At 48.0% G+C, this 44,421-nt stretch carries 47 protein-coding genes and 1 pseudogene (1 of these 48 running past the window's edge); 1 reads left to right on the forward strand and 47 read right to left on the reverse strand.

The window, feature by feature from the left end; genetic code table 11:
• From CZ379_RS19195 to sucC, 44 genes are all read right to left on the reverse strand, one after another.
• Positions 1-155: the beginning of a hypothetical protein gene (locus tag CZ379_RS19195; RefSeq protein WP_110933091.1), read on the reverse strand. It extends 508 nt beyond the left edge of the window; the window shows 155 of its 663 coding nt (coding positions 1-155); its start codon is at positions 153-155; its stop codon lies beyond the left edge, outside the window.
• The gene (locus CZ379_RS19200; RefSeq protein ID WP_110933092.1) at positions 155-811 is read right to left on the reverse strand and encodes a hypothetical protein; all 657 of its coding nucleotides are present in this window, start codon (positions 809-811) and stop codon (positions 155-157) included. Before CZ379_RS19200 ends, CZ379_RS19195 begins: the two co-directional genes overlap by 1 nt.
• A gap of 47 nt (positions 812-858) precedes the next feature.
• The gene (locus CZ379_RS19205; protein WP_110933093.1) at positions 859-1,179 is read right to left on the reverse strand and encodes a hypothetical protein; all 321 of its coding nucleotides are present in this window, start codon (positions 1,177-1,179) and stop codon (positions 859-861) included.
• A 51-nt stretch (positions 1,180-1,230) separates the two neighbouring features.
• Positions 1,231-2,643 (reverse strand): DUF342 domain-containing protein, encoded by a 1,413-nt coding sequence (locus CZ379_RS19210; protein WP_110933094.1) that lies wholly within the window; start codon positions 2,641-2,643, stop codon positions 1,231-1,233.
• Between the two features lie 49 nt (positions 2,644-2,692).
• Positions 2,693-3,481, reverse strand: coding sequence for a FliA/WhiG family RNA polymerase sigma factor (locus tag CZ379_RS19215; protein WP_110933095.1), 789 nt, complete (start codon positions 3,479-3,481; stop codon positions 2,693-2,695).
• A 15-nt stretch (positions 3,482-3,496) separates the two neighbouring features.
• On the reverse strand, positions 3,497-3,919 hold the full coding sequence (locus CZ379_RS19220; protein ID WP_110933096.1) for a hypothetical protein: 423 nt from the start codon (positions 3,917-3,919) through the stop codon (positions 3,497-3,499).
• A gap of 2 nt (positions 3,920-3,921) precedes the next feature.
• On the reverse strand, positions 3,922-4,419 hold the full coding sequence (locus CZ379_RS19225) for a chemotaxis protein CheD (protein ID WP_110934465.1): 498 nt from the start codon (positions 4,417-4,419) through the stop codon (positions 3,922-3,924).
• Positions 4,412-5,005, reverse strand: coding sequence for a chemotaxis protein CheC (locus tag CZ379_RS19230; protein ID WP_407668708.1), 594 nt, complete (start codon positions 5,003-5,005; stop codon positions 4,412-4,414). The genes CZ379_RS19225 and CZ379_RS19230 overlap by 8 nt, the downstream gene beginning before the upstream one ends.
• A 36-nt stretch (positions 5,006-5,041) precedes the next feature.
• Positions 5,042-5,503: a chemotaxis protein CheW gene (locus CZ379_RS19235; protein ID WP_110933098.1), complete on the reverse strand. Its 462-nt coding sequence runs from the start codon at positions 5,501-5,503 to the stop codon at positions 5,042-5,044.
• 67 nt (positions 5,504-5,570) lie between these two features.
• Complete coding sequence (locus CZ379_RS19240; RefSeq protein ID WP_110933099.1) at positions 5,571-7,658, reverse strand: chemotaxis protein CheA; 2,088 nt, start codon at positions 7,656-7,658, stop codon at positions 5,571-5,573.
• A gap of 27 nt (positions 7,659-7,685) precedes the next feature.
• Positions 7,686-9,137: a protein-glutamate methylesterase/protein-glutamine glutaminase gene (locus CZ379_RS19245; protein WP_110933100.1), complete on the reverse strand. Its 1,452-nt coding sequence runs from the start codon at positions 9,135-9,137 to the stop codon at positions 7,686-7,688.
• A 28-nt stretch (positions 9,138-9,165) separates the two neighbouring features.
• Positions 9,166-10,056, reverse strand: a complete 891-nt coding sequence (locus CZ379_RS19250; RefSeq protein ID WP_110933101.1) for a MinD/ParA family protein — start codon at positions 10,054-10,056, stop codon at positions 9,166-9,168.
• Complete coding sequence (gene flhF / locus CZ379_RS19255) at positions 10,053-11,441, reverse strand: flagellar biosynthesis GTPase FlhF (protein ID WP_110933102.1); 1,389 nt, start codon at positions 11,439-11,441, stop codon at positions 10,053-10,055. The genes CZ379_RS19250 and flhF overlap by 4 nt, the downstream gene beginning before the upstream one ends.
• On the reverse strand, positions 11,438-13,474 hold the full coding sequence (flhA, locus tag CZ379_RS19260) for a flagellar biosynthesis protein FlhA (RefSeq protein WP_110934466.1): 2,037 nt from the start codon (positions 13,472-13,474) through the stop codon (positions 11,438-11,440). The genes flhF and flhA overlap by 4 nt, the downstream gene beginning before the upstream one ends.
• A gap of 23 nt (positions 13,475-13,497) precedes the next feature.
• Positions 13,498-14,586 carry a flagellar biosynthesis protein FlhB gene (flhB, locus tag CZ379_RS19265; RefSeq protein WP_110933103.1) on the reverse strand — a complete coding sequence of 363 codons (1,089 nt, stop codon included), beginning with the start codon at positions 14,584-14,586 and terminating at the stop codon, positions 13,498-13,500.
• Between the two features lie 15 nt (positions 14,587-14,601).
• Entirely contained in the window at positions 14,602-15,390 is a 789-nt protein-coding gene (gene fliR / locus CZ379_RS19270) for a flagellar biosynthetic protein FliR (protein WP_110933104.1), read from the reverse strand.
• Between the two features lie 12 nt (positions 15,391-15,402).
• Entirely contained in the window at positions 15,403-15,672 is a 270-nt protein-coding gene (gene fliQ, locus CZ379_RS19275; RefSeq protein ID WP_110933105.1) for a flagellar biosynthesis protein FliQ, read from the reverse strand.
• Positions 15,673-15,751: 79 nt separating this feature from the next.
• Positions 15,752-16,513 (reverse strand): flagellar type III secretion system pore protein FliP, encoded by a 762-nt coding sequence (gene fliP / locus CZ379_RS19280; RefSeq protein ID WP_110933106.1) that lies wholly within the window; start codon positions 16,511-16,513, stop codon positions 15,752-15,754.
• The gene (locus tag CZ379_RS19285) at positions 16,510-17,046 is read right to left on the reverse strand and encodes a flagellar biosynthetic protein FliO (protein WP_110933107.1); all 537 of its coding nucleotides are present in this window, start codon (positions 17,044-17,046) and stop codon (positions 16,510-16,512) included. Before CZ379_RS19285 ends, fliP begins: the two co-directional genes overlap by 4 nt.
• Positions 17,047-17,056: 10 nt before the next feature.
• On the reverse strand, positions 17,057-17,422 hold the full coding sequence (locus CZ379_RS19290) for a response regulator (protein WP_110933108.1): 366 nt from the start codon (positions 17,420-17,422) through the stop codon (positions 17,057-17,059).
• A 27-nt stretch (positions 17,423-17,449) separates the two neighbouring features.
• Positions 17,450-18,709 (reverse strand): flagellar motor switch phosphatase FliY, encoded by a 1,260-nt coding sequence (gene fliY, locus CZ379_RS19295; protein ID WP_110933109.1) that lies wholly within the window; start codon positions 18,707-18,709, stop codon positions 17,450-17,452.
• On the reverse strand, positions 18,699-19,697 hold the full coding sequence (fliM, locus tag CZ379_RS19300; protein ID WP_110933110.1) for a flagellar motor switch protein FliM: 999 nt from the start codon (positions 19,695-19,697) through the stop codon (positions 18,699-18,701). Before fliM ends, fliY begins: the two co-directional genes overlap by 11 nt.
• 41 nt (positions 19,698-19,738) lie before the next feature.
• A complete protein-coding gene (locus tag CZ379_RS19305) occupies positions 19,739-20,212 on the reverse strand; it encodes a flagellar basal body-associated FliL family protein (protein ID WP_110933111.1) in 474 nt (157 codons plus the stop codon).
• Positions 20,213-20,214: 2 nt separating this feature from the next.
• The gene (locus tag CZ379_RS19310) at positions 20,215-20,433 is read right to left on the reverse strand and encodes a flagellar FlbD family protein (RefSeq protein ID WP_110933112.1); all 219 of its coding nucleotides are present in this window, start codon (positions 20,431-20,433) and stop codon (positions 20,215-20,217) included.
• 83 nt (positions 20,434-20,516) lie between these two features.
• Complete coding sequence (gene flgG / locus CZ379_RS19315; RefSeq protein ID WP_110933113.1) at positions 20,517-21,335, reverse strand: flagellar basal body rod protein FlgG; 819 nt, start codon at positions 21,333-21,335, stop codon at positions 20,517-20,519.
• A gap of 88 nt (positions 21,336-21,423) precedes the next feature.
• Positions 21,424-21,807 carry a TIGR02530 family flagellar biosynthesis protein gene (locus CZ379_RS19320; RefSeq protein ID WP_110933114.1) on the reverse strand — a complete coding sequence of 128 codons (384 nt, stop codon included), beginning with the start codon at positions 21,805-21,807 and terminating at the stop codon, positions 21,424-21,426.
• A complete protein-coding gene (locus CZ379_RS19325) occupies positions 21,804-22,439 on the reverse strand; it encodes a flagellar hook capping FlgD N-terminal domain-containing protein (RefSeq protein ID WP_110933115.1) in 636 nt (211 codons plus the stop codon). The genes CZ379_RS19320 and CZ379_RS19325 overlap by 4 nt, the downstream gene beginning before the upstream one ends.
• An 18-nt stretch (positions 22,440-22,457) precedes the next feature.
• The gene (locus tag CZ379_RS19330) at positions 22,458-23,873 is read right to left on the reverse strand and encodes a flagellar hook-length control protein FliK (RefSeq protein ID WP_110933116.1); all 1,416 of its coding nucleotides are present in this window, start codon (positions 23,871-23,873) and stop codon (positions 22,458-22,460) included.
• A 41-nt stretch (positions 23,874-23,914) separates the two neighbouring features.
• Positions 23,915-24,847: a MotE family protein gene (locus tag CZ379_RS19335; RefSeq protein ID WP_110933117.1), complete on the reverse strand. Its 933-nt coding sequence runs from the start codon at positions 24,845-24,847 to the stop codon at positions 23,915-23,917.
• 46 nt (positions 24,848-24,893) lie between these two features.
• Positions 24,894-25,337, reverse strand: a complete 444-nt coding sequence (fliJ, locus tag CZ379_RS19340) for a flagellar export protein FliJ (RefSeq protein WP_110933118.1) — start codon at positions 25,335-25,337, stop codon at positions 24,894-24,896.
• Between the two features lie 10 nt (positions 25,338-25,347).
• Positions 25,348-26,667, reverse strand: a complete 1,320-nt coding sequence (fliI, locus tag CZ379_RS19345) for a flagellar protein export ATPase FliI (RefSeq protein ID WP_110933119.1) — start codon at positions 26,665-26,667, stop codon at positions 25,348-25,350.
• Positions 26,664-27,509 (reverse strand): FliH/SctL family protein, encoded by an 846-nt coding sequence (locus tag CZ379_RS19350; protein WP_110933120.1) that lies wholly within the window; start codon positions 27,507-27,509, stop codon positions 26,664-26,666. The genes fliI and CZ379_RS19350 overlap by 4 nt, the downstream gene beginning before the upstream one ends.
• Positions 27,502-28,506 (reverse strand): flagellar motor switch protein FliG, encoded by a 1,005-nt coding sequence (gene fliG / locus CZ379_RS19355; protein ID WP_110934467.1) that lies wholly within the window; start codon positions 28,504-28,506, stop codon positions 27,502-27,504. Before fliG ends, CZ379_RS19350 begins: the two co-directional genes overlap by 8 nt.
• A gap of 23 nt (positions 28,507-28,529) precedes the next feature.
• Positions 28,530-30,113: a flagellar basal-body MS-ring/collar protein FliF gene (fliF, locus tag CZ379_RS19360; protein ID WP_110933121.1), complete on the reverse strand. Its 1,584-nt coding sequence runs from the start codon at positions 30,111-30,113 to the stop codon at positions 28,530-28,532.
• A 32-nt stretch (positions 30,114-30,145) separates the two neighbouring features.
• On the reverse strand, positions 30,146-30,457 hold the full coding sequence (gene fliE / locus CZ379_RS19365) for a flagellar hook-basal body complex protein FliE (protein ID WP_110933122.1): 312 nt from the start codon (positions 30,455-30,457) through the stop codon (positions 30,146-30,148).
• Between the two features lie 35 nt (positions 30,458-30,492).
• Entirely contained in the window at positions 30,493-30,942 is a 450-nt protein-coding gene (gene flgC, locus CZ379_RS19370) for a flagellar basal body rod protein FlgC (RefSeq protein ID WP_110933123.1), read from the reverse strand.
• A 6-nt stretch (positions 30,943-30,948) separates the two neighbouring features.
• Positions 30,949-31,356, reverse strand: a complete 408-nt coding sequence (flgB, locus tag CZ379_RS19375) for a flagellar basal body rod protein FlgB (protein ID WP_110933124.1) — start codon at positions 31,354-31,356, stop codon at positions 30,949-30,951.
• A 401-nt stretch (positions 31,357-31,757) separates the two neighbouring features.
• A complete protein-coding gene (gene hslU, locus CZ379_RS19380) occupies positions 31,758-33,164 on the reverse strand; it encodes an ATP-dependent protease ATPase subunit HslU (protein ID WP_110933125.1) in 1,407 nt (468 codons plus the stop codon).
• A 126-nt stretch (positions 33,165-33,290) separates the two neighbouring features.
• Positions 33,291-33,833 (reverse strand): ATP-dependent protease subunit HslV, encoded by a 543-nt coding sequence (gene hslV, locus CZ379_RS19385; protein WP_110933126.1) that lies wholly within the window; start codon positions 33,831-33,833, stop codon positions 33,291-33,293.
• Between the two features lie 83 nt (positions 33,834-33,916).
• Positions 33,917-35,242 (reverse strand): methylenetetrahydrofolate--tRNA-(uracil(54)-C(5))-methyltransferase (FADH(2)-oxidizing) TrmFO, encoded by a 1,326-nt coding sequence (trmFO, locus tag CZ379_RS19390; RefSeq protein WP_407668687.1) that lies wholly within the window; start codon positions 35,240-35,242, stop codon positions 33,917-33,919.
• A gap of 44 nt (positions 35,243-35,286) precedes the next feature.
• Positions 35,287-37,386 carry a type I DNA topoisomerase gene (gene topA / locus CZ379_RS19395; RefSeq protein ID WP_110933127.1) on the reverse strand — a complete coding sequence of 700 codons (2,100 nt, stop codon included), beginning with the start codon at positions 37,384-37,386 and terminating at the stop codon, positions 35,287-35,289.
• Between the two features lie 95 nt (positions 37,387-37,481).
• Positions 37,482-38,570, reverse strand: a complete 1,089-nt coding sequence (dprA, locus tag CZ379_RS19400) for a DNA-processing protein DprA (RefSeq protein WP_110934469.1) — start codon at positions 38,568-38,570, stop codon at positions 37,482-37,484.
• Positions 38,571-38,685: 115 nt separating this feature from the next.
• Complete coding sequence (sucD, locus tag CZ379_RS19405) at positions 38,686-39,615, reverse strand: succinate--CoA ligase subunit alpha (protein ID WP_110933128.1); 930 nt, start codon at positions 39,613-39,615, stop codon at positions 38,686-38,688.
• Positions 39,616-39,652: 37 nt separating this feature from the next.
• Positions 39,653-40,813 (reverse strand): ADP-forming succinate--CoA ligase subunit beta, encoded by a 1,161-nt coding sequence (sucC, locus tag CZ379_RS19410; protein WP_110933129.1) that lies wholly within the window; start codon positions 40,811-40,813, stop codon positions 39,653-39,655.
• 516 nt (positions 40,814-41,329) lie between these two features.
• Between sucC and CZ379_RS19415 the strand changes: the two genes are divergently transcribed.
• On the forward strand, positions 41,330-42,985 hold the full coding sequence (locus CZ379_RS19415) for a YifB family Mg chelatase-like AAA ATPase (protein WP_110933130.1): 1,656 nt from the start codon (positions 41,330-41,332) through the stop codon (positions 42,983-42,985).
• A 100-nt stretch (positions 42,986-43,085) separates the two neighbouring features.
• Here the strand turns inward: CZ379_RS19415 and CZ379_RS19420 are convergent, their stop codons facing one another.
• The 3 genes and pseudogenes from CZ379_RS19420 to CZ379_RS19430 all read right to left on the reverse strand — a co-directional run.
• Positions 43,086-43,484, reverse strand: coding sequence for a YraN family protein (locus CZ379_RS19420; protein ID WP_110933131.1), 399 nt, complete (start codon positions 43,482-43,484; stop codon positions 43,086-43,088).
• A complete protein-coding gene (locus CZ379_RS19425) occupies positions 43,474-43,785 on the reverse strand; it encodes an EscU/YscU/HrcU family type III secretion system export apparatus switch protein (protein ID WP_110933132.1) in 312 nt (103 codons plus the stop codon). The genes CZ379_RS19420 and CZ379_RS19425 overlap by 11 nt, the downstream gene beginning before the upstream one ends.
• A pseudogene (locus CZ379_RS19430) lies at positions 43,782-44,421 on the reverse strand (flagellar hook-length control protein FliK); the annotation flags it as partial. The gene CZ379_RS19425 and the pseudogene CZ379_RS19430, both read right to left, overlap by 4 nt.

The raw sequence follows: 44,421 nt of genomic DNA on the forward strand, positions 1-44,421 counted from the left end.
ACTTTTAAATTCAGTTTTTCGGCGGCCTGCTGAACCTGTTCTACCGTGACGGGTTTATTCTGTTGCCCTTGCCCGATATTCATAATTTGTAACAAAAACGCACCGATAATGAGGCCTGCGCCGAGCCCTAACATGAAGTGGCGGTTTCTAAACATTACGCATCCTCCCTGTTAGCCAATTGCAGAATAAGCTGAACCTCGCCGCGCTGAATGCCGACCGTTTTGGCGATCATATCGATAGATTTGCCTTTAGCGTATAAATCAAACAACTCCGGATACCTGGTGCGCAAGGAATCTGAAGCCTCAGGCTCTCCCGTTTCAGGCCCAGCCATCGATTGCGGACTCTCCGCCGCCAAGCGTTCAGCAGCCCCTGAATCAACTAAAGAAGGGCTGTTCTCGTACAGATGAGGGACGGTCATTTGAGAGGCTGATTCGCTGGACGATAGAGCCGATGAAAGCGCTGAGCTTGATAGAGCAGGCGAAGCCGCAGATGTCTCCAGAGTTCCGAGACGGAACTCAAACTGTCCATTCAACTGCTCCACTTCAAGCAGACGCTGGCGAAGCTCGGTTATTGATTCCTGCTGCGACATTTGCTTCGATGTGAGATCCTGCTTCATTCCCGCGACCAAATCAATCAGTTCCGCGTTTTCTTTCTCGATCTCCGCCATATACTGTTCAAGTATGACTTCCATATCGCTGGCAGCCTCATTTATTGTTCCACTGGAGGTTGTCCGCCCTGGCAGAAAAAATGCATATAGTATAGAGGCAACCCCCAGTATGACAATATAAAGCCATGGTTCTCCTAATGACAATGTTATCCTCACCTTTTGCTGTTCGTAATGATATAAGGGATTTATCGCTAAAGCGACAGATCGATATGCCTCCCTTTAAAAGGATGCTCCGCAGCCTGTTCCCTCTCCCGTTCTTCCTGCTTCTCCTCAGCTTCTGCCTGTCCCTTCTCCTGATCAGCAGCAGCATTTCCTTCCCTTTTAATAGCCTTATTATGAGCGCTTTGCTCCATGGCTTGGCTCTTCTTGCGCTCAAGCTCACTCGCCTTTATATTTTGCCCCGCAAGTATGGTCTGATCAATAAGCGGTCTTTGCTGCTGATCCTGCTGCATGCGCCCTGCTTCACTAGTACGAGGGACTGCGATCTGCAAGTCTACAGATTTCATATTCATGAAAATCACCTCATGACAATATCGGATAATGGTATGTCTTCAAGTGATATTCTAGACGTAAGCCGACATGGAAATGTCCCCTTCGGTATAGTAGAAGGACATTCTCGATATAGGCTCTTTGATATATTTCGTGTATCTGCCTATGACGATTCTAGAGCCGCCGTAGATCATGTTCAAAACATCTACCCGTGCGTTCCCCGTTTCCTCCAAGGCTTTCTCGATGTGCAGCATGCGCTCTTTAATCTCATCGAGCTCCTGCATGTTGGATTTCTTCGTCAAGTTAAGCTTAGAGCGCATCGCCACCTTGTCCGGCGTAAGCTTGCCCATGGAAGCTAATTGATCCAGAAGGGTAAGCGCTTTCTCGGTCTTGTCAAGGTTTGCCATTTGGATCTTCAACTGTTGACGCAATTCCAACAGCTCATTTCGCAGGTCAGGAAGAACTCCAACCTCAATCGATGTAGCTGTCGACATCGGATTACCGATAATTCTAGCCGTAACCCTTTCGCCGGCTTGGATGTTTCCTCCGACAATCAAGCCTTTGGAACCACTGCAAATGACATCCCTCCCAGCGCGTACGTTGGAATGCATAATACTCTGTGTCACAACGACGTCCTCGCCGGCAGAGACATTGCCATCCTGAATGAAGGAGCTCTTTACTTGCTGCCCCGCTTTCACGAGTCCTTTGTTATATCCGATAATACCACCGGAAATTTCGATAGAACCCTCGGCAATAAGCTCTGCACCTTCTACTCCGCCAATGACACGAATATCCCCGGAAGCCGAGACTCGAAAGCCAGTCAGAACATTACCGCGGATGACAACCGTCCCCACAAAATCAATGTTGCCGATGCTGTAATCGACATCCCCATTGATTTCGTAAACTGGAAATACATTCAGCTTGCCTTTTTCGGTACGTGTTACTAGGCCGTCGATAGCCGCATACATTGCTGTTTGCTCCGGATTGAGAACGACGTTCTTGCCTACCTTGAATCGAGCTTCCTTCCCCTCTTTACAAGGTATCGGCTCCCCAGTGACCGCCGTACCGGGCCGGCCTGCTACCGGTGGGATGAGTTCGGCAATAATTTGCCCCTTCCGAACGTTATTCAGGCGAGTAACATCTTTGAAGTCAACCGTGCCATCATCGCTTTGCGCAGGCCGCCGATGCTGATCCTCATCATCCATCGGTACGGCATAGCGGATCGAACCGTCCTTCCCTTGAACCGGTTCGATCCCAATGGCTATTGGTGTTTTACTGAAGAAGTATTCCTTCGGATTAAGGGCAAATCTGCTCACAATATCCTCTTGAACACCGTATTTAACACCTTCACCCCGCAAAAAGAGTTGCAAGACGTCCGGAGTACAAGAAAACTCCTCATCTTTTTTTAAAAATTGCAAGTAGGCTACCGTTTTATCATCATTCATCGTTACACTCAAAATTTGACCAAGATCGTTCATGTATTCCATAAGTCGTTCCTCCTTCCATCAATTACTGCTCATAAGCCAATTGTACTCATTAATCCTCCAACATCAACAAATCTTTCTGCTTCTCCAAGCTTCCGCGAAGTCTGAGTATGGCTTTGGAATGGAGCTGAGAAATACGTGACGGGGAAAGAGACATCACCTCCGCAATTTCACTTAAGGATAAATCTTCGTAGTAGAGAAGGGAAACTACAGTCCGTTCTTTCTCTGTCAGCTTTTCAATCCCTTTGGCTAAAGAATCTTTAAGGAAGAATTCCCTTACTTTATAGTCAGGGTTCTTAGCCTTCTCATCGATCAACAGAGTGAGCCGCGTCTCGGATTCTTCCTCTCGGATCGGATCCTCCAATGAGCACAGCGTCATAACAGCAACTTCTTGCAGCATATTTTGAAATTCCCTTTCACTTACATTCAAATATTCGCTCATTTCTAAATCTGTCACGGAGCGAAGATACTGCTGCTCCAATTGCTGATATCCCTCTTCGATTTTCTTGGCTTTTTCCCGAACGGAACGCGGAACCCAGTCCCCCTGCCTCAAGCCGTCCAATATAGCGCCTCTAACTCTCCACGAGGCATAAGTCTCGAATTGCAACCCTCTTTTATAATCAAACTTCTCTACAGCATCAATTAAGCCCATTACGCCATTACTGGATAAATCATCTTTAGAGACATTTTTGGGAAGGCCTACAGCCAGACGTCCCGAAACATAATCGACAATGTGCAAATGCTTCTCGATAAGCTGCTTCTTGGCCTCAATATCTCCGTATTCTTTCCATTGCTCCCACACATCGGCGTAGTTCAAAGTGGATGTCTTCCGCTCGTCCAATTGCCTTCACCCTCCTTAGTTTTCTGTCAGGTGACGAACAACTTTAGCCAGCTCTTCAGGATCTTTGTCATCAGGTGTCTTAACCAATTTTGGCGGGTTTAACGGTGTAAAATCGTCATTTCCTGTCTGACTTCCCGGTGGCTGCTTTAGCAATTCGTTCAATTCATCCGTTTCATCCGGTGTCGTCAAATCAAGCTGTCCACCCTTACCCTCGTCATCTTGAGGCACGATCAGATCCTCATCCGTTGATGCAGGAGACATCTCTTTCATGAAACCGATCATCCAATTGGCTGCATAAGATAGCCCAAACCAAACTACAAACGCGATGAGCCCCCGAATGAGGCTTGTCATAAACAAGTTGCTGCTAGACGCGACTGCAAAAGTAAGCAAAAATCCAAAGAGTCCAAACAACGTGTAATATCTCATTTTTCCTGGCATGGCTACAATTCCTTTACACCCTTTTGTACGCTACGTATAAATAATATACCCGTTTCGCAATCGAGTTCGATTGTTCTTCCGTAATTGCCTCCCGTATCTTCTGCTAACAGCGGGATGCCCAACTCTGAAAGCTTATCCTTACAAGATTCCACATTTCTCGGGCCAATCCGCAGCGAATCTCCCGTTCCCGCAAAGGTAAACATCTGGGATCCGCCCGCCATTTTGGCCACAATCCGTCTTGGCTCTGCTCCGATGGTCAATAATTGTTCTAGCAAAGCCGGAACAGCAGTATCTGCATACTTCGCAATATTTAATGCACCGTCACGGGCAATGGAGGAGGTTGGAAGCATGACATGGGCAAGACCAGCCACCTTTACGACTGGATCATACAATGTCAGTCCTACACAAGAGCCAAGCCCCGTCGTCCGAATTAGTCCCGATTGCTGGATAATATTGAGATCCGCCATACCGACCTTTACGATTCGCTGCTCCTCAATCATCATTCATCGGTACTCCTAAAGCAGTAAATATTTTGTCGAAGGATTCTGGATCCGGGATGAGGAAAAATTGTCCCTCCACTTCTTGCTGGCCCTCGATGAATGTCGTATCAATTAGCAATGCAGAATCACCCATCTCGCCAAATTGCAGCAGCCCATATCCTAGAATTGCTCCAGCCATGTCCATCGCAAGTGCAGGAACAGTTGGCGTCATGACCAGCGACGTAAAGTCGGCCAGAGAAGATAAATAAGACCCGGCTAATATATTGCCGATTTCCGATAGTGCCGACCACTCCATCTCGGAGAACTCTTCCTCGCTCTCAATTTGTATTCCAGCTAGACGGTGGAGCAGCTTCTTCGCAGCTTCCGGACTGAGAATAAAGAATAGATTCCCAGGAGCCTGTCCTTCAACTCTTAAAAAAACGGCTAAAACAACGCTTTCCGCTCCTCCAACCTTCTCAGCTACTGCCTCGAAAGGCAGCATTTGAACTTTTGGAACAGCCATGTCTATCGGTTTATCGAGAAGTCTGGATAAAGCGGTAGCAGCATTGCCGGCACCTATGTTTCCGACCTCTTTCAACACATCCATTTTAAAGTCTGCAAAGCCTTTAAATAGATCCACCTTTTAACCCTCTAAACTTTCCAATTGAATGATTTCAGAACGGTTCAACACCTCGGACAGGTTCAGCATGACCAGCAGACGCTCCTCGGAAATGCGAGCTACACCGTGTAGATACTTTGCTTTGATTCCACCAACAACATCTGGCGGGGAGTCGATTACATCGCTGTTCAGATCCATAACGTCGTTCGCCGAATCTACGATAAAACCTACTTCCATCTCATTTACCGCGACGATAATGATCCGGGTCTGATCCGTATACTCGGATTCTGGAAGGCCGAAGCGTCCGCGCAAATCGATGACAGGAATAACCACGCCGCGCAAGTTGATGACACCCTTGACAAAAGAGTATGTCTTAGGCACGCGGGTAATCGGCATCATACGCTCAATGGTCTGAACCTTGTCTACCTCAATGCCGTATTCTTCCTCACCCAGTTTAAATACGATGACTTTCATTTCCTCTCCCATGGAACATCCTCCTTAATGGTGGCGGCAAAGACACGTCTGCTCTGCCTGCCGCTTTTGTGTAATGCCTTTACTTAATGAATGCGTTAGGATCTATAATAAGAGCCACTTGTCCATCACCCAAAATTGTCGCTCCGGCAACGCCTTGAACTGGAGGCAAATATTTACCCAAGTTTTTGATGACAATCTCGCTTTGGCCGATGAAATCTTCCACTGTCAGGGCCGCTAAGCGGTCTCCCTTGCGGATAACAACAATTTCCGTTTCCTCTTCAGCATCCTCATCAAAATCAGCAACCTCGAACAGATTGGCTAAGGAAAGCAGCGGAATATGCGCGTCACGGTAAGGCACCATCGTATAGCCATGCACGCTGCGAATTTGCTTTCGTTGAATAATTCCCGTTTCGACGATCGATGAGAGAGGTATCGCATATTTCTCCGAGCCGACTTTGATCAGCATCGCGGAAATAATAGAAAGGGTCAACGGAAGCTGTACTGAGAACTTGGTTCCTTTGCCTAGCGTTGATGTTACGGAAACATCGCCGCTGAGCGATTCGATTTTGGAGCGCACCACATCCAGGCCCACTCCCCTTCCGGAAATGTCTGATATGACATCCGCCGTACTAAAGCCTGCAGCGAACAGCAGCATGAATACCTGCTCGTCCGTCATTGCAGCGGCTTCGCTTTGCGTGACGATCCCGTTCTTGAGCGCTTTGCTGAGAATTTTGTCGCGGTCAATCCCGCCGCCGTCATCCTCGATTTCGATGAACACATGGTTACCACTATGGAATGCACGGAGCTGGACGGTTCCTGTCTCCGGCTTACCTGCCGCGATTCGTTGATCGGTTGGCTCTACACCATGGTCTACCGCATTTCTAAGCAAGTGTACGAGTGGATCCCCGATTTCATCGATGACTGTACGATCCAGCTCGGTTTCTGCGCCAAGGATAACCAGATCAATTTTCTTATCCAGCGATTTGGCCACATCGCGAACCATCCGCGGAAAACGGCTGAATACCGTATCGATCGGAACCATGCGCAGCTTAAGGACTATATTCTGCAGATCACTGCCCACTCGGCTCATATGCTCCACAGTCTCTGTCAGGTCAGTGCTCTTGATCTCATGAGCGAGTTGCTCCAGTCTCGAACGGTCAATCAACAATTCGCTGAGCAAATTCATAAGCACGTCGAGCCGTTCGATATCCACGCGTATGGTTCTGGAAGGCGCAGCTCCTCCACTGGTGCGGGAAGCGCCTTTGGCTTCCTGCGCTGCCGGCTTAGAGACCGGTTCGGCAGAAGCAGTCTTGTCGTCAGCTGGAGTTGGCGCGGCAGCAGCTGGCGCTTCGGCGATTCCAGCAGCTGCTTCCTTCACTCCGGAAGAAAGCTGATTCAGCGTCTCATGATCAAGCGGCATCACATCCGCCGATTCGATCTCAGAAAGATTCACGATCATGCTCTGAAGTTCTGTAGCTTCCTTCTGCGTTATGTAATACAGCGAGAAGCTGCGATCAAATTTCTCTTGCTCGATCTCTTGAACAGAAGGATGCGATTTAACAATTTCCCCGTAGTGCTCAAGCAGATCGAATACTAGATAAGCGCGTGCTGCTTTTAATTGGCAGTCTTGGCGAATGGCAACCTCGATGTACAATACTTTATGGCCTTCCGAAATCGATTGCTCTAGAACGGAATGCTGGAATTCGTCCAGTTGGATACCGTTGTTGATCGCTGCCGAAACCGGCGCTTGTTGCGCAGACGCGCCGCTGTCCGTCCCTCCAGGAACCTCACCGCGAACGATCGCCTGAAGTGAAGCAACGATAGATTGAACATCTGCTTTGCCATCGCCGCCTTGCGTAATATCCTGAACCATCATTTGCAGGGCATCCAGACTTTTGAACAGCGTGTCAAAAATATGATCCTGCATTTTCAACTTATCATTGCGTACCAGATCAAGAACATTCTCCATCTGATGAGTCAGCGAGGATAAATCCTCGAAGCCCATCGTTGCAGCCATCCCTTTCAGGGTATGTGCCGACCGGAAAATGATTTGCACAATTCCGATATCGTCAGGAGCTTTTTCTAGTTCTAGCATATTCTCGTTTAATGATTGCAAATGATCGTTGGACTCATCGATAAACATGGATAAATACTGATTCATGTCCATGGTGAGGCACCTCCTCTAAGAGATTCCTTATTTCACTACTTGTACAAGCTTGGGGCCAATTTCTTGTAACGGTAAAACATGGCTTACACAATTCATTTCAATCGCTGATCGCGGCATGCCGTATACGACGCAAGTCTCTTCGCTTTCGGCAATAGTAGAAGTTACTCCAGCCTCGTACAACTGTTTCATGGCTTTTGCCCCGTCACTGCCCATACCTGTTAAAAGCACAATATGCCTCTTCAGGGATTTTAGCGGCAGCAACGACTCATACAACACCTCCACGGATGGTCGGTGACCGTTCCTCGGCCCCTGACTACTCAGGATTACCTTGTACCCATCTGCACCGTTGATGACACTCATATGAAATCCGCCAGGTGCGATATAGGCTGTACCCGGCAGCAGCCTCATTCCTTCTTCTGCCTCCACCACATGCAATGGACTCAGACTGTTTAACCGCTGAGCAAGTGACTTGGTAAAGTTCGGCGGCATGTGCTGCACGATCACGATAGGCGCCGGAAAGTTGCGAGGTATTTTCTCCAGCACAGCCTTTAATGCTCTAGGCCCGCCCGTTGATGTGCCGATGGCGACAATATCTGTAAAATCCGTTCTGCTGTTTCCTAGGTTCAATTTCCCTTGATTTTGTGGTGGTGCCGTTATTGAAGTACCTGACTCTCCTTCAGAAGATGCATTCGATCTCGCAACACTTTTCTTCGAACCTAGAAGCTTTGCGGCTCCTTGATCCGGGGTTATCGAGCTGCTTCTTCGTTGTTCCAGACTATTAGCTTTAGCCGACTCGAATATTGGCGATTCGACTGCTGATTCCTTATTTGCCGGTTCAACGCTTGTTCTATTTAAAGAATCCAGCTTAGCGCGTCCCATTTTTGCGGACTGGTCACGAATTGGCGCCGGCATCCCTTGATTTATTCCTCGGCTAGTCGCCCCTCGTTCGCGCTTAGGATTACTCGGTGCTTTTCTCAAATCGGCATCCGCTGTCCGCGGCGAATTATCCTTGATCCCCGGCCGCGAAGATTGCGCGACTTCGATCTGTATTGCGGACTCCCTTGCGGCTTTACGCTCTTTCATCAGCATAGCCGTTCGAATCTGTTCATGGAGCTCGCGTCTCACCTGCCCGATGTCATGCGTATTCGTAGATGCGGATGGCTTGCGAATGAAATCGAAGGCGCCAAGCTCCAATGCCATGATCGTCTCCCGCATGCCCTGCTCATTAATTCCAGATAGCATAATGACAGGAAGCGGATGACGTTCCATTATGATTTTCAGAGCATCCAAACCGTTCAGCTCCGGCATTTCCACATCCATTGTGACCAAATCCGGTGATAGTACAGCAATTTGTTCAATGGCCTCGCGCCCATTCCGAGCAGTGCCGATTACTTTGAATGCGGGATCCTGCTCAATTAAGTCTGACACGATCTTCCTCATAAAAGCAGAATCATCAACCACCATAATTCGGTAAGCCATCGTCCCACCCCTGTTCCTTAATACAGAATCATTTTGTGCGTTTTAGCCATCTGTGCATAAATCCTTTGATTCCTGTCAAGGTATCCTTTTGCCCCACCTGTGGAACTTCTAAAAATTTCATAGCCAAACGTTGAATATCACGTGCAGCTGCACAGCTAGGAAATGCGGTTGAAAATGGGATTTGTTTCTTCACCGCCTGCATGACATGAGGATCATCATGGATATGTCCAAGCATTGGAATTTCCATATCGAGAAAACGTTTGGCTACTAGAGACAGCTTATCGGTAACCTGCTGTGCCTCCTGCTGATTCGAAACGCGGTTAATGACTAGCCGAAACGGTACTTCCTGCTCCATGCCGTGAACGACTTTGATTAAAGCGTAAGCATCAGTGATCGATGTCGGTTCAGGCGTTGTTACTACAATGCATTCATCGGCTGCGGTAATAAATTTGACGGTTTCTTTGGACAAGCCTGCACCCGTATCGAAAATGATATAATCCATCTTCTCTGAAATATCTTCGATTTGGGATGTAAAATAGTTCAGATCGGATTCCGATAAAGTAAACAAGTCCGCCATTCCCGATCCGCCTGCAATGAAGGGCAAACCGTTTGACCCAAGCTCGATGATCTCCTCTAGATTTCTCTCGCCTTTTAACAAATGATATAAGTTGTATCTTGCTCGAACGCCCATAAGCACATCGATATTCGCCATGCCGATATCTGCATCAAAGATAAGCACTTTGCGGCCCAGCGTTTTTAGAGCAAGGGCAAAATTCAATGTGAAGTTAGATTTCCCGACCCCGCCCTTGCCGCTGCTTACGGTCAGCACGCGGGCTGAGTGGGCTTTGGATGCCTGCCTATCAGGCGAACCTTCCAGCTTCGAAACAAGTCGTCTAAGAGATTGGGCCTGATCATTCATGTCCGATTAGCTCCTAGGAGCATATTTGTGAACAGATCATTATTCGCAGTCAGCAAATCATCGGGTACATTTTGACCGTTAGTTACATACGATACCTGCAAGGGATACTCATGCAGCAAGTTATAAATAGGTCCTACGCTTTGCGTTTCATCTAGCTTCGTAAATATCACCTTCTGGATGCCGTATTTGCTGAAGTGCTCGGTAATTTTCTTCATATCCCGACTTTTGGAAGTTAAGCTAAGCACTAAATAAGTTTCGCTTTGTTCTGTAGGGCTTAGCAGGCTGTGCAGCTCTGCCACATATAGCTCATTGAGATAATTCCTACCTGCCGTGTCCATCAGAATCAAATCACAATGCTGCAACCGCTGCATAGCTCTCTGCACATCGCCTGGAGATTGGACAACCTCTAGCGGTACATTCAAGATTGAAGCATAGGTGCGCAACTGTTCAATTGCCGAAATGCGATACGTATCCGCCGTTATAAATCCGACCTTTTTGCGGAGGCGAAAAATTTGATCTGCAGCAAGCTTAGCTATAGTTGTCGTTTTACCGACCCCCGTTGGTCCGACAATATAAACCACTTTAGTTCCGTCTTGAATGCCGTTTCCGATGCGGCCCTCCATGAATGACTCCGCGCTCGTTCTTACTGAGGAGATCAGCTCCTCACCGCTCATCGTCTTCTCGCCGTTCTCCCACAGTTTATAGGTGTCGTCAATCCATAGATCGACGAGTTCGTCGTTCACCTCTTGCTCCACGAGCCGCTCTTTCACTTCGTTCAGAGGTTCAGGCAGTTCGGGCAGACCCTCCTGGAAGCGGGCGAGCTTAGACATGAGCATCTTCATCTGCTCTATTTCTATGAACAGTCGATCTTCCCTGGCATGGTTTGTTTGCACTGGCGGGGTGCTAATTTGCTCCTTCTCGCTTACGGCGCTAAGCTTCGCTGAGTCAGCGTTCTGCGTCAACAATGGATTGCGTTCATCTCTCGATAGAGAGAGGTCTTCCTTGGCGGCAGCAAGCACAGCCGCCGACAACCGATTGTCCTCTAAAATTTCCTCTTTCTCCATAGTTATGGAAGGCTGTGAGTTGTTCGTACCCTGCGACATCATCAACGTGGATTTGCGATAAGCCTGCGGTACAGCTTGGGGTGCAATCGACGGAATCGAGGGAGCAGGAACGACGGGCCGAGAAGGTTTCCCTTTCGGCACTATAGACTCCTTGCTTTCAGATGCAGCAATGACCTCAATCTTTTTCTTATGAAACATGCCTAGAAATCCGCCGATTTTTAGCTCCTTTGTGCTTAGAATAACGGCATCTTTTCCAAGTTCATCGCGAATTTTCTGCATCGCATCAGGCATTGTGTCGACGATATACCGTTTTACTCTCATAAGTTCACCACTCCGACACTCTGAATTTCGACATTCGGCTCTAGCTCACTATAGGACAGTACAGGGATGTCTTGCATCGTCCGCTCGATCACCTGTCGTAAATACATGCGGATCGTCGGTGACGTCAGGACAATCGGCTGCTGTCCGGATTGAATCAGCCGGTTGATTTGCTCCGTCAGTTTCTGGTAGACCGTTTGAGTAGAGGCTGGATCAAGGGCTAAGTAACTGCCCTGGTCGGTCTGCTGTACACTCTCGGCAATTTTCTTCTCGAGCGTAGGACCTACTGTAATGACCCTCATCGTCTCGCCTTGCTGCGTGTATTGCTGCGTAATTTGTCTGGACAACGCCTGCCGTACATATTCGGTCAATACGTCAGGATCCTTCGTATACGTACCGTAATCGGCGAGCGTCTCAAAAATGGTCACCATATCGCGAATGGATATTTTCTCACGCAGCAACTTGGCCAACACTTTCTGCACATCTCCGATAGAAAGGACGGAAGGGATAAGCTCATCGACAAGAACGGCGTAATTGTCTCTAAGATTATCGACAAGCGTCTTCGTCTCTTGTCTGCCCAGAAGCTCATGGGCATGCTTCTTGATCATTTCAGTAAGATGAGTAGCAACAACGGATGGCGGATCTACTACGGTATAGCCTGATAACTCCGCCCGGTCTTTGGTTGATTCATCAATCCAAAGCGCCGGTAATCCAAAGGCAGGCTCCTGGGTCTCTATACCCGTAATCGAATCATCATCCATCCCAGGACTCATTGCCAAATAGTGATTAAGTAGTAATTCACCACCGCCAACGATATTTCCTTTAATTTTGATCACATATTCATTCGGTTTTAGTTGAATATTGTCGCGAATACGAATAACGGGTACTACAAGCCCCATTTCCAGGGCACATTGCCGTCGAATCATAATGATTCTGTCTAGTAAATCCCCACCTTGTCCGGTATCCGCAAGCGGGATCAAGCCATATCCGAATTCAAATTCAATAGGGTCGACCTGCAGCAGATTGATAACACTTTCTGGACTGCGAACCTCTTCGATTTGCTGCTCCTCCTCTTCCTGCTCCTGTTCGATTTGACGGCGATCCAGATTTTTCTGCATCCTGTAGGCCGCAAAGATTAACATTCCAGCAAAGGGCAACGTCGTAATTGGCCCGATAGGTGTGAATAGTCCCAATAGGGCTATGGTTCCAGCAACAATATATACCAGCTTAGGATAAGAGAATAGCTGACCTGTAATATCCTCGGCCAAATTCCCTTCCGACGAAGCCCGGGTAACGATAAGACCCGCTGCCGTCGAAATTAAAAGGGCTGGAATCTGGCTGACAAGCCCGTCCCCAATCGTAAGCAATGAATAAGTAGAAAGCGCCTCTTGGAATGGCATGCCATGAATCGACATTCCAATAATAAAGCCGCCGATTAGGTTGATGAGGAGAATAATAATACTAGCAATGGCGTCACCTTTGACGAACTTGCTCGCCCCGTCCATAGCTCCATAGAAATCCGACTCTCTTTCGATCTTGCGCCGGCGATCCCTAGCCTGCTGTTCGTTAATCAAACCGGCATTCAAATCAGCATCGATACTCATTTGCTTACCAGGCATCGCATCCAAGGTGAAGCGTGCCGCGACTTCCGCTACGCGCTCTGAGCCCTTCGTAATAACGATAAATTGAACGACAACTAGAATAAGGAATACGATAAATCCGACAACTGGCTGGCCCTGAGATACCCAAGTTCCAAATGTCGCAACGACGTCCCCAGCTTCCGCCTGCCCTAGAATCAGCTTCGTTGTCGATACGTTCAACGCTAGCCGGAACAAGGTGGTTATGAGGAGCATTGCCGGGAAGATGGAGAACTGCAATGCTTCCTTCGTATTCATTGCAACAAGCAGGATCATAAGCGCGATGGATATATTGATAATGAGAAGAATATCCAGCAGCCAAGTCGGGATCGGAAGAATCATTAATAGAACGATGCCGATAATTCCTATAAGTACAAGTAAATCTTTAGCCTTCTTCATGGCTCCGCCTCCGATCCCGTCCATTATTTACTCTTACCTTTCATTCTATATACGTAAGCCAGCACTTCGGCTACGGCTTGAAACAAATCTGCAGGAATCGAATCCCCGATTTCCGCTCTTTGGAACAATGCACGCGCCAGCGGCTTGTTTTCCATAATAATAACGCCGTGTTCCTTAGCGATTTCTCGAATACGGAGAGCGACGTAATCCTGACCCTTGGCAACGACTTGTGGGGCCTCCATTTCTGAGCCCTCATATTTCAGGGCAACGGCAAAATGGGTCGGGTTTGTAATGATAACATCCGCTTTAGGTACTTCCTGCATCATACGCTGCAGCGCCATACGGCGCTGTCTTTCACGTATTTTACCTTTGATCAGCGGATCGCCTTCCATTTTCTTGTACTCGTCCTTGATGTCCTGTTTCGACATTCTTAAATTTTTCTCGTGATCATACTTTTGATACAAATAATCGAGAACCGACAGTACAAACAACGCTGCACCAATCTTTAATCCCAAGTTCATCGTTAGTTTCGATGTAAAATAAAATGCGTCCTCAATCGTAACATGTCCTAAGGAAGCTATATTGCCTCGTTCCCCCCAAATCGTCGAATAAACCAAGTAACCAATGATTGTTAATTTGAGCAGGGATTTCAGAAACTCAACTAACGAACGCATGGAGAAAATTCTTTTGAAACCTTCAATAGGATTCAGTTTTTTAATTTGCATTTTTAACGGTTCACCCGTTAGAAGAAAGCCAACCTGTGCGTAGTTCGCTACGGCGGCCATGACGACGATAACAAGAAGTACGGGAGCCAATAACAACAAAATCTGAACCGCATAGTCTCCAAACATCGTCATCACATTTTCCTGTGTAACGTCCATGTTCAACCGGTGAAAATACACGTCAGAAAAAAGTGCAATCAGTCGTTCCTTCATATATCCCCCGAACATTAACAGGCTTAAAAATGCGGATAGCAACACGACTGAGCCTGATAAGTCCTGACTTTTGGCAACTTGGCCTTTCTTCCGGGCGTCCTGCCGTTTCTTAGGCGTGGCCTTCTCTGTTTTCTCACCGGCAAACAACTGCAGATCCAGCGCATACCGGAACGACATAACGATCCCCCTATCTTACTTCGGCCTTTCCCCGATCGTACCGAACAAATTATGCAGCGATTTGAACAACACATGAAACAAATTCTCAAACGCATAAATAAAGCTGGGAACTAGCAAAAGCAGCATCGCTAATCCAACCAAAATTTTGAGCGGTATCCCGATCACAAAGACGTTGAATTGGGGAGCCGTTCGAGCCAAAAAACCAAGCGCCACATCGGTTATAAACAAAGCAACAACCAGAGGTGCTGCTAGTTGGAATGATAGCAGGAACGCTTGACTAAATGTTCTAGCCAGAAATTCGGCAATATTTCCATGATATATTCTCTGGAACAATTCATTGGACAACGGCATCCAGTTATAACTGCGGATGACCGCATCCAGTAGATAGTAATGACCATTCATCGATAGGAATAGTAAGGTAGCAATAATATACTTGAAATTACCAAGCACCGGTGCTGATGCACCAGTCATGGGATCGATGACGTTAACGATCCCAAACCCCATCTGAATGTCGATAAAGGATCCTGCCATCTGAATAACCGTAAATAATAGGAGCGCGACATATCCCATCAGCAATCCGATCAGCAATTCGCGAATAACGTATAGAAGATAGCTGAGATCTGTCGGAAGAGCATGATTGACACCTTGAATGATTACAATCAATAAAGCAATCGCAGCCGACAAGCCGATCTTGAATGTGTTAGGAACACCGCGTGATGAAAATATCGGTGCAACTACAAAAAACGCAGTCATTCGACAAAAAATGAGTAAAAAAACTGAAATTCCTTGCAACAAAGTCTCCATAATCTTTTACGCCTAACCGATATAATTAGAAAGATTGTTTAAAATGCCGTAGGTAAAATCAACCATAGTCGTCAAAATCCAGGGCCCAAATAGCAGCAGGGCAAGTAAGACGGCGATTATTTTAGGAACGAATGCAAGCGTCTGTTCCTGGATTTGAGTCGTCGCCTGGAATATACTCACTATTAGCCCGACCGACAAGCCAATGACTAACATCGGCGCACTCACCTTTAGAACGGTATAAACCGCCTGTCCGGCCAACCCGACTATAAAATCCGTATTCATCCGTCTTCCCCCTATATTTGATGTCATCTATTCCTTGTTATGGGCCGGAATTCGGGACGCTAGCTTCGCCGCATTCCGGCTAAGGACTAAAGCTTACTAGCAACGATTTCACGACAAGATACCAACCGTCGACTAGAACGAATAGCAAGATTTTGAACGGAAGTGATATCATCACCGGTGGCAGCATCATCATCCCCATCGCCATCAACACACTTGCTACGACGATATCTATAATGAGAAATGGGATAAATATCATGAAGCCCATTTGAAATGCCGTTTTAAGCTCGCTAATTGCAAACGCAGGCACCAAGACGGAAATCGGCAAATCCTCGTAACTGGCAGGTTTCTCAGTTTTGGTATAACTCATAAATAACTGCAGATCCTTGGGACGAGTGTGCGTGTACATAAACTTCTTCATGGGCACAGCCGCTTTATCTAGAGCTTCTGTCTGCGTCAGCTCGCCTTTAATATAAGGCTGTAAAGCTACTTCATTTATCGTAGACAACGTTGGACTCATCACGAACAGAGTTAGAAACAGCGCTAGGCCAACTAGGACTTGATTGGGGGGCATTTGTTGCGTCCCCAAGGAGTTCCGCACAAATCCAAGTACAATGACAATTCTCGTAAAGCTCGTCATAAGGACAAGAATCGCCGGCGCGATACTCAGTACCGTAATGAGCAAAATGAGAGATAGCGAGCTCGTCCCCGGCTGCCCATCTGAATTCCCAATTTGAATTCCGATATCCGGTATCGGATTCACTGGCGCGGCCGAAGCGGCCGACACAGTCAGCGCACTCCATAACGCAAGCAATAATCCTACAATAAAGACCTTTTTCTTCATGAATTCCTCAACCGATCTGTAGATTGTTCTTCCTTGTCCTGAAGGAGCTCCTCCACTTGCTGTTTCCGGGTAGGCATCTTTCTTAGCTGCGACTGAAACACTTCGTGGAATGTCGTCTCGTCTAGCTCCTCCTCCTCTGGAGAAGGTTTGCGAAAACGAGAAACAAAGTTGCCTATGACGGAAGCCAGGCCTGGAAACTCAGCCGCCTCTTCCGCAAATGCCTGATGCAATAACGCCAGTTGTTCCGGATCGCTTATTTTATCCACTAAGGAAATGTCTTCGCCGACTCCGACAAGGTAGACATTCCCTCCGATTTCAATAACTTGCAAAGATTTATTTGGCCCCAGACCGACGGCCCCCAGCGTGCGGATCGATCGGCTTTGGGACAAATAACGGTTTCTTTTACCAAGGAAACGAATTAATAACACGATTAAAACAATGATGATCGCCAGCACAACGATAACCGTTAGCAGGTTACCCCAAATACTAATTTCGCTGCCAATCTGCTGGTAATCCGGCTGATTCGAGTTCATCACTGATGTCCTACAAGCCTAACGTCTTATTGATTGCTTCAATAACCCGGTCGGATTGAAACGGTTTAACGATGAAGTCCTTGGCACCGGCTTGAATCGCATCGATGACCATAGCCTGTTGGCCCATAGCCGAGCACATAATGACCTTCGCGTTTGGATCTAGTTGTTTGATTTCTTTAAGCGCGGCAATGCCGTCCATTTCAGGCATCGTGATGTCCATGGTAACGAGGTCTGGATGCAGTTCCTTAAATTTCTCGACAGCTTGTGCGCCGTCTTGTGCTTCTCCTACAACCTCGAATCCGTTTTTCGTTAAAATGTCGCGGATCATCATTCTCATAAAAGCAGCATCGTCTACGATTAGAATTCGGTTTGCCATTGATTTAAAATCCTCCCTAAACTTCTACTATTGTAATTTTTGAATCCGGTCCCATTGACTGACAATATCTGTCACGCGAACTCCAAAGTTTTCATCAATGACGACAACTTCGCCCTTGGCGATCAACTTGTTGTTCACTAGAATATCTACTGGCTCACCGGCTAGCTTGTCCAACTCGATAATCGAGCCCTGAGACAATTCCAGGATATCCTTAATTTGCTTCTGGGTCCTTCCTAATTCTACGGTGACTTTAAGGGGAATGTCCATCAGTAAATTTAGATTATTATCATCCGCTTGACCGTAGGCAGAAGCTCCAAAATTTGCGAATTGCACCGGCTGCACATTTAAATTGCGCCCTTGCATTCCTCCATAGTGCTGCGGCTCACTGTACGGACGGCCTTGTGGTGGCGGATAATAGCCCTGCTCCTGCATCGGAGGCATCATCGGCGCCTGTCCGGCGGCCGGCATCTGCGGTTCTGCATATGCAGGCATCTCATCATAGGATGGAGGTGAAGCCGCTGGTGTAGGAGCAGGCGTTGGGGTCGGTGCCGCTGCAGGCGTTGGGGCTGGTGCAGAAGCAACTGCGCTCTCCATGGAAGATGACTCTGAAACCGCTCCGTTGATTAGGCTGTCTACCATCTCTTTCGAGAACTGTACCGTAAGAAGCTGCATGATCGTCGAATCAATCAAATCTCCGATAGTAAGTCTAAATGAAATTTTAATGAGTGTCTCATCGGGGGGCAGACTCCCCACCCCGGTTCCATTCGACATATTCAGAATATCGATTCCCGGCGGTGAAATATTCACGAACCGGTTAAATATTGTCGACATCGATGTCGCGGAGGAACCCATCATTTGATTCATCGCTTCTTGAACGGCACTGATATGAATATCATTCAATTCTTCCTCAGCCGGATTACCTTCTCCACCCAGCATAAGATCTGCGATAACCTGGGCGTCTCTGGTCTTAATGATCAGCGAATTGATACCTTCAAATCCATCTACGTATTGCACATGAATGGCTACATGCGGCTTCGGAAACTCCGTCTCGAATTGAGATCGCGTAATAATAGAAACCTTCGGGGTTGTAATATCTACTTTTTTATTCAACAAAGTAGATAGAGCCGTGGCAGCACTGCCAAACGTAATATTGCCGATTTCACCCAATGCATCCTGCTCCAGCGGTGTCAAGTAATCATCAACCGTTGGTTCAGAAGGTGTATCGCTATTCGCCTGCTTAAGCAAAGCGTCAATTTCCTCTTGGGATAAGTAATCTTTACTCGTCAAGTTCCTCAACTCCTTCGCTGACAATTTCATCAATTTGGACGGCTACTCGGTCTTTGATCGTACCCGGACTGCCGATAAATTTCAATCTATCGCCGATTCTTATAGCGAGTCCATCATGTACAGGTTTATTCAAGGAAATGACATCCCCGACTGATAATCCTAAGAACTCTTGAATCGTAATCTGTGACTCACCAAGCTCAGCAATGATCGGCAGTTTAGCTTTGTTCACGCGATTTCGAAGCGCATTAACCTCTTCGGGAGCGCGTGATTTCTTCTGGGATACGAACCAGTGATGAACCGAGAGCTTCGGCATGATCGGCTCGATAACAACATGCGGAATACATAGGTTGATCATCCCTGTAGTATCACCGATTTTAGTACTCAGCGAAATGAGCGCAATCGTCTCGTTGGGCGAAACGATCTGCATAAACTGGGGATTCGTCTCCAACCCTTCCATTCGCGGACTAATGTCAATGACAGTCTTCCAAGCTTCCTGAAGACTATCAAAGGCTCGGCTAAAAATACGTTCCATAATGATGGTCTCAATTTCAGTAAGAGACCCGATTTTGGAAGGAGCAATCCCGATCCCGCCAAGCAGTCTGTCCAACATGGCGAATGCGACGTTTGGGTGAACTTCGAGCACCATTCTTCCTTCCAATGGCTCTGCTTCAAAAATGTTAAGTATCGTCATCTTCGGTATAGACCGTATAAATTCATCGTAAGGCAGCTGCTCAACTTGAACTACGTTGATCTGAACAAATGTACGAAGCTGCGCTGAGAAATACGTGGTAAGAAACCTCGCGAAATTCTCGTGAATTCGAGTTAGACTGCGGATATGATCCTTGGAAAATCTCACCGCTCTTTTGAAATCATAAGCCCGGATTTTCTTCTGCGTTTCTTCCTTTTTCAGTTCCTCTGCATCCATTTCACCGGAAGACAACGCGGCGAGCAAAGCATCGATTTCGTTCTGCGATAACACATCTACCAAACATCTCACCCCCTTCAAGGATCTAATCTATCGATATCGCCCTAAATTGTTGTCATTATGAATTCTGTAATATCGATTTGAATCAATTTCCCTTCAGGTAGCGATGTATTGATCAAATTCAATAATTTCGTGCTTAAGTTATCTTTACCCTTTGCACCGATCAAATCCTCTGGTTTCGTATCGGCAAGCGTCTTAATAATGATTGGCTTAATTTTGAATTCTTTAATCTTGTCAAAAGATTCTTTGGACATTTCCCGATCCAATTGGAATGCAAAGTTCATGACTACTACATAGTTCGGATCCGATAAATTCGTTTTGATTCCATCGATTGCCGAGGTGACTTTCACTAATTCATCCGCTGATAAATTTGCAGGCTGGCCTACATTTTGTACGGCTTGGTTTACCTCATTGCCTGGGGAAGGCTTAGTAAATTGATTCACCAGCAGGAAAGCTGCCATTACGATTAATGTAATTGCGAGTAACATCGTAATGAGCCAAGGCGCCATTTTCTTCATGACTATTCCTCCGTTTGTTGCACTTTAATGGTTGCTGCATGGATACCGATCTCACTGTAGTATTCGTTCACCTTCGCGATGATGTCGGTTGCCTTCTCCAGCACGATCATACGCTTGCCCGTAATGAGGGTTACATATGTATCAGGAGTTTCTTCCACTGACTCAATCATAATGGCATTCAGCCATGCCTGTGTTCCATTCAAGCGTGTTACAGATATCATGCTAACCCTCCATTCGAGACGGGAATCCGTAATCGAAAAATTAGGCGGAGGAGGGAGCTTATCCTCCCCCGCTAATCAATAGTTTAACGCTTCAGGTTTACGACTTCCTGCAGCACTTCATCGGATGTCGTAATTATTCGAGAGTTAGCTTGGAATCCGCGCTGAGCCACGATCATTTCAGTAAATTCTCCTGTAAGGTCGACGTTGGACATTTCGAGTTGACCCGAAATAATCGCGCCAGTTCCAGCCTCAGGATCGTTCCCTGCCGCTGGTTCAAGATCATCCATGTTGGCATTCGGCGTCAAGCGGTACAAGTTACCACCGATTTTCTCCAAACCTTCCGGGTTAACAACGCGTGCCACTCCGATGATTTCACCAGCTACAATCTCGCCATCCTCCATTTTTTGCATGATCGTACCATCTTGGGCTATCGTAAAGGCAACCACGCCTTCATCCAAGGCCTCAAGCGGCCCTCCGTCCGCACTCCATACACGCAAACCGTCCGAAGTTACCAACTGGCGGGCAGCGTCGAGATGAAAGTCCCCTGCCCGAGTCAAAAACGGTACCTCCTGATCTTCAGACAGGGTCACCATGAAAAATCCGTCCCCGTCAATTCGCAAATCTAACGGATTGTTCGTTGTCATCGCGCTACCTGCAGTATGAAGTGTATCGATAGAACCAATCGATACCCCTAGTCCGACCTGCTTCGCATTGATCCCGCCGGCTCCATCATCTGTAGGGGCAGTAACTCCGGATATCGTCTGGCTCATAATATCCTTAAACATGACCCGTCCTGCCTTAAAACCTACAGTGTTAACGTTAGCGATGTTGTTACCGATAACGTCCAGTTTCGTTTGAAATCCGCGCATTCCAGATACGCCCGAATACATCGATCTTAACATTTACTCTATTCCTCCTTGGAATGGTGTTTGCTAAAAGCCACTTCAGTCGATCCGTGACTTGTCGGCTCTCCGTTTCCGGGCCAGCCAATTAAGAGATAATAACAGCACTATCAATTTGTGTGAACACATTGTCCCTCATGCTGCTGCCGTCCATCGCAGTGACTACCGTCCGATTATGCACATTCACGATAAGAGCCATATCCTTCATTAAAATGAGCGAATCCTTGGCTCCTTTAGCTGCAGCGTTGTCGATAGCAGATTCAATCTGATGCAGCTGCTCGGGCTGTAGTCGAATACCGCGTTGTTCGAGTCGTTTCACCGCATGATTACTGAAATGAAGCAGGCGATCCTGCAGCATCTCTTGAAACGTTGTATCCTGCGATTTAGGCAATCCCGAATTTTTAACCTGATGCAACGCATTCGGTTGAATTCGTCCGGGATACAGGCTGCCTATGCGGATGGGATCATTCATGGGGTATCAGCTCCGTTTGCAGAGCTGTTCTGAGCTCCAGACTGCTCTGAGCCAGATTCGGTTGAGTTATCCGCAGGAATGCCTGGTGCCTCTGTACTTGGAGTCTCATTTGCCGATTCTGGTGTTGGATCAGTTGGACTTCCAGGTGTTTCGATATTCCCAGGAGGCGTTTCCTCTGGAACTTCATCAATTTCGAGAATGTCCGACAGCTTAATTTCTTTGGCTCCAACTTTAGCATATTGAACATTATTCCGGATCACGATTCCTTCTACTATACCGCTGCCGCTTGAGGTAACAGACTTTTCACCTGTCTTAATATCGTATTCACCGGTATACTCCGTTTCGATCCAAGAAACTCTCTTGCCGATGAGTCCAGAAACTGTTCCTAAAGACTGGTTCATGACATCCAGCTGTTTAGAAATGTTCATTAGCTGCTCAACGGAGGTGAATGTCGCCATTTGGGCAATAAACTCTTTATCTTGAAGCGGCTGCATCGGATCCTGATTTTGCAGCTGGGTAATCAGTATTTTTAGAAACTGATCTTTGCCCAGCGTCTGGTTATCCTCATTGCTCTTGCTTGTCACATTTGTTGATGAATAACCTGGCCAGGAAACACTTGGAAAATTAGACACGGGCCTTCCTCCTTTCCGTTAGACTCTGGCAACAAAGGAACTTCCGTAGTTCTCTTCGCGAGCTCTTACCTCGGAAATCCATTCGTTCCATTCGTCGTTTAAGTCGCCTAAAGCTAAGACATCATCCTCGCGAACTTCACGACGCTTATTATTCTGCTGCTGATTCGTATCGCTGCTCTGCTGACGACCATCCTGGTACATATGCGAGGACAGCGAAGAGTTTTGAGTAACTTCCAGCTTGCTTACTTGCAAGCCTTGCGCCTGAAGAGCTGATCTCAGCTGTGCCATCTGGCCTTCCAGCGATTCTCTGGCAAAGGCATGCTCCGTCACAAACTGAGCGATTAATTGTCCGTTTTGCATCGTAATTTTCACGTCGACTTGACCAAGGTGCTCTGGATAAAGGGAGATTCTAGCTTGCGACATGCCTTGAAGCTTAACGATCTCAAACTTGTTTACAAGAAACCCGCTAACTTCCTTGCCGAATTGCTCCACAGGCACTGCAGGCGCTGCTGGTACTACCGGCTTCAATGGGGCCGTTGCGGCTTCGCGCATTGCCAGTTGACCTGCCGTCATGACATTGCCGTTATGCAATCCATCTGCTGCATGATCTGCACTTTCAACTCCAGCCGTATGATCCACAGCAGCTACCGCGCTAATAAGCGATGGGGCTTGGACACTGTTCAGGCCATTGTTACTCACCATTGCTGCCTGAAATGGTGACGATTGGGTTTGCTGCTGTGTTCCGTTCTTAGCCGTCTGATTAGAAGCACCATTCATAATGGCCTGAATGTTTTTTTCCAGGGCAGAGACCCAGCTATTACTCACTGCAGTTCCTCCAGAACCCTGATCAGCCGTTTGGCTGCTGGCTTGATTCGACCCAAGTAATTGTTGCAGTACTTCTAACAACTGCCGAGACTGCAGCGTCGAAGGAACCGACGTATTCTGCTGCTCAGGTGTCCGCATAAGTTGTACCAATGCATCTTGAATCGCGAAACGCATCGTCTCTGGATGCTGAGCTAGAATCGGAATTTCAACGGTCTCCACTCCATTTGCTGTAGCGATTTCGCTGCTGTGGGGCTGTGTAATCATTTGAACTCCTTGAAGCCATGCCTGAAGAACGAGCAGCAAAGCAGGGTTTTCCTCCAAGGCCTGATCAAGCTCTTTCAATTGCCCTAGCAAATTTTCGATCAGCGCATTCGGATTTTCAAGCTCCGCATCATTCAGTTCCTGCTCATCTGAGTTTAGCCCTAGTAGCGCCAATGAAGGCAGATATGTTCCCTCTTCGACTGACACTGTGTTCCCGAGCAGCATGGCTACTAATGTCTGATCAAAGGTTTTGCCGCTCACTTGAGCTGTATCCGTTTTGCCTCCCGCAGTAAGTGGGATGCTGTTTGCCGAACTCCCCGCAGATAGATTAGTTATGAATTGACTCATTTTCTTGTTCACCTCCTTTCTCGAAAAGTAGAGATGATCCTTTATTTGCTCACAAGTTTATTCAAAATTTTCGCGGTAAGCTCTTCGTCTTCTTTCGTCATTGCAGCCAGTATCTTAGAGCGTGTTGCGTCGTCAACAGAATTTAATATTTTCAAAGCTTTATCTGGACTAATTTTATGCGTCTGGATAATCAGCTTTGAAGCTGAGTCCGCGGACATGCCCGCAAATGTCTGGCCTAGCTGTCGTTCATCCAGGCCAGCGGTTGTAGCTGCCGCTTGAGCCGTAGCCTCCGCATCCTTCTTCAATCTGGACTGCAATGCGGCTATCGCCATATCCGCAGCTGGCTTCGCGTCCTTAAGAAGGATAGAAATGTCGGCTGCTTTTTGAGGATCCATTTTCTCAAGAATTGCTACTTTGCTTTCATTGTTCATTAAGCTGAGCATTTGCAAAGTTTCTTCCACCGTTAATTTCTCTAAAATGGCAGCTGCCTTGCTCGGGCTCATCTGCGCGTAAAGCTGAGACAGCTTCTTGACCTCTTTCTGGTAGGCCTCATCCTTGGCTGCTTCTTCCTTCTCGATGGTTTCCGTCAAGGCGGCATCCAATTGCGCTTGAAGCTGCTTCACTTTATCCTCCTGCTCTGTGGCCTGACGATTCACCGCTTCCAATTCCGCATCTTTTTGAGCAACCTGCTCTTTCAATTCCTTTAAAGTAGCCTCATTGCTTTCAGCCTGTTTCTTTGCTTTTTCTTCCTCGGACTCCCCCACGGCTGCCACGCCTTCTGGATCAGGAACAAAATTTCTTACAATCGGTATCTTGTTCCCAATATCAATCATTGTCGCCCGAAAGTTCATATTAAACAGTGTCAACAGGACAGCCAGCAGAACAACGGTAAATAAAATCGGGGTGACAAAAAACAAAAACCTTGCAAACCCTCCACCCGATTCCAAATCTTCTTCCAAATCGGCCTGTGCCATTCCATTCCCTCCTTCGCAAACCCATCGCTGATGCCCGTGTTACTCCTTACCGGGCTTTCATGGCAAACCGGACTGTGGCAATTTCGTCCAGTTCGTTTTGTTCCCGAAGAAGCATTTCGTGCTGAAATTTGTTTTTGGCCTTTTCCTTCGCTTTGAGCCATACCTTTTCGTCAAGCATTTTACCGTTCAGAACAGCCTTCTTCTTCTCGACATTCACTTCTGCTCGCTGGATATCTCCCAACTTGATAGCGATGCAATTCTCTAAATAATCCATGTATCGCTGCAATTCCTGAAGCTTGATCATCGATGCTTTATTCTCCATCTCTGACTGAATCGCCGTGAAGGTCCTCACTTTGTCTTCCTCCAGCAATTCCAAAGAGCGCTGCTCCGCCTGCAGTTGACCGACGGCAGCGGATAACATCCATTCAGCCTGCGTCTTCTGATTGGATTTCAAATCGACAACTTTCTGATAGACGTAATGGAACCTCATCCTCTACTCGTCATCTCCTCGCAAATTCAGCAATTAAACGTTCCTGCACCTCTGACAATGTCGCCTTTTCATTGACTTTCTGCCTCGTAAAGCTCCATATGCTTTCGATGTAATCCAAGGCTTCATCAATATCATGATTCGAGCCCCTCTGATAGGCACCGATATTAATCAGATCCTCGGAATCTCTATACACCGCTAGCAGCCTCTTTAAATTATCCGCTGCTTCGCTTTGCTCTTCCGGCACGATATCCTTCATAACCCGGCTAATGCTGGCCAAAATATCGATTGCTGGAAAATGGCCTTTGTTCGCGATATTCCGGTTCAGCACGATGTGTCCGTCTAAAATCCCTCTCACCGCATCGGCAATCGGTTCATTCATGTCATCGCCATCGACCAGCACCGTGTAAAAAGCCGTGATCGAGCCGGTTGGCCCAGTTCCCGCCCGTTCCATTAACTTCGGCAAAGCCGCAAATACGGAGGGTGTGTAACCTCTCATTGCGGGCGGTTCACCAATGGCAAGTCCAACTTCGCGCAGCGCCATAGCATACCGTGTAACAGAGTCCATCATCAGCATGACGTTCAGTCCCCGATCACGAAAATATTCCGCAATCGTCGTAGCGATTAATGCGCCCTTCATCCGGATCAATGCCGGTTGATCCGATGTAGCAACGATGACAACGGATCGCTCTAGACCTTCCGGGCCAAGATCGCGCTCGATAAAGTCAAGCACCTCACGGCCACGTTCGCCGACGAGCGCAATCACGTTCACATCGGCCGCAGTGTTGCGGGCTATCATGCCCATGAGGGTACTCTTACCTACGCCGGAGCCCGCGAAGATTCCTACCCGCTGTCCTTTGCCGATCGTAAGCAGTCCGTCTATAGCCCTGACGCCGATATCAATCGGCTGTGCGACGCGCGGCCGATTCAACGGATTCATCGGTTTGTTATACGTTGAATAGTGTCCCATCCGGGCCGGAATAACCGAGCCATCCAGCGGCTCTCCAAGTCCATCAAGCACTTTGCCAAGCAGCTCCGAGCCGACCTGAACGGTTAACGGCTTGCCCGTGCCGACCACATCGCAACCCGGCCCGATGGATTGCAGCTCCCCCAGAGGCATGAGCAGCACCTTGTTATCCCGAAAGCCAACCACTTCTGCTTTCAGAGGTTCCGAGGATTTACTCGGATAAATATAACAAAGGTCTCCGATGCTCGCATCCGGCCCCTCCGATTCAACCATAAGTCCGATAACCTGTGTAACTTTCCCGTTGATTCGAACCGGATCCATTTGATGCAAATGATCAATATATTTCACTGTGTCAAGTTTCGTCATGAGCTTGTCCCCGGGTACTCTTCATTATCAAGTGAGATTCGCAGCAGCTCCTTCTTGATTTCAGCAAGCTGCGTATCTATTCTCGCATCTACGCTCCCAAATGCGGATCGGATTACACAACCGCGATCTTGAACTGTCGCATCAGGCAAAATTTGTAGATCAGCTTGCGAATCAATGACAAGATTGAGTTCTTCCCGTGCCGCCTGAACAAAAGCAAACTGAGCGGGGGAGACACAAAGCGTGATAACGCCTTGCTCTCTCTTTCTGGCCAAGCTTCTCTTTACCAAATCAAGCACATAATCAGGCTCAAGTCCCAATTGCTTATCGATCACTTTCTCAGCAATAGAGCAGCTTAATTCAACTACGAAAGGCTCCGCTTCTTGGATGATTCGTTCTTTCTCCGCATATGCTTGCTCCAAAACGGCACTTGCCTCGCCCATCATTTGTTCCACTTTCGCTTGTAGGGATTGTTCGGCTTGAAGTTTGCCCTCTTCATAGCCTTGACTAAACCCTTCTGATTTGAGAGCTTCAATCAAATGCTCGTCCTGCTCTCTTTGCTCCTGCCACCAGGATTCTATTTGCAGTTTAGCTTCTGCAAGCATATTCTCAGCCTGCTCTGAAGCTTCCCTGATTTGCCGTTCGGCAAACTCCTTTGCATCGCTTAGCATTTGCCGTCTTGTCTCCTCGGCCGCTAAATCCTCGGCGGAAACCGTCTCGACTGGTGCTTGTGAAATCTCATCATCTAATTGTTGATCCTGAGGAGCTTCATACGATTTCCCCAGATTCAATTGTTTGAGAATGTCGACCGGAACATATTGGGACACCTTAATCAAATTAGACAATGATGTCATCTCCTCCGCCGCGGGCTATGATAATTTCTCCGGCTTCTTCCAATCTGCGGATCGTGGCTACAATTCGAGTTTGAGCTTCCTCCACATCACGAAGCCGCACAGGCCCCATAAATTCCATTTCTTCTTTGAAGGTGTCCGACATACGCTTGGACATATTGCGGAATACTGCTTCACGTACTTCTTCACTAGCCACTTTAAGCGCAAGCTGCAGATCCGCATTCTCGATATCACGGATAATGCGTTGAATCGAACGGTTATCGATATTAACGATATCTTCAAATACGAACATCCGCTTCTTAATCTCTTCCGCCAGCTCTGGATCTTGAATTTCAAGGGAATCCAAAATCGTCCGCTCCGTACCGCGGTCGACACCGTTCAAAATTTGAACGATCGATTCGATACCGCCAGCGCTGGTATAATCCTGTGTCACCGTTGCGGACAGCTTCTGCTCCAGCACTCTTTCCACCTGAGAAATGACCTCCGGTGAAGTGCTGTCCATCATCGCAATTCTTCGCGCGACTTCCGCTTGCTTATCTTGCGGTAGGGAAGATAGAATCGCCGCCGCTTGCTCGAACTGTAGATAAGACAATACAAGAGCAATCGTCTGGGCGTTCTCATTCTGGATAAAGTTCAGAATTTGGTTAGGATCTGCCTTACGAGCGAAATCGAACGGTCTAACTTGAAGCGTCGCTGTCAAACGGTTAATGATTTCGAATGCTTTAGTAGATCCAAGAGCTTTCTCCAGAATTTCTTTAGCGTAATTAATGCCCCCTTGCGTAATATATTCTTGAGCAAGGCAAATCTGGTGGAATTCCGCCATTATCATATCTTTTTCGCTGCTATCCACTTTGCGGACGTTAGCGATTTCTAGTGTAAGCTGTTCAATTTCCTCATCACGTAAATGCTTGAATATTTGTGCTGACACCTCAGGTCCGAGCGTAATCAGCAAAATAGCCGCCTTTTGTTTTCCGGTAAGACCAGGAGCCATCGTTTTTGACAATACGTTCACCTCTACTCGTCTGCCAGCCAGGTGCGCAGCAAGTTAACGAATTCATCCGGCTTCTTCTTCGCCAGCGTCTCCAGCTGTTTACGCACTTGACTTTCGTTCGTAATAGTATCCAAGTTGATTGACGGGAATTCCGGAGTCAAAGGCAGCGGCAGCTCCTCTTCCTCTTCTTCCACATTTTTGCGGCGACGGAATACAAGCGCTCCAATCCCTGCTCCGACTAACAGAACAGCCACTGCTCCTCCCCACACCCAAGGGTTGGAGAAGGTCAGACTTGAAGCTTTTTCTTCCGAACCGTGAAAAGTTTGTGAGAAAACTGAAACTTTTCGCTGCAGATCAGCGTCTGTATAAGTAGTGCCTGAATCCGCTAGATATGACCCCACGATATTCGTCAAAATATTCTCAATCGCATCCCGGGTAGTTTGGTCTAAAGTATCTTGTCCAGCAGGTGGTTCAACAGCCACATTAATGGTTAAATCTTTAATGACGTATGGACTAGCTACGATATCCTTGGTAATACGGTTAACTTCATAGTTAATCGTTGAAGAGGATTCCTCTGAACTTACCCCAGAATTACTTCCTGCAGTAGGATAACCCGGTACGTCTTCCGTCCCAGTGCCAGGAATTCCGCTATCTGGATTTCCTTCACCAGTGTAGCTTTTTTGAATTCTTTGGGCGCTGATCTCAATCCCCCTCATATTTTCGGTATCGACTGGGGTAACGAGATTGTTCTTCTCGATAATTTGATCAAAATTTAGCGTAGAAGCTACCAGCACCTCAATTTTGTCAGGACCAGTCAACTTCGAGAGAAATTGCTTTACGCTACGGCTTACGTCACTTTCAAATTTTTTCTGTAATGCCATATTTTCCTGTACGGCTGTTGTCAGGGAACCGATATTCCCCCCTTGCCCTGTAGGCAAGAGAACCGTATCATCACTGGAAGAGATCGAAATATTTTCAATTGGAAGGTTCGGTATGGAAGTCTTCACGAGATTGAAATAACCATCTACCGCTTCCTGATTCGGGCGATATCCCGGTTTAAAACCGATGACAATGGAGGCAGATGCCTTCTGCTGCTCCTCCGGACTAGCAAATACATTTTCTTCCGGCAAGTTAATCAGGACTTTCGCATCTTGCACACCCTTCATGCGCTTGAGCAGCTGTTCTACTTCACCATTGAGTGCGCTTCTGTATTTCACGCTAAATTCGTTATCCGTCATCCCAATCAGAGATGAGCTCTCATTGAATGCTTCCCAGCCGATCGAACCGTTCTTAACGATCCCTTGCGAGCCTACATCGACTTTGACGCGCGATGCTTCCTTGCTAGGTACGGAGATGCTCGTTCCATCCGGGCTTAGCTTGTAAGGTATGCCGCTGGACTCAAGATGGCTCATAATGCCGGCAGCGTCCGTGGTATCCAGATTCGTGAAGGCCACTTCGTATTCCGTTTTAGAAAACTGAATCGTTAGTAATATAATCGCCAGTAATATAATCGCAATCGTCGATATTAATAGCGTTTTTTGTTTATTGCTAAAGTTATTCCAATATCCGGTTAGTCGATCCCGATATTGGGCGATTCTCTCATTCACAATTTCACCTCATCCACAGCTTGCTAGTTTCATTAAATTTGCGTACGCATAATCTCTTGATAAGCTTCTATCACTTTATTCCGAACTTGCGTAGTGAGCTGCAAACTTAACAGCGCCTGTTCTGAGGCGATCATGACCTGATCAATATTAGCTTGACCTAGGAGAAACTGTTCATTGAGTCGTTGAACGTTGTTTTCTTGCGCGGCGACTCCGTTCAGAGCGTCAGTCAAATAAGAACTGAAACTTTGTATGGCTTCCGAAGGAGAAGTAACTACGGGTTTATGGGGTTCGGCTATTGTCTCTAATCTTTGAATGGTATTTAGGCTAAAATTGTTCTGTATCAATTATTCCCAACTCCTGACTGCTTCAATTTGACTGATTATTTACCGATTTGCAATGCCTTTGAAATCATCGCTTTGCTTGCGTTCAATGCGGTGATGTTCGCTTCGTAAGAACGCGTTGCCGAAATCATATCTACCATTTCCTTCATCAAATCCACGTTCGGCATATAGACATATCCTTCACCGTCAGCGTCGGGATGCGTCGGGTCGTATACCGGCTTAAAAGGCGTCGGGTCTTCTGTAATCTGGGTAATCTTCACACCCTGGGTAGCGGGCTTCTGACCCATAGCCGCCTCCAAGGTACTTCCAAAGCTCACATTGTTCGGAGCCATAACAACCGTCTTGCGCCGGTACGGAACAGCTTGACCGTTCTCCATGCTGGCTCGGGTCGTTCTCGCGTTGGCAATATTGGAGGAGATTACGTCCATCCGAAGGCGCTGCGCTGTTAGTGCTGAAGAACTAATATTGAAACTATTGCTAATTTTCAACGCTCATTATCTCCCTTCTGTCGCCACGCGTTTCATCTTAATTTGGTAATTCAACTGCTCTATGTACGAATCGTACCGGAGCTTATTTTCCGCGAGCAAGCTCATCTCGCTATCGATGTCCACGTTGTTCAAATTGTTATTCATTGCTGTTCTGTCATCGACTGTGATTTTCGGCTCCGGTACGCTTCCGGAAGAACCTATGACAAAGTGCCTAGAATCGGTTCGGTATCCCCGTAGATTAGGCATTCCGCCATTCAATTCATTCTGTAACAAAGTCTCGAAAGATACGTTCGAACGCTTAAAATAAGGGGTATCCACGTTCGCTATGTTATCTGCTATCACTTGCTGCCTAGTACTGGCAGCCTGAATTGCGTTTTCGAGCCTGTTAAACCCTACGCCATTAAGAAGCTGCATCTTCCTATCCCCCTTAATTAATTAAATTTCCTCATTTTGATCCTCGACTCACAACTTATTCAACATTCAATTGCAAATTCCTCTTTTTTCGACAATAAACCATTTCGATAGTCTTTCTATTGTCCTATTAGGTCAAAATATAGCTTAATGTCATATATCCTAAGTTTCAAGCAGATTCGACATTATTACAATAAGAAAAAAGCCCTATCTTTACAGATTTTAACGATTAAATATACACTTTTTGAAAATTTTTCAATATTTTTATGAAAAATCAACATAATTAGGTATGACTATATGCCGATTAAACTTGTCGGAAAAAGCAGAAAGGCCGCCGTCCCATTTCCATGGGACTAACGGCCTCAAATGGCTTCATTACTTCATGTTGTGATATCTCCAGCGATCTATAGAATAAACTGGCTAAGGTCGCGATCCTGGGCAATATCACCCAGTTTCTCCCGTACATATTCCGGCGTAACCGTCATTTTATCCAGAGTGAGCTCTGGGGCTTCGAACGATAAATCCTCCAGCAGCTTTTCTAGGATCGTATGCAATCGTCTAGCTCCAATATTCTCAGTATTGGCGTTTACGGAAGCAGCAATTTTGGCGATTTCAGTAATTGCCTCCGGCGAGAAATCAATTTCAATATCTTCAGTACGAAGCAGTTCTGTATACTGCTTCGTCAATGCATTTTGCGGCTCGGTAAGGATGGACACGAAATCCTCCTGGGACAAACTGTTCAGTTCCACGCGAATCGGGAACCTCCCCTGAAGCTCAGGAATCAGATCCGAAGGTTTAGCGACATGGAAGGCGCCTGCCGCAATGAACAGAATATAGTCGGTTTTCACTGGGCCATACTTCGTCATAACCGTCGAGCCTTCTACGATCGGCAATATATCCCTTTGCACTCCTTCGCGGGACACATCCGGACCTGAGCCGCCGCCGCCGCCGCTGGCTACCTTATCAATCTCGTCGATAAAAATAATCCCCGACTGCTCGGCACGAGTTACCGCTTCCTGCACAAGCTCATCATGGTCAATCAGCTTGCTGGCCTCTTCCTGTGTAAGCACCTTGCGCGCTTCCTTCACGGTCAGCTTCCGCTTCTTCGTGCGCTTTGGGAGGAGATTTCCGAACATTTCCTGCATATTCATTCCCATCTGGTCATTCCCTTGTCCTGCAAACATATCCAGCATCGTCGGCGCCGTATCTTCAACCTCGATCTCAACGGTATCGTCTTCCATTTGTCCCGCAGCCAGCTTGGCTCGAATCTGGCGCCGGCTCTCGGCGATGGAACCGTCCTCCTGAGATTCCTCCGCCGTCGGAGTCTCACTCGCACCCTGATTTCCGAACAGCATTTCGAATGGATTGCGGCCGCTCTTCGATTTTTGATTTGAAGGAACGATAATCTGTACCAGCCGCTCGTTAGCTAGTTCTTCTGCCCTATCTTTTACTTTTTCAGTGCGCTCCAGCTTCACAGTACGAATCGCGGTCTCGATCAAATCGCGAACCATCGACTCCACGTCCCTGCCAACATAACCGACCTCGGTAAATTTGGTTGCCTCTACTTTGATGAAAGGAGCGCCTACAAGCTTCGCTAGACGACGCGCAATCTCGGTCTTACCCACGCCCGTGGGCCCGATCATCAAAATGTTTTTCGGCACGATTTCATCCTGTACCTCCTCGCTGAGGAGACTGCGGCGATAGCGGTTACGCAGAGCGACTGCAACCGACTTCTTCGCTTGTTTTTGTCCGACAATATACTTATCCAACTCAGCAACAATTTGTCTTGGCGTAAAATGACGATCCGTCATGGTATGTCCCCCTTCGAAGGTTGAATTATTGGCCTGAAGCCCACGAAAAAAAGTCCGGTTCGCCGGACATTTAATCCGATGGACAGCTGACCTTAGCGTAATCAACGGCTTGAAAACAGCGTCACATCAAAGTTCTTCGACAATTATGTTATTGTTTGTGTATACGCAAATTTCAGAAGCAACCAGCAGCGATTCGCGCGCGATATCCTTCGCTTCCAATTGAGCAGCATGGCGTTTAAGAGCCCGCGCCGCCGACAAGGCAAAATTCCCCCCTGAACCGATCGCCAGCACGTCATCATCCGGCTCAATGATTTCCCCTCCGCCGGAGATGAGGAGCATGCCGGTTTTATCCATAACGATCATCAGCGCCTCCAATTTACGCAGCACGCGATCCTGTCGCCAGTCCTTGGCAAGCTCAACCGCAGCACGCTGCAGATTGCCATGATGCTCCTCCAGCTTTCCCTCGAACTTCTCAAAAAGAGTAATGGCATCGGCCACAGAGCCAGCAAAGCCAGCCAGTACCTCCCCACGGTATAAGCGACGAACCTTCTTTGCGGTCTGCTTCATAACGACGCTCTCGCCAAATGTAACCTGACCGTCACCAGCAATAGCTCCATTGCCGTTATGGCGAACAGCACATATCGTAGTAGCGTGAAAAGTAGGAATCATTACAATCCATCTCCTCTGTATATGGGGTACCCGTATATCATTCTATGATAAACTTGCATAATCAATACTTCCAAGCAGCCATCTTAAATACGGGTGTCGCTTATAAATGCCTTTAAGCTGTTTAATGCACGATTAGCCAGCGCCTCATTCTTTTCCGCCTTTTTGCGGTAGCGGGTATCGAGCTTGGGAAATAAACCGAAGTTCGCATTCATGGGCTGGAAATGCTTGAAATCAGCTGTTGTTATATACCTTGCCATGCTGCCAAGAGTCGTATCCTCTGGGAATACGATTCCCTCTTGCTCATTTGCAGCTAAAGCTGCATTAATGCCTGCAATCAGTCCTGACGCGGCAGACTCCACGTATCCCTCAACCCCGGTCATTTGCCCGGCAAAATACAGCGTAGGCCGTTCTTTCAACTGGTATGTCGGCTCCAACAGCTTAGGAGAGTTGATAAATGTGTTGCGATGCATGACGCCATAGCGTACAAATTCAGCATTTTCCAAACCGGGGATCATCGAGAATACCCGCTTTTGTTCCCCCCATTTTAGATGGGTCTGAAATCCTACCAGGTTGTAGAGTGTCCCTGCAGCGTTATCCTGACGCAATTGAACGACCGCATGCGGAAGCTTGCCATCATGGGGATTAACGAGTCCTACCGGCTTCATCGGGCCGAATAGAGCCGTTTGTTTGCCCCGGCGCATCATAATCTCAATCGGCATACAGCCATCAAAATAAATTTCCTTCTCGAACTCTTTCAGTTCAGCGATTTCTGCATGAATAAGCGCTTCGTAAAATGCATCGAATTCTTCTTCATTCATCGGGCAATTCAGATAAGCCGCCTCACCTTTGTCATACCTTGAAGCAAGATAAACTTTATTCATGTCAATGGAGTCCTTCTCCACAATCGGGGCCGCCGCATCGTAGAAATAGAAGTAATCCTCGCTCGTCAGACGCTTGATCTGCTCTGAAAGGGCAGGCGAAGTCAGCGGCCCCGTAGCGATAATTACGATCCCATCCTGAGGTATTTCTTGTATTTCTTCATTCACGACCTCAACGAGCGGATGCTCTCGCAGCATGCGAGTAATTTCGCCCGAGAAGCCGTCACGATCAACGGCCAGCGCCCCTCCCGCCGGCACGGCATTCCGATCAGCGGCACCGATCACTAGCGAATCCAGCAGGCGCATCTCTTCTTTAAGCACCCCTACCGCGTTTGTCAAACTGTTGGCCCGGAGGGAGTTGCTGCAGACGAGCTCGGCAAATTTATCGGTATGGTGTGCTGGCGTCTGCTGGACAGGACGCATTTCATATAATCTTACAGGGATGCCGCGCTTGGCAATTTGCCAAGCGGCCTCACTTCCAGCAAGCCCTGCTCCTACAACAGTAACTCTATTTGATTGCTCCAATCTCATTTTACCCCCTAATGCGTGTTCAATGGGTCGATTCTTAATGTTGTCTATTCATCGGAGGTATCCTCATTCTCCTCGATTTGTTCAACATGGTCGCAGGCTGTACATTGCAGCTTGCCTCCTTGTTTATTGCGCTTCTCCACGAGCAGCCCTCCGCATTTCGGGCAAGGCTTTGCAGACGGCCGATCCCAAGAAACGAAGTCACACTCCGGATAACGATCACATCCGAAGAAGACTCTTCCTTTCTTGCTGCGCCGTTCAACGACATGTCCTTCCTTACACTTCGGACAAGTCACGCCGATATCCTTGACGATCGGCTTGGTACTGCGGCAGTCCGGGAATCCGGAACAAGCGAGGAATTTCCCGAATCGCCCTAATTTATATACGAGCGGTTTCCCGCATTTTTCACAAATTTCATCGGAAACCTCATCTTCGATTTCTATTTCCTTCATTTCTTCCTCTGCTACTTCCAGCCGCTTCTCAAACGACTCATAAAAATCGCTCAATACGCGAACCCAATCCTCGGAGCCCTCTTCGACATTATCGAGATCGTCTTCCATATGGGCGGTAAATTCTACATCCAGGATTTCAGGGAAAAACTGTTCCATCTGCTCAATGACAAGTTCACCGAGCTCGGTCGGCATAAACTTCTTGTCTTCAATCGCCACATACCCGCGCTTCTGAATTGTCTCAAGTGTCGGAGCATACGTACTAGGACGTCCTATGCCCAGCTCCTCCAGCGTTTTGACCAAGCGTGCTTCTGTATATCTCGGCGGCGGCTGAGTGAAATGCTGCTTCGGCTCGATCTCCTCCGTCTGCAGCTCATCGCCAACCTGGAGCGGCGGCAAATACTTGTCGTCATCCGTCGTTCCATCGTCGTTCCCCTCTACATACACCTTCATAAAGCCGTGAAAGCGGATTTTAGAGCCGACAGCACGGAACGTAGCTTCTCCAGTAGCAATATCGACCGAAAGGGTATCAAGCACGGCAGAGGCCATCTGGCTAGCCATAAAGCGTTCCCAAATCAGTTTATACAAACGATACTGATCCCGGCTCGTAAAGGATTTCACAGATTCTGGATCGCGGAGAGCCGATGTAGGACGGATCGCCTCGTGCGCATCCTGGGAGCCCGCTGCTTTCTTCGAATACTGTCGCGGCGATTCCGGCGCGTATTTATCGCCATATTTAGCGACAATATATTCCTTCGCTTCCACTTGCGCAGATTCGGCGATACGCGTTGAATCCGTACGCATATAAGTAATCAGACCTACAGTCCCCTCTTTACCTAGATCAACGCCTTCATACAGCTGCTGAGCAACCGACATCGTCTTCGCCGCACGGAAGTTCAGCTTGCGAGCCGCCTCCTGCTGTAAGGAGCTAGTCGTAAATGGAGCCGCCGGGTGACGGAGTCGTTCCCTTTCCTTAACGTCTGCAACTTTGAATTTCGCGCCCTCGATGGACTTTAATATCCCTTTTACCTGTTCCTCGTTAGTCAGCTCCAGCTTCTCACCATGTAATTGGTGGAACTTTGCTTCAAATGAAGAATCCCCCGTCTTCAGCTTGGCTGTGATGCTCCAATACTCTTCTGGGATAAATGCGGAAATTTCATTCTCCCGATCCATAATAATTTTTACGGCAACCGATTGAACTCTTCCCGCAGACAAACCTTTCTTAACTTTCTTCCATAGCAAGGGACTAATCTTATAACCAACGAGCCGATCGAGAATCCGCCGGGCTTGTTGGGCATTCACCAGATCCATATTGATTTTGCGCGGTGTTTTGAACGCGTCCTTGACCGCTTGCTTCGTAATCTCGTTGAATACGACACGACAAGTTTCCGTTTCATCCATATTAAGCGCATGGGCCAAATGCCAGGCTATCGCTTCCCCTTCACGATCGGGGTCAGCTGCAAGATAAATTTTCTTTACCTTTTTGCTGGCATCCTTCAATTCCTTCAATACAGAACCCTTACCACGGATTGTTATATACTTTGGACTGAAGTCATTCTCTACTTCAACCCCAATCTGGCTCTTGGGCAAATCGCGAACATGCCCCATTGAAGCTTTCACGATGTATTTGCTGCCTAAGTATTTGCCGATCGTTTTCGCCTTGGCAGGCGATTCCACGATGACGAGTGAATCCGCCACAGGGTCATCCTCCTCTCAAACGTCAAAAGCTAATTAAGCATTTCTAAAAAAGTCATATAGTCATATTTTATGAACCACTCTCAGTTAGGAATGGACTATATTACCTTATACATAGAACCGGGTAGTTGGATTACCGCGTTTTTCATGATTAAAGATAACAGAACTGAATGTAAATGTCCAAATTCCCATTCCGTCTTCATGAGCAATTCATCCAGGGTACAAATACTCTGCTCCAACATATGGTATATGCGTCGCTCCTCATCTGTCAACTCGTTATTTGATCTGTTTTTTTCCTCTTTTTCCATTAGATTCGGAAGCAAGCCTTCGTACTCTTCTAAAATATCTCTAGCTTCAACGACCATTTTCGCCCCCTGCTTGATGAGATCGAGCGTGCCCCTGCTCTTGGGCGAAGTTATCGGCCCCGGAACGGCAAATACGTCACGCCCCGCCTCCAATGCAGCGTCTGCCGTTATTAATGAGCCGCTGCGGGCATCCGCCTCCACGACGACCGTCCCAAGCGCTAAACCGGCGATAATTCGATTGCGCTGCGGAAATAGCCCCGGGTGCCCGGGGGTCCCCATCGGATATTCCGACAAGATAAGCCCTTGCTCCGCGATCATTCGATATAGAGAAGCATTCTCCGGGGGATACGCGACATTAATTGCAGTGCCGAGCACAGCCACCGTCTTCCCCCTGCATTGAAGCGCAGCTTCATGACATCGGCCGTCGATCCCTCTCGCCAGCCCACTGACGATGACAAGCCCCCGGCGGCAGAGCGACTCTGTCAGTTCAGTGCATACTTTGCGTCCATAAGCAGTTGGAATTCTTGTGCCGACTATGGCGATCGAGGGAACAGCCAGCAAATTTATATCTCCAATTCCATACATCACCCAAGGGGGCCGAACGGTTTCCTTCATTAATAGGGGATACTCAGGATCGAAAATCGTCACAGCAAATATCCCCATATGTTCCATTTGCCCCGCTCTTTCTTCGATCCAGCTTCTTGTCAATGTTCTAGTCAGCTTCAAAGCAAGCTCTGCCCCAACTCCGCGCTCCATCCAATCTGCCGGAGTAAAGTCCAAAGCATGCACCCAATTATCGTCCCAGCTTAGCAAATGCTCGATTCGTTTCCAGCCAAGTCCCGGGCTTTCATGCAACCCAATGAATAGTGATCGCTTGTCCAATTCCGCGCCTCCCGTCATATAAATGCTTACCCTAAAAATAAGCAAAAAAAGCAACCCTCCTGCCATTTCGGCCAAGAAGGTTGCTTACCTCTACCCATATTATAACAAAATCATTTTAGTGTGTCGTGCAGAGATTAAGAATGCCGCGTTCTTCAAGTACGCTAACTAGTGTAGAACCCATTTCGGAAGGAGTTGGGGCGACCTTGATCCCGCATTCTTCCAACTTGGCAATCTTCTCCTTAGCAGTACCCTTACCGCCGGAAATGATCGCACCGGCGTGCCCCATTCTTTTCCCCGGAGGCGCAGTCACCCCACCGATAAATCCTACGACAGGTTTGGTCATATTGTCTCGAATCCATTCCGCAGCCTCTTCTTCGGCCGTTCCGCCGATTTCTCCAATCATGATGACGGCATGCGTGTTGTCATCCTCATTGAAGCGGCGCAGGATATCAATGAATTCCGATCCTTTGACAGGGTCTCCTCCGATACCTACTGCAGATGATTGGCCAATGCCACGGGTCGTCAGCTGATGAACCGCTTCATAAGTAAGCGTTCCGCTCCGCGATACTACGCCGACATGGCCTGGCATATGAATGTAGCCCGGCATAATTCCGATTTTACACTCTCCCGGAGTAATAACGCCAGGACAGTTTGGCCCGATTAATACCGTCTTCTTCCCTTCCATATAACGGGATACTTTGACCATATCAAGAACAGGAATACCTTCAGTGATACAAATAACAAGCTCCATTTCCGCTTCAACTGCTTCGAGAATGGAATCTGCAGCAAATGCCGGCGGAACATAGATCACGCTTGCCGTTGCTCCTGTAGCTGCCTTTGCTTCCTTCACCGTATTGAACACTGGCAAGCTAACCGTCTCGCCGCTCTCCAGCGCGATATCGACCTTGGTGCCGCCTTTGCCCGGCGAAGTTCCGCCAACCATTTGCGTACCGTAATCTAGAGCGCCTTTTGCGTGGAATAGGGCTGTTTTCCCTGTTATTCCTTGCGTAATTACTTTCGTATCTTTATCGACCAAAATACTCATCGTTCGAGCCTCCTCTGATATGGATTGGAAGATTAAATTATGACACTAGTTTGACGATCTTCTGAGCGCCGTCAGCCATGGAATCAGCAGATACGATCGCAAGGCCCGAATTCGCCAAAATATCCTTCCCGAGCTCGACGTTCGTTCCTTCCAGCCGCACAACAAGCGGACGATCCAGTCCCACCTGCTTCGCAGCCTCTACGATCCCCGAAGCGATAACATCGCATTTCATGATTCCGCCAAAAATATTGACGAAAATCCCTTTAACCTTTGCATCGGACAAAATAATTTTGAATGCCTCGGTTACTTTCTCCGCTGTAGCGCCGCCTCCAACGTCGAGGAAGTTGGCTGGGTCGCCGCCATAATATTTAATAATATCCATCGTAGCCATCGCGAGACCCGCGCCATTGACCATGCAGCCAATATTGCCATCCAGAGCAATGTAGCTCAGATCGTATTTCGAGGCTTCGATTTCTTTCTCATCTTCTTCTTCCAAATCGCGGAGCGCCAAGACATCTTTCTGGCGGAACAACGCGTTGGAATCAAAGTTCAGCTTGGCATCAAGCGCCATCACTTCGCCGTCGCCCGTAACAACAAGCGGGTTAATTTCTGCAATAGAGCAATCCTTATCTACAAACGCTTCATACAACGCCAGCATAAACTGAGCCGCTTTGTTCACCAGCTCATTCGGAATATTGATGGCATAGGCCAATCTGCGAGCCTGGAACGGCTGCAAACCGATGGCCGGATCGACGATTTCCTTGAAAATCTTCTCCGGCGTAGCTGCTGCCACTTCCTCAATTTCCGTACCGCCTTCTTCCGAAGCCATCAGTACGACGCGTCCCGTTGCCCGGTCAACAACGGCACCGACATAATATTCTTTCTTAATGTCGCAGCCTTGCTCAATCAACAAGCGCTTTACTTCCTTGCCCTCGGGGCCCGTCTGATGGGTAACAAGCACTTTACCGAGAATTTCCTCAGCATATGCCCGCACTTCATCCAAATTTTTAGCTACTTTGACGCCGCCGGCTTTCCCCCGGCCTCCAGCATGAATTTGGGCTTTTACCACAACGACTCCGCTGCCCAATGCTTCGGCTGCTTTCACGGCTTCATCCACCGTAAAAGCAACTTGTCCCTTCGGCACGGCCACCCCGTATTGCTTCAGGACTTCTTTTCCTTGATATTCATGGATATTCATTCGTAGAATCCTCCTATCAACAGGCGGTTATTAAGGTGAACATATGAAACCCAGATCATTGTACCATGTTTTTAAAACGCTTTCCTTAAAAATTCATTCTTTATACACAACTTTTTTTATATCAGTTCGATCTAATTTTGATATAGATCAAAAATTCCCCCTCCCAAATTTAGGAATTCCCATGGAGCAACCGCCTCACCTTATTTCCCATAAACCTTGAGATTTCAGTAAAACCAGCGCTTTTTCTCTTCCTGCTTTAAATGAATAAAATATATCATATTGAGATAGGTTTCTGTAAAAGCGGCTCTCCTGCAGCCGTGCAAGTCCATGTAACATTTTTAATAGCTATAGCATGAAACCACTTAAACAAAACTAAATTTCTTGACTTTTGATGGCTTTACTTCTAAAATACGGTCATGAAATTAACGGAAAATTGAGGAAGCACCCTTTTCCTATGTCTGTTTTGGCTTGACATGCGAGCCGACGCAATTTAAAGAGAAAGGGTGTTCTTTGGTTATGTATAGTAAATTATTCAGCGCTTGTCTATACGGTATAGACGGGAAATTAATCGAGGTCGAGGTGGATTTGTCCAACGGCATTCCACAAACGACGGTTGTCGGCTTGCCTGACACGGCGGTGCGGGAGGCTGTAGAGCGTGTAAGATCAGCGATCAAAAACTGCGGGTATACCTTTCCGCTGCAGCGAGTGACGATTAATTTGGCCCCAGCCGATTTGCGCAAGGAGGGCTCCGCTTTCGATTTAGCGATTGCACTCGCCATACTTGCTGCCAGCAAGCAAATCGTATTGCCGGAAAATGAACGGGTTCTCATCATCGGCGAGTTGTCCCTCGATGGGGTGCTCCGCCCTGTCTCTGGCGTCATTTCCATGGTCGATCTCGCCAAGCGCCAAGGCTTTGGTGCAGTTCTTCTGCCCATGGACAATGCAGAGGAAGCGATGCTGATCAGCGGAATTTCAATTTACGGCTTGAACCATTTAAACGACCTAGCTGCCACCGTGGATATTTCGAACCCTGAAGGCGAAGCATCTTACCATGGGAAGGCGTTTTCCAAGGAGCATTCAAACAGGAAACAAACCTCGGTCTCGCCGAAGAATGGGACTTTAGTAATTACATCGTTTAAGCATTTACAAGCCTCAAAAAGAGAGTACTCCAGTTTGCTTTCCCCGAAAACTCCCTCTGTCAAAGACTATAGCGATGTGCTTGGACAGCGGCATGTGAAACGAGCCTTAACGATAGCTGCCGCAGGCTGGCACAATATTATGCTCATCGGTCCGCCCGGTACAGGTAAAACAATGCTGATCCGCCGCCTTCCTTCCATCTTGCCCGCCCTAACCGAGGAAGAAGCGCTGGAGGTGACGAAAATCTACAGCTCCGCCGGAAATTTTAAAGAGACAGAGTCGGACTTAATCCGCAGTAGACCTTTTCGCTCCCCTCATCATACGATATCTGCCGCTGGCCTGGTTGGAGGCGGCAGCATACCTAAACCAGGAGAAGTTAGCCTGTCTCATCACGGCGTACTGTTTCTCGATGAGCTTCCCGAGTTTGCCCGGGGGGCGTTGGAGGTGCTGCGTCAACCGTTGGAGGAACGGGAGGTAACGATTAGCAGGACGAGGGCGGCATTTACCTTTCCGGCGAATTTTTTGCTTGCCGTTTCTATGAATCCTTGTCCGTGCGGCTATCTCGGAGCCGAGCCTCCGCTGCCCCGCTGCACCTGTAGTCCGTATCGGGTAGCCCAATACCGTGAACGCATTTCGGGACCTTTGCTGGATCGTATTGATATGCATGTCGAGGTTCCCAGGCCTGTCAATTGGCAGACAGACCGACAGCCGCTTAGTTCTGGAGAAATGAAAGCTGCGGTGCTGCGTGCGCAGCATATTCAGCAGCAGCGTTATGCAAAGTTAGAGATAGGCTATAATAGCGAACTTAACGGCAGAGCGCTGCGAAAATACGCCGACATAAGCAGAGAAGCCGAGCAGTTGCTGCAGACCACATTTCAAGCCATCGGACTCAGCATGCGGGCCTACGATCGGATTATCAAGCTGTCCAGAACGATAGCGGATGTGGAGGGATCCGCTCGCATCGCTGCAAATCATATCGCTGAAGCTATCCAATACCGCCAGCTTGATCGCCAGGTTACCGATAATCTCAACTAGTCCGAATGTTCGCGACAAAGCAGCATAGCCTTGCTGTCACTGGAAACGGAAGGGAGCTACTGCGCTTCACACCATTTCAAGGGATAGCAAGGCTATTATGTTAGAATGCATTTACGATGTGCTCGATCTTGACGACCTCGTTCTGTTCCATCCTCACGCCCATAACATCGAACCGGATGATCTCGTTTAATTGATTGGTTTGTTGCAAGTAAACAATCGCCGTTTCTCGGATTTGCTTCATTTTGCGAGGGGTGACGGATTCTGCTGGTGTCCCGTACTTTTTGCTATGTACGCTCCGGCTTCTCACTTCAACAATAATGATGACGCCTTCTTTCTTGGCGATGATGTCGATTTCTCCAGAGCGGCAGCGCCAGTTGCGCTTAAGCAGCACATAACCCTGCTCCTGCAAATAGCGGGCCCCCGCCTCCTCCGCTAGCCGTCCACTTTCTTTTCGCCCGTCCAATCGGCCCGTCCTCTTGTCCTCGGGATTAGTAGTCATGAGGCATCCCCTTCTCCGCCTGTTTATCTGTGCGGTATATAAAGCTGAGTATCTCGGCTACCAGTGTGTACAGCTCCGGGGGAATTTGCTGATCCAGATCCAGCTTTGAGAGCACCTCGACCAGTGCGGCATCCTCCTGTACCGGCACGCCGTGCTCTTTGGCTTTTTCCAGTATTTTGTCCGCCAAGTAGCCGCTGCCCTTAGCAGCGACGACTGGGGCATCGCTTTGGGCTGGATCGTATTTGAGGGCGACGGCTTTTTTGATTTGATAGGGGCGCAGTTGTTCATTGTTGTCGCTCATACTCTATAGTCCACCCCTTTATAGGTCGTCGGCGTGTAAGAAAACGGCGACCCCGGCTCGCTTCCTCCCATCGTCTCAGGCTCGACAGAGGGCAATAGGTCGCTTTTCAAGGAAACTAACTGATATCCGGCCGTGTGAAGCGCCTCTTGGATATCCTCCTGTCTCGATTCCAGAAACTGACCCGTTGCCTCCGCTTCGGTGTATATTTTCAGCATAACCTTCCTGTCCAGAACCTGAACGTCAAGCATAATGAGGCCAAGCGATTTCATTTGCAGATCAAACCAAAGCCGGCAGTTGGACGCGTCCAGTTCCCCTTTGCGGCCGCGCCGCGATTCAATATGAACGGCAGCAGTTTGTTCGCCGTCCGCGCCGACGAAGGGCAGGAACAGCGTCACTTGGGCGAAGGGAGCGGTTCGATCCGTGTTCAGCAGCAACTGCTGGCCTGTCAGTTGCAGAATGAGCTGGCGGGCTGCTTCCTGCAGCGGGGCCGGCACGTCGTCCGCAGCCAGCAATTGCAGCAGCACGCCCTTCAGCGTCTCGTGTACCGCAGCCTCCGGTGCGGCGGCTGCCTGCTGGGCTGCGGCGCTGGCGGCGGCTGTGCTTTGCGCCTGTGGCGCCCCAGCAGCTGCGGAAGCA

This window comes from Paenibacillus bouchesdurhonensis (genome assembly GCF_900155685.1).
GTDB classification, from domain to species: domain Bacteria; phylum Bacillota; class Bacilli; order Paenibacillales; family Paenibacillaceae; genus Fontibacillus; species Fontibacillus bouchesdurhonensis.

Coding starts and splice junctions, on each gene's coding strand:
- CZ379_RS19225 (WP_110934465.1), bottom strand. CDS start 4,419: ATGATTGAGGAGCAGCGAATCGTAAAGGTCGGTATGGCGGATCTCAAT.
- fliP (WP_110933106.1), bottom strand. CDS start 16,513: ATGAAGAAAAAGGTCTTTATTGTAGGATTATTGCTTGCGTTATGGAGT.
- CZ379_RS19210 (WP_110933094.1), bottom strand. CDS start 2,643: ATGGAATACATGAACGATCTTGGTCAAATTTTGAGTGTAACGATGAAT.
- CZ379_RS19230 (WP_407668708.1), bottom strand. CDS start 5,005: ATGGATGTGTTGAAAGAGGTCGGAAACATAGGTGCCGGCAATGCTGCT.
- CZ379_RS19285 (WP_110933107.1), bottom strand. CDS start 17,046: ATGAACTCGAATCAGCCGGATTACCAGCAGATTGGCAGCGAAATTAGT.
- fliR (WP_110933104.1), bottom strand. CDS start 15,390: ATGGAGACTTTGTTGCAAGGAATTTCAGTTTTTTTACTCATTTTTTGT.
- flhB (WP_110933103.1), bottom strand. CDS start 14,586: ATGTCGTTCCGGTATGCGCTGGATCTGCAGTTGTTTGCCGGTGAGAAA.
- fliI (WP_110933119.1), bottom strand. CDS start 26,667: ATGACGAAACTTGACACAGTGAAATATATTGATCATTTGCATCAAATG.
- hslU (WP_110933125.1), bottom strand. CDS start 33,164: ATGACGGATCGTCATTTTACGCCAAGACAAATTGTTGCTGAGTTGGAT.
- CZ379_RS19320 (WP_110933114.1), bottom strand. CDS start 21,807: ATGAATGATCCCATCCGCATAGGCAGCCTGTATCCCGGACGAATTCAA.
- CZ379_RS19305 (WP_110933111.1), bottom strand. CDS start 20,212: ATGAAGAAAATGGCGCCTTGGCTCATTACGATGTTACTCGCAATTACA.
- CZ379_RS19335 (WP_110933117.1), bottom strand. CDS start 24,847: ATGGCACAGGCCGATTTGGAAGAAGATTTGGAATCGGGTGGAGGGTTT.
- CZ379_RS19240 (WP_110933099.1), bottom strand. CDS start 7,658: ATGGACATGAATCAGTATTTATCCATGTTTATCGATGAGTCCAACGAT.
- CZ379_RS19235 (WP_110933098.1), bottom strand. CDS start 5,503: ATGGGAGAGGAAATGAAAGTCATCGTATTTAAACTGGGTGAGGAAGAA.
- CZ379_RS19205 (WP_110933093.1), bottom strand. CDS start 1,179: ATGAATATGAAATCTGTAGACTTGCAGATCGCAGTCCCTCGTACTAGT.
- CZ379_RS19250 (WP_110933101.1), bottom strand. CDS start 10,056: ATGAATGATCAGGCCCAATCTCTTAGACGACTTGTTTCGAAGCTGGAA.
- CZ379_RS19310 (WP_110933112.1), bottom strand. CDS start 20,433: ATGATATCTGTAACACGCTTGAATGGAACACAGGCATGGCTGAATGCC.
- CZ379_RS19425 (WP_110933132.1), bottom strand. CDS start 43,785: ATGAGCGACAACAATGAACAACTGCGCCCCTATCAAATCAAAAAAGCC.
- hslV (WP_110933126.1), bottom strand. CDS start 33,833: ATGATTCCTACTTTTCACGCTACTACGATATGTGCTGTTCGCCATAAC.
- trmFO (WP_407668687.1), bottom strand. CDS start 35,242: ATGAGATTGGAGCAATCAAATAGAGTTACTGTTGTAGGAGCAGGGCTT.
- CZ379_RS19330 (WP_110933116.1), bottom strand. CDS start 23,873: ATGAGTCAATTCATAACTAATCTATCTGCGGGGAGTTCGGCAAACAGC.
- sucD (WP_110933128.1), bottom strand. CDS start 39,615: ATGAGTATTTTGGTCGATAAAGATACGAAAGTAATTACGCAAGGAATA.
- fliG (WP_110934467.1), bottom strand. CDS start 28,506: ATGGCTCCTGGTCTTACCGGAAAACAAAAGGCGGCTATTTTGCTGATT.
- flgB (WP_110933124.1), bottom strand. CDS start 31,356: ATGCAGCTTCTTAATGGCGTAGGGTTTAACAGGCTCGAAAACGCAATT.
- flhF (WP_110933102.1), bottom strand. CDS start 11,441: ATGAGAGTAAAACGGTATATCGTCGACACAATGCCTGATGCGATGCAG.
- fliQ (WP_110933105.1), bottom strand. CDS start 15,672: ATGAATACGGATTTTATAGTCGGGTTGGCCGGACAGGCGGTTTATACC.
- CZ379_RS19245 (WP_110933100.1), bottom strand. CDS start 9,137: ATGGCTTACCGAATTATGGTGGTTGATGATTCTGCTTTTATGAGGAAG.
- CZ379_RS19290 (WP_110933108.1), bottom strand. CDS start 17,422: ATGGCAAACCGAATTCTAATCGTAGACGATGCTGCTTTTATGAGAATG.
- CZ379_RS19415 (WP_110933130.1), top strand. CDS start 41,330: ATGTATAGTAAATTATTCAGCGCTTGTCTATACGGTATAGACGGGAAA.
- sucC (WP_110933129.1), bottom strand. CDS start 40,813: ATGAATATCCATGAATATCAAGGAAAAGAAGTCCTGAAGCAATACGGG.
- flgG (WP_110933113.1), bottom strand. CDS start 21,335: ATGTTAAGATCGATGTATTCGGGCGTATCTGGAATGCGCGGATTTCAA.
- CZ379_RS19220 (WP_110933096.1), bottom strand. CDS start 3,919: ATGCCAGGAAAAATGAGATATTACACGTTGTTTGGACTCTTTGGATTT.
- CZ379_RS19420 (WP_110933131.1), bottom strand. CDS start 43,484: ATGACTACTAATCCCGAGGACAAGAGGACGGGCCGATTGGACGGGCGA.
- fliJ (WP_110933118.1), bottom strand. CDS start 25,337: ATGAGGTTCCATTACGTCTATCAGAAAGTTGTCGATTTGAAATCCAAT.
- flhA (WP_110934466.1), bottom strand. CDS start 13,474: ATGAAGAAGGCTAAAGATTTACTTGTACTTATAGGAATTATCGGCATC.